Annotated in this window: 55 protein-coding genes and 1 tRNA gene (2 of these 56 running past the window's edge); 33 read left to right on the top strand and 23 right to left on the bottom strand. The window is 67.4% G+C overall.

Annotated features, from left to right (window positions below; all coding sequences use genetic code 11):
• Together hisF and hisI are read left to right on the top strand one after the other, a co-directional pair.
• Positions 1-419 carry the 3' portion of an imidazole glycerol phosphate synthase subunit HisF gene (gene hisF / locus A7G45_RS28995; protein WP_043398484.1) on the top strand. It extends 355 nt beyond the left edge of the window, so only the last 419 of its 774 coding nucleotides appear in the window; its start codon lies off the left edge, out of view; it ends in the stop codon at positions 417-419.
• Entirely contained in the window at positions 416-760 is a 345-nt protein-coding gene (hisI, locus tag A7G45_RS29000; protein WP_260942044.1) for a phosphoribosyl-AMP cyclohydrolase, read from the top strand. The genes hisF and hisI overlap by 4 nt, the downstream gene beginning before the upstream one ends.
• Before the next feature lie 45 nt (positions 761-805).
• Here the strand turns inward: hisI and A7G45_RS29005 are convergent, their stop codons facing one another.
• A complete protein-coding gene (locus tag A7G45_RS29005; RefSeq protein ID WP_260942046.1) occupies positions 806-1,456 on the bottom strand; it encodes a TetR/AcrR family transcriptional regulator in 651 nt (216 codons plus the stop codon).
• A gap of 152 nt (positions 1,457-1,608) precedes the next feature.
• On the opposite strand from A7G45_RS29005, the gene A7G45_RS29010 reads away from it, so the two are divergent.
• From A7G45_RS29010 to A7G45_RS29035, 6 genes are read left to right on the top strand one after another with little or no spacing between them, the layout of a single operon-like run.
• Complete coding sequence (locus tag A7G45_RS29010) at positions 1,609-3,117, top strand: amino acid permease (protein WP_260942047.1); 1,509 nt, start codon at positions 1,609-1,611, stop codon at positions 3,115-3,117.
• 28 nt (positions 3,118-3,145) lie between these two features.
• On the top strand, positions 3,146-4,009 hold the full coding sequence (locus A7G45_RS29015) for an urea amidolyase associated protein UAAP1 (protein ID WP_260942234.1): 864 nt from the start codon (positions 3,146-3,148) through the stop codon (positions 4,007-4,009).
• Positions 4,009-4,656, top strand: coding sequence for an urea amidolyase associated protein UAAP2 (locus tag A7G45_RS29020; protein ID WP_260942049.1), 648 nt, complete (start codon positions 4,009-4,011; stop codon positions 4,654-4,656). The genes A7G45_RS29015 and A7G45_RS29020 overlap by 1 nt, the downstream gene beginning before the upstream one ends.
• A 29-nt stretch (positions 4,657-4,685) precedes the next feature.
• Positions 4,686-6,719: a 5-oxoprolinase/urea amidolyase family protein gene (locus tag A7G45_RS29025; RefSeq protein ID WP_260942051.1), complete on the top strand. Its 2,034-nt coding sequence runs from the start codon at positions 4,686-4,688 to the stop codon at positions 6,717-6,719.
• The gene (atzF, locus tag A7G45_RS29030) at positions 6,719-8,395 is read left to right on the top strand and encodes an allophanate hydrolase (protein WP_260942053.1); all 1,677 of its coding nucleotides are present in this window, start codon (positions 6,719-6,721) and stop codon (positions 8,393-8,395) included. Before A7G45_RS29025 ends, atzF begins: the two co-directional genes overlap by 1 nt.
• A 27-nt stretch (positions 8,396-8,422) precedes the next feature.
• The gene (locus A7G45_RS29035; RefSeq protein ID WP_260942055.1) at positions 8,423-9,301 is read left to right on the top strand and encodes an oxidoreductase; all 879 of its coding nucleotides are present in this window, start codon (positions 8,423-8,425) and stop codon (positions 9,299-9,301) included.
• Here A7G45_RS29035 and A7G45_RS29040 read toward each other — a convergent pair.
• The 5 genes from A7G45_RS29040 to A7G45_RS29060 all read right to left on the bottom strand — a co-directional run bounded on the left by A7G45_RS29040 (position 9,298) and on the right by A7G45_RS29060 (position 14,432).
• Complete coding sequence (locus tag A7G45_RS29040; RefSeq protein WP_260942056.1) at positions 9,298-10,266, bottom strand: LLM class flavin-dependent oxidoreductase; 969 nt, start codon at positions 10,264-10,266, stop codon at positions 9,298-9,300. The genes A7G45_RS29035 and A7G45_RS29040 overlap by 4 nt on opposite strands.
• A 6-nt stretch (positions 10,267-10,272) precedes the next feature.
• On the bottom strand, positions 10,273-11,673 hold the full coding sequence (locus A7G45_RS29045) for a wax ester/triacylglycerol synthase domain-containing protein (RefSeq protein WP_260942058.1): 1,401 nt from the start codon (positions 11,671-11,673) through the stop codon (positions 10,273-10,275).
• Complete coding sequence (locus A7G45_RS29050; protein ID WP_260942060.1) at positions 11,670-12,671, bottom strand: Rieske 2Fe-2S domain-containing protein; 1,002 nt, start codon at positions 12,669-12,671, stop codon at positions 11,670-11,672. The genes A7G45_RS29045 and A7G45_RS29050 overlap by 4 nt, the downstream gene beginning before the upstream one ends.
• Positions 12,672-12,966: 295 nt before the next feature.
• Complete coding sequence (locus A7G45_RS29055) at positions 12,967-13,764, bottom strand: ABC transporter ATP-binding protein (RefSeq protein WP_260942061.1); 798 nt, start codon at positions 13,762-13,764, stop codon at positions 12,967-12,969.
• A complete protein-coding gene (locus A7G45_RS29060; protein WP_260942063.1) occupies positions 13,761-14,432 on the bottom strand; it encodes a FadR/GntR family transcriptional regulator in 672 nt (223 codons plus the stop codon). The genes A7G45_RS29055 and A7G45_RS29060 overlap by 4 nt, the downstream gene beginning before the upstream one ends.
• A 159-nt stretch (positions 14,433-14,591) precedes the next feature.
• Here A7G45_RS29060 and A7G45_RS29065 point away from each other — a divergent pair, with 159 nt between their 5' ends.
• A complete protein-coding gene (locus A7G45_RS29065) occupies positions 14,592-16,265 on the top strand; it encodes a 2-isopropylmalate synthase (protein ID WP_377042138.1) in 1,674 nt (557 codons plus the stop codon).
• Here A7G45_RS29065 and A7G45_RS29070 read toward each other — a convergent pair.
• Positions 16,252-16,707: a peroxiredoxin gene (locus A7G45_RS29070; protein WP_260942065.1), complete on the bottom strand. Its 456-nt coding sequence runs from the start codon at positions 16,705-16,707 to the stop codon at positions 16,252-16,254. The genes A7G45_RS29065 and A7G45_RS29070 overlap by 14 nt on opposite strands.
• 32 nt (positions 16,708-16,739) lie before the next feature.
• Between A7G45_RS29070 and A7G45_RS29075 the strand changes: the two genes are divergently transcribed.
• The 7 genes from A7G45_RS29075 to A7G45_RS29105 all read left to right on the top strand — a co-directional run bounded on the left by A7G45_RS29075 (position 16,740) and on the right by A7G45_RS29105 (position 24,412).
• Positions 16,740-18,245: an anthranilate synthase component I gene (locus A7G45_RS29075; RefSeq protein ID WP_260942067.1), complete on the top strand. Its 1,506-nt coding sequence runs from the start codon at positions 16,740-16,742 to the stop codon at positions 18,243-18,245.
• A gap of 44 nt (positions 18,246-18,289) precedes the next feature.
• Positions 18,290-18,844: a TIGR02234 family membrane protein gene (locus tag A7G45_RS29080; RefSeq protein ID WP_377042142.1), complete on the top strand. Its 555-nt coding sequence runs from the start codon at positions 18,290-18,292 to the stop codon at positions 18,842-18,844.
• 94 nt (positions 18,845-18,938) lie between these two features.
• Positions 18,939-19,757, top strand: coding sequence for an indole-3-glycerol phosphate synthase TrpC (gene trpC, locus A7G45_RS29085; protein ID WP_260942072.1), 819 nt, complete (start codon positions 18,939-18,941; stop codon positions 19,755-19,757).
• Between the two features lie 36 nt (positions 19,758-19,793).
• Entirely contained in the window at positions 19,794-21,065 is a 1,272-nt protein-coding gene (trpB, locus tag A7G45_RS29090) for a tryptophan synthase subunit beta (protein WP_260942073.1), read from the top strand.
• Positions 21,062-21,853 (top strand): tryptophan synthase subunit alpha, encoded by a 792-nt coding sequence (gene trpA / locus A7G45_RS29095; protein ID WP_260942075.1) that lies wholly within the window; start codon positions 21,062-21,064, stop codon positions 21,851-21,853. The genes trpB and trpA overlap by 4 nt, the downstream gene beginning before the upstream one ends.
• A complete protein-coding gene (gene lgt / locus A7G45_RS29100; RefSeq protein ID WP_260942077.1) occupies positions 21,850-23,613 on the top strand; it encodes a prolipoprotein diacylglyceryl transferase in 1,764 nt (587 codons plus the stop codon). The genes trpA and lgt overlap by 4 nt, the downstream gene beginning before the upstream one ends.
• Before the next feature lie 178 nt (positions 23,614-23,791).
• Positions 23,792-24,412 carry a TetR/AcrR family transcriptional regulator gene (locus A7G45_RS29105; protein WP_260942079.1) on the top strand — a complete coding sequence of 207 codons (621 nt, stop codon included), beginning with the start codon at positions 23,792-23,794 and terminating at the stop codon, positions 24,410-24,412.
• A 103-nt stretch (positions 24,413-24,515) separates the two neighbouring features.
• Here the strand turns inward: A7G45_RS29105 and A7G45_RS29110 are convergent, their stop codons facing one another.
• Positions 24,516-25,670 carry an LLM class flavin-dependent oxidoreductase gene (locus tag A7G45_RS29110; protein WP_260942081.1) on the bottom strand — a complete coding sequence of 385 codons (1,155 nt, stop codon included), beginning with the start codon at positions 25,668-25,670 and terminating at the stop codon, positions 24,516-24,518.
• A gap of 142 nt (positions 25,671-25,812) precedes the next feature.
• Here A7G45_RS29110 and A7G45_RS29115 point away from each other — a divergent pair, with 142 nt between their 5' ends.
• The 3 genes from A7G45_RS29115 (at position 25,813) to A7G45_RS29125 (ending at position 28,608) form a co-directional block, all read left to right on the top strand.
• Positions 25,813-26,208 carry a DUF2752 domain-containing protein gene (locus A7G45_RS29115; RefSeq protein WP_260942083.1) on the top strand — a complete coding sequence of 132 codons (396 nt, stop codon included), beginning with the start codon at positions 25,813-25,815 and terminating at the stop codon, positions 26,206-26,208.
• Positions 26,209-26,316: 108 nt separating this feature from the next.
• Positions 26,317-27,735: a pyruvate kinase gene (pyk, locus tag A7G45_RS29120; RefSeq protein WP_260942085.1), complete on the top strand. Its 1,419-nt coding sequence runs from the start codon at positions 26,317-26,319 to the stop codon at positions 27,733-27,735.
• A 12-nt stretch (positions 27,736-27,747) separates the two neighbouring features.
• A complete protein-coding gene (locus tag A7G45_RS29125; RefSeq protein WP_043398406.1) occupies positions 27,748-28,608 on the top strand; it encodes an acyl-CoA thioesterase II in 861 nt (286 codons plus the stop codon).
• A gap of 12 nt (positions 28,609-28,620) precedes the next feature.
• On the opposite strand, the gene A7G45_RS29130 is transcribed toward A7G45_RS29125, so the two are convergent.
• The 6 genes from A7G45_RS29130 to A7G45_RS29155 all read right to left on the bottom strand — a co-directional run bounded on the left by A7G45_RS29130 (position 28,621) and on the right by A7G45_RS29155 (position 35,470).
• Entirely contained in the window at positions 28,621-29,076 is a 456-nt protein-coding gene (locus A7G45_RS29130; protein WP_260942088.1) for a DUF4190 domain-containing protein, read from the bottom strand.
• Complete coding sequence (locus A7G45_RS29135; protein WP_260942090.1) at positions 29,073-30,593, bottom strand: ATP-binding cassette domain-containing protein; 1,521 nt, start codon at positions 30,591-30,593, stop codon at positions 29,073-29,075. Before A7G45_RS29135 ends, A7G45_RS29130 begins: the two co-directional genes overlap by 4 nt.
• Positions 30,580-32,199 (bottom strand): thiol reductant ABC exporter subunit CydD, encoded by a 1,620-nt coding sequence (cydD, locus tag A7G45_RS29140; protein ID WP_260942092.1) that lies wholly within the window; start codon positions 32,197-32,199, stop codon positions 30,580-30,582. The genes A7G45_RS29135 and cydD overlap by 14 nt, the downstream gene beginning before the upstream one ends.
• Before the next feature lie 23 nt (positions 32,200-32,222).
• Positions 32,223-33,278 carry a cytochrome d ubiquinol oxidase subunit II gene (cydB, locus tag A7G45_RS29145; protein WP_260942094.1) on the bottom strand — a complete coding sequence of 352 codons (1,056 nt, stop codon included), beginning with the start codon at positions 33,276-33,278 and terminating at the stop codon, positions 32,223-32,225.
• A gap of 12 nt (positions 33,279-33,290) precedes the next feature.
• The gene (locus tag A7G45_RS29150; RefSeq protein WP_260942096.1) at positions 33,291-34,739 is read right to left on the bottom strand and encodes a cytochrome ubiquinol oxidase subunit I; all 1,449 of its coding nucleotides are present in this window, start codon (positions 34,737-34,739) and stop codon (positions 33,291-33,293) included.
• Positions 34,740-34,882: 143 nt separating this feature from the next.
• Entirely contained in the window at positions 34,883-35,470 is a 588-nt protein-coding gene (locus A7G45_RS29155; protein ID WP_192830231.1) for an HdeD family acid-resistance protein, read from the bottom strand.
• 219 nt (positions 35,471-35,689) lie between these two features.
• Here A7G45_RS29155 and A7G45_RS29160 point away from each other — a divergent pair, with 219 nt between their 5' ends.
• From A7G45_RS29160 to A7G45_RS29180, 5 genes are read left to right on the top strand one after another with little or no spacing between them, the layout of a single operon-like run.
• The gene (locus A7G45_RS29160) at positions 35,690-36,562 is read left to right on the top strand and encodes an ABC transporter substrate-binding protein (RefSeq protein WP_231575629.1); all 873 of its coding nucleotides are present in this window, start codon (positions 35,690-35,692) and stop codon (positions 36,560-36,562) included.
• A 1-nt stretch (position 36,563) separates the two neighbouring features.
• Entirely contained in the window at positions 36,564-37,499 is a 936-nt protein-coding gene (locus A7G45_RS29165; RefSeq protein WP_043398391.1) for an amino acid ABC transporter permease, read from the top strand.
• Between the two features lie 5 nt (positions 37,500-37,504).
• Positions 37,505-38,257 (top strand): amino acid ABC transporter ATP-binding protein, encoded by a 753-nt coding sequence (locus A7G45_RS29170; RefSeq protein ID WP_043986065.1) that lies wholly within the window; start codon positions 37,505-37,507, stop codon positions 38,255-38,257.
• Entirely contained in the window at positions 38,257-39,405 is a 1,149-nt protein-coding gene (gene macS, locus A7G45_RS29175) for a MacS family sensor histidine kinase (protein WP_260942098.1), read from the top strand. Before A7G45_RS29170 ends, macS begins: the two co-directional genes overlap by 1 nt.
• On the top strand, positions 39,398-40,054 hold the full coding sequence (locus tag A7G45_RS29180; RefSeq protein ID WP_260942100.1) for a LuxR C-terminal-related transcriptional regulator: 657 nt from the start codon (positions 39,398-39,400) through the stop codon (positions 40,052-40,054). The genes macS and A7G45_RS29180 overlap by 8 nt, the downstream gene beginning before the upstream one ends.
• Here the strand turns inward: A7G45_RS29180 and A7G45_RS29185 are convergent.
• Positions 40,027-41,388 (bottom strand): adenylate/guanylate cyclase domain-containing protein, encoded by a 1,362-nt coding sequence (locus A7G45_RS29185; RefSeq protein WP_260942102.1) that lies wholly within the window; start codon positions 41,386-41,388, stop codon positions 40,027-40,029. The two genes, A7G45_RS29180 and A7G45_RS29185, sit on opposite strands and share 28 nt — an antisense overlap.
• A 520-nt stretch (positions 41,389-41,908) precedes the next feature.
• Between A7G45_RS29185 and A7G45_RS29190 the strand changes: the two genes are divergently transcribed.
• Positions 41,909-43,927: a cellulase family glycosylhydrolase gene (locus A7G45_RS29190; protein WP_260942104.1), complete on the top strand. Its 2,019-nt coding sequence runs from the start codon at positions 41,909-41,911 to the stop codon at positions 43,925-43,927.
• A 49-nt stretch (positions 43,928-43,976) separates the two neighbouring features.
• Here the strand turns inward: A7G45_RS29190 and A7G45_RS29195 are convergent, their stop codons facing one another.
• The 3 genes from A7G45_RS29195 to A7G45_RS29205 form a co-directional block, all read right to left on the bottom strand.
• Entirely contained in the window at positions 43,977-44,513 is a 537-nt protein-coding gene (locus tag A7G45_RS29195) for a hypothetical protein (protein WP_260942107.1), read from the bottom strand.
• Positions 44,514-44,518: 5 nt separating this feature from the next.
• Positions 44,519-44,791, bottom strand: coding sequence for a hypothetical protein (locus A7G45_RS29200; protein ID WP_260942109.1), 273 nt, complete (start codon positions 44,789-44,791; stop codon positions 44,519-44,521).
• Between the two features lie 23 nt (positions 44,792-44,814).
• A tRNA-Leu gene (locus A7G45_RS29205) sits at positions 44,815-44,891 on the bottom strand.
• 99 nt (positions 44,892-44,990) lie between these two features.
• Here A7G45_RS29205 and A7G45_RS29210 point away from each other — a divergent pair.
• The 6 genes from A7G45_RS29210 (at position 44,991) to A7G45_RS29235 (ending at position 50,928) form a co-directional block, all read left to right on the top strand.
• Positions 44,991-45,623, top strand: a complete 633-nt coding sequence (locus A7G45_RS29210; RefSeq protein ID WP_043398554.1) for a two-component system response regulator PdtaR — start codon at positions 44,991-44,993, stop codon at positions 45,621-45,623.
• Between the two features lie 207 nt (positions 45,624-45,830).
• Positions 45,831-47,045, top strand: a complete 1,215-nt coding sequence (locus A7G45_RS29215) for a branched-chain amino acid ABC transporter substrate-binding protein (RefSeq protein WP_260942112.1) — start codon at positions 45,831-45,833, stop codon at positions 47,043-47,045.
• 95 nt (positions 47,046-47,140) lie between these two features.
• Complete coding sequence (locus tag A7G45_RS29220) at positions 47,141-48,178, top strand: branched-chain amino acid ABC transporter permease (protein WP_043398377.1); 1,038 nt, start codon at positions 47,141-47,143, stop codon at positions 48,176-48,178.
• On the top strand, positions 48,175-49,365 hold the full coding sequence (locus A7G45_RS29225) for a branched-chain amino acid ABC transporter permease (protein ID WP_043398375.1): 1,191 nt from the start codon (positions 48,175-48,177) through the stop codon (positions 49,363-49,365). The genes A7G45_RS29220 and A7G45_RS29225 overlap by 4 nt, the downstream gene beginning before the upstream one ends.
• A complete protein-coding gene (locus tag A7G45_RS29230; RefSeq protein ID WP_043398372.1) occupies positions 49,362-50,207 on the top strand; it encodes an ABC transporter ATP-binding protein in 846 nt (281 codons plus the stop codon). The genes A7G45_RS29225 and A7G45_RS29230 overlap by 4 nt, the downstream gene beginning before the upstream one ends.
• Positions 50,194-50,928, top strand: a complete 735-nt coding sequence (locus tag A7G45_RS29235) for an ABC transporter ATP-binding protein (RefSeq protein WP_260942115.1) — start codon at positions 50,194-50,196, stop codon at positions 50,926-50,928. The genes A7G45_RS29230 and A7G45_RS29235 overlap by 14 nt, the downstream gene beginning before the upstream one ends.
• Positions 50,929-51,008: 80 nt before the next feature.
• Here A7G45_RS29235 and A7G45_RS29240 read toward each other — a convergent pair whose 3' ends face one another.
• The 5 genes from A7G45_RS29240 to A7G45_RS29260 all read right to left on the bottom strand — a co-directional run bounded on the left by A7G45_RS29240 (position 51,009) and on the right by A7G45_RS29260 (position 54,709).
• Entirely contained in the window at positions 51,009-51,506 is a 498-nt protein-coding gene (locus tag A7G45_RS29240) for an O-acetyl-ADP-ribose deacetylase (protein ID WP_260942116.1), read from the bottom strand.
• Between the two features lie 18 nt (positions 51,507-51,524).
• A complete protein-coding gene (locus A7G45_RS29245; RefSeq protein ID WP_043398366.1) occupies positions 51,525-51,746 on the bottom strand; it encodes a DUF167 domain-containing protein in 222 nt (73 codons plus the stop codon).
• A gap of 77 nt (positions 51,747-51,823) precedes the next feature.
• Complete coding sequence (locus tag A7G45_RS29250) at positions 51,824-53,026, bottom strand: lipid-transfer protein (protein WP_043398363.1); 1,203 nt, start codon at positions 53,024-53,026, stop codon at positions 51,824-51,826.
• Positions 53,023-53,472: a Zn-ribbon domain-containing OB-fold protein gene (locus A7G45_RS29255; RefSeq protein ID WP_043398549.1), complete on the bottom strand. Its 450-nt coding sequence runs from the start codon at positions 53,470-53,472 to the stop codon at positions 53,023-53,025. The genes A7G45_RS29250 and A7G45_RS29255 overlap by 4 nt, the downstream gene beginning before the upstream one ends.
• A gap of 97 nt (positions 53,473-53,569) precedes the next feature.
• Positions 53,570-54,709 (bottom strand): FAD-dependent monooxygenase, encoded by a 1,140-nt coding sequence (locus A7G45_RS29260; protein ID WP_260942119.1) that lies wholly within the window; start codon positions 54,707-54,709, stop codon positions 53,570-53,572.
• Between the two features lie 70 nt (positions 54,710-54,779).
• Here A7G45_RS29260 and A7G45_RS29265 point away from each other — a divergent pair, with 70 nt between their 5' ends.
• Together A7G45_RS29265 and polA are read left to right on the top strand one after the other, a co-directional pair.
• Complete coding sequence (locus A7G45_RS29265; RefSeq protein WP_260942120.1) at positions 54,780-55,667, top strand: LysR family transcriptional regulator; 888 nt, start codon at positions 54,780-54,782, stop codon at positions 55,665-55,667.
• Positions 55,668-55,725: 58 nt separating this feature from the next.
• Positions 55,726-55,936, top strand: the 5' end (the start) of a protein-coding gene (polA, locus tag A7G45_RS29270) for a DNA polymerase I (RefSeq protein ID WP_260942239.1). It continues 2,450 nt past the right edge of the window; only the first 211 of its 2,661 coding nucleotides appear in the window; its start codon is at positions 55,726-55,728; its stop codon lies off the right edge, out of view.

Below are 55,936 nucleotides of genomic sequence, written 5' to 3' on the forward strand. Positions count from 1 at the left end.
GGCAGTTCGGCTCGCAATGCATCGTGCTGTCGGTCGACGCGCGGACCGTGCCGGCAGACTCTGACCCGACACCGTCGGGCTGGGAGGTGACGACCCACGGTGGTCGGCGCGGTACCGGCATCGACGCCGTCGAATGGGCAACGCGCGGAGCCGAACTCGGGGTCGGCGAGATTCTGCTGAACTCGATGGACGCCGACGGCACCAAGGCCGGGTTCGACCTGGCGATGCTGCGGGCAGTGCGGGCCGCTGTGACTGTGCCGGTGATCGCCAGCGGGGGAGCCGGCGCCGTCGACCACTTCGCGCCTGCGGTGCAGGCCGGCGCCGATGCGGTGCTGGCGGCCAGCGTGTTCCACTTCCGTGAGCTGACCATCGGGCAGGTGAAGGCGGCGATGGCGGCCGAGGGGATCACGGTGCGATGAGCCTCGATCCTGGAATCGCCGCACGCATCAAGCGCAACGAGGCCGGTCTGTTCACCGCCGTGGTGCAGCAGCGCGGCACCGGCGACGTCCTGATGGTCGCCTGGATGGACGACGCCGCGCTGGCCCGCACCTTGGAAACCCGTGAGGCGACGTACTTTTCCCGCTCACGCGGCGAACAGTGGGTCAAGGGCCTGACGTCGGGACACACCCAGTACGTGCACTCGGTACGCCTGGACTGCGACGGCGATGCCGTGCTCCTGGAGGTCGACCAGGTGGGCGGGGCCTGCCACACCGGCGATCACAGCTGCTTCGACGCCGACCAGCTGCTCGCCCCCGAGTGATTTGTGCACGAAAATCCGCGGCTAACGCGGAAAATCGTGCACAAATCACGTAGGCGTGGGCAGGTGCTGCTCGACCAGTGCCCGCCCCGCCGCCCGCAGCGCGTTGTCGACATCGACCCCGAGCACCCGCAGCGCCGCATCGGCGATGGCCTCGGCCACTTCGTCACCGGCGATGCCCGGGTCGTCGACGCGCTGCGCGATGACCGTCTCGGTCAGGCGCACCGGGAGGCCGCAGCGGAACTCGTCGCGGCCACCGACGACGTCGACCGCCAGCTCGCGGTACACGGCGTGCAGCTCGCGGCGCCGGTCATGGAAGCCCTCGATACCGTCGACCTCGGGCAGTAGATAGAGCCGGCCCAGGTTCCACGGCACGGACAACAGGCTGGCCGCGTCGCCGGCCGTCACCGCCCACAGCGCGACCCTCGGGTCGTCCACGGACCGGGTCACCCGCCGTGCGAACTCCAGCGACGGCACCACCGTCGCATCGAGCAGCGCCTCGAGAATGGCTTCCTTGTTGGGGAAGTGGTGGTACAGCGAGGCCTGCCGGATGCCGACGGCTTCGGCGATCGAACGCGTCGAGGTCACGGTAAAGCCCTTGGTCACGAACAGTTCTCCGGCGGCATCGAGGATCTGCTCGACGGCGGTGCTGCCGGGGCGTAAGGCGTCGCGGTGGCGGGGGCGGCCCGGGCGGCTCATGCCACCACTGTGCCATCCGCGCATCGTCGGCTCCCGTGAAACCCAACTGTTACACCGCGACCCACATCGGAAACTTCGGTGACCCATCCGTGTCATGGGCACACCTAATTCTGTCAGTTGACAGGTATTGACCTCTGTGGAATCGAGATCGGATGACATTGACCAACACGTCGCCGGCAGATCATGACGATCTCGCCGAGTTCGGCTACGACCAACAGCTGCATCGCTCGCTGGGCAAGTTCGCCTCGTTCGCGGCCGGTTTCTCGTTCGTGTCGATCCTGACCACGATCTTCCAATTATTCGGTCTCGGCTTCAGTTTCGGCGGTCCGGCGTTCTTCTGGACCTGGCCGGCGGTGTTCATCGGGCAGTTCGCCGTGGCCCTGTGCTTCGCCGAACTGGCCGCCCGCTACCCGATCTCGGGGGCCATTTATCAATGGGCCCGCCGCCTCGGCGGCGAAGTCGTCGGCTGGTTCGGTGGCTGGTTCATGATTCTGGCCCAGATCATCACGGCGTCCGCCGCGGCCATCGCGCTGCAGGTGGTGCTGCCGGCGGTGTGGTCGGGATTCCAGATCATCGGCACCGACACCGCCCTCACCTCGCCGGACGGAGCGGCCAATGCGGTGCTGCTGGGTACGGCGCTGCTGCTGGTCACCACCACGATCAACTGCATCGGGGTGCGCTGGATGTCGCGGGTCGCGACGATCGGTGTCTGCTGCGAGATCGTCGGAGTCATCGCGGTCGTCGGAGTGTTCTTCACCCATGCCCAGCGTGGTCCGCAGGTCGTGTTCGACACCGGCGCAACGGGTCCGGGCTACGGCTGGGCCTGGATCGCCTCTGGGCTGATGGCCGCCTACGTGATGGTCGGCTTCGGTTCGGCCGGCGAGCTGGCGGAGGAGACGCGGGACGCGCGCCGCGTGGCGCCGCGCACCATCCGGTCGGCACTGACGGTGTCGGCGCTCGGCGGCGGCCTGATGATCATCGGCGCACTGATGGCGGCGCCGAGCCTGACCGACGGTCGCCTCGCGACCGAGGGCCTGCCCTACGTGCTGGGCGCGGTGCTGTCGTCGCCGTGGGGGACGCTGCTCCTGGTCGACGTGGCCATCGCGATCTTCATCTGCACCTTGGCAATTCAGACCGCGGCCACCCGCCTGATGTTCTCGATGGCGCGCGATCAGCGGCTGCCGTTCTCGTCGCTCCTGTCCCGCGTCAATCCGGCAACCGGGACACCCATTCCGCCGGCGATCGTGGTCGGTGTGGCGTGTGTCGGTGTGCTCTTGGTGAACGTCGGCAACTCCGCGATCTTCGCCACGCTTGCCAGCGTCTGCATCATCGCGATCTACATCGCCTACCTGCTGGTGACCACACCGCTACTGGCCCACCGGCTGCGGGGAATGCGTTGGGACGCATCGGCCACCGACGCCGGCGGTCGGCCGCTGTTCTCGATGGGACGCTGGGGTCTGCCGGTCAACCTCTTCGCGGTGGCCTACGGCGTGGCGATGGTGATCAACCTGGCCTGGCCACGGCCGGAAATCTACGACCCGACGGGCACGATGCCGCTGCTGGTTTGGGCCGGGCCGTTCACCATCGTCGCGATTGTTGCGCTCGGTGCCCTGTGCTTCCCGTACCGCCGGACCCATCCGAACCCCGTCGGAACACTCTGATCTCCGCCAGCCAGCTACTGCCGAAAGGATTCTCGTGAGTCTCTCCACCACATCGACCACCGCAGCCGCCCGCGCGCACGCTCGCGCCCAAGCCGGCGCGCACACGGCGGCCATGCCCGTCGTACCCGCATCGCTGTGGCCGACACCGCCCGCCGGCGTCGAAGCCGACCGCCTGACCTGGGCCGAGACGGTGCCCGGCGGGCGCTACACCAGCAAGGTGCTGGACCGCGGAACCCGGCTGCGGCTCACCGACATCGAGGGCCGTGCGTGTGCGCACCTGCTGCTCTGGCGCGCCGACGCCCCCTGGGAGCGGCTCAACACCGCCGACACCGTCAAGGTGCCGTGGCAGGCGTACCTCGCCACCGGACATCCGCTGCTCGATGATCAGGGACGGGTCCTGGCGACCATCGTCGCTGACACCTCCGGTCATCACGATGCGCTGTGCGGCACCACAACCCGGTCGCAGAACGAGGCCCGCTACGGGGCCGGCACCGCGCACTCGGACAGCCCGGCCGGCCGGGAGCTGCTGGTGCTCGCCGCGCTCAAACACGGCCTCGGCCCGCGTGACGTCGGCCCCGGCGTGTCGTTCTTCCACGGCGCCCGTGCCGACGATGCGGGCCAACTGGTGTCGACGGGCTCGGCCGGTCCCGGCACGGCAGTCGAACTGATCGTGCACCTGCCGGTGATCGTGGCGATCGCCAACACCGCGCACCCGCTCGACCCGGAGCCGAGTTTCAGCACCTCCGATCTGGAGGTGCTGGCCTGGTCGGCGCCCGACGACCTCGCCGCTTTGGCTGCCCGCGCCGACACCATCGGGCCCGAATACGAACGCGCACATCGCAACACCGAAGACGTCTGGACCGCACTGCATCTCACCGGAGGAGCCAGCTAATGAGCACTGTCATCGACTCGGTCCCCGCGCTGGTGGCCGGCACGACCATCCTCGACGAGATCGTCGAGGCCCGCGGCCCCTGGTCGGCGATCATCGCGGAAGGCGATGTGCTGACCATCGTCGACCTGCACGGCAATCAGGCCGTCGACACGCTGATCTACGGCGCCCATGACACGTCCCGGCGCTACAGCGCACAGACCACCATCACGGCGCAGCGGTCGCTGTTCGTCAGCACCGGAACGGTGTTGCGGGACAGCGATGGTGCGGCACTGATGACGGTCGTGGCCGACGAGGTGGGCAATCACGACACCGTCGGCGGCGCCTGCTCGCAGGAATCCAACACGCTGCGCTACGGCCACCACACCCGGCACCAGCACGCCTGCGTCGAGAACTTCCTCATCGAAGGCGCCCGGTACGGCCTCGGAAAGCGCGATCTGGCACCGAATCTCAACTTCTTCATGAACGTGCCGGTGGAGGCCGACGGCACCCTCGGCATCGTCGACGGGTTGTCGGCACCGGGACTGCGGCTGGCGCTGCGTGCCGACACCGACGTCCTGGTTCTGGTGTCCAACTGCCCGCAGATCAACAACCCGTGCAACGGATTCGATCCCACGCCGGTGCGGATGATCGTCACCCGCCCGCTCTGATCGACGTTCGGACGTAAAGGAATACGCGCATGGCGCTGCCGACGAATACCCCGACCCTCACCGTGCTGCGGCCCGGGCCGAGCACCACCGTCCAGGACTGGCCGGGCCGCATCGGCTACTGGCAGGTGGGCGTACCACCGTCAGGGCCGATGGACGACCTGTCACTGCGGCTGGCCAATCTCGCGGTCGGTAATGCCGAGGGCGCACCCGGCCTGGAGGCGACGATGGCCGGTCCCACCCTGGGATTCGACGAGGCGACCGTCGTCTGCGTCACCGGCGCTCCGGTATCGGTCACGCTCGACGGGGTTCCGGCGCGGCAGTGGGCGCCCATCGCTGTCCCAGAGGGCGGCGTTCTTGAGATCGGCGCGGTGCAGGGCGTCGGGATGCGCATCTACATCGCGGTGGCCGGCGGCATCGAGGCCGAGGCATATCTCGGCTCGCGCTCGACGTTCACGCTCGGCCGATTCGGCGCAGGCGGCCGGGCCTTGGCAGCCGGTGACCGGCTCGATCTGGGCGCCGCGGTGGGCCGTCCGCGCCGACTCACCGACGAGGAGATTCCCTCGATCGGCCACGAATGGCGCCTCGCGGTCACCGAAGGTCCGCACGGTGCGCCCGAGTTCTTCACCCGCGCCGACATCGAAACCCTCTACGAGGCCACGTATCTGGTAGACCACAACCTGGACCGCACGGGCGTCCGCCTGGTCGGGCCGAAGCCGCAGTGGGCCCGGCCCGACGGCGGTGAGGCCGGGCTGCACCCGTCGAACATCCACGACACCCCGTATTCGGTTGGCGCCCTGGACTTCACCGGTGATACCCCGATCCTGCTCGGTCCGGACGGACCCAGCCTGGGCGGTTTCGTCTGCCCGGTGACGGTGGCATCCGCGGACCGCTGGAAGCTCGGGCAGCTCACCCCCGGTGACCGAGTGCGCTTCGTTCCGGTGCGGGCCAGTGCCGCCGCACCCCTGGCAGCGCTGGGTACCTCGCGGCGAGCGGCATCACCGGTGGTGCGCAGCCCGCGCGGTGACGGCGACGACGGCGTCTTGCACCGGGGCGTCACGGGCGACGGCACGACCTCGATGACGCTGCGCCGCAGCGGTGATGACAACCTCCTGGTCGAATACGGCACGATGACACTGGATCTGGTGCTGCGGGCGCGGGTGCACGCCCTGCATACCGCCATCGAGGCACACCGGCCCCGCGGGATCATCGACCTCACACCCGGAATCCGTTCTCTGCAGGTCAAATTCGACGCCGCGCTCACCGATCACCAGGCGATGACGGCATTCGTCCTCGACATCGAGTCCGCACTCGGACCCGTCGACCGGTTGGTGCTGCCGAGCCGATCGGTACGGCTGCCGTTGAGCTGGGACGACCCGACCGTCCGGCTGGCGATCGACCGGTACCGCAACGGCGTGCGCGACGACGCCCCGTGGTGCCCGAGCAACATCGAGTTCATTCGCCGCATGAACGGCCTGGAATCCCAGCAGGAGGTGTTCGACATCGTCCACGCGGCGAGCTATCTCGTGCTCGGCCTGGGGGATGTCTACCTGGGTGCCCCGGTCGCCACCCCGGTCGATCCCCGGCACCGGGTGGTCACCACCAAGTACAACCCGGCCCGCACCTGGACCCCCGAGAACGCGGTCGGGATCGGCGGTGCCTATCTGTGCATCTACGGCATGGAAGGCCCCGGCGGCTACCAGCTGATGGGCCGCACCACCCAGGTGTGGAACCACCGATACCCGCTGTCCGCACCGGGTTTCGAACCCGAACAGCCGTGGCTGCTGCGGTTCTTCGATCAGGTGTCGTGGTACCCGGTGTCCTCCGAGGAACTGACCGACCTGCGCGCCGACGTCGCCGCCGGCCGCGGCACCGTCGACATCACCGACGGCGAGTTCCGGATCGCCGACTATCTGACCTTCCTATCGCGGGAGGCCGACGACATCGCCGCTGTGCGACAGCGGATGACCATGGCCCGCAACGAGGAACGGGCCCGCTGGGAGGCCAGCGGCGAAATCGGCGCACGCAAGAAACCGTGCGCCACAACAGGACAGGAAGTCGCCTGATGGATCGGATCAGCGCCGCATTCGCGGCCATCGCGCAGCGGCCGGAAGCCTTCATCACCGTGCGCGACGAGGACGCGGTGCGCCAGGAAGTTTCGCAGGCGCGAGGCCCGCTGGCCGGTCAGCTGCTGGCGGTCAAGGACAACGTCGACGTCGCGGGCCTGCCGACCACCGCGGCGTGCCCGGGCTACGCGTACACCCCGGACACCGACGCGCCCGTGGTGGCGGCACTGCGCGCAGCCGGTGCGGTGGTGATCGGCAAGACCAACCTGGACCAGTTCGCGACCGGGCTCGTCGGCACCCGCAGCCCCTACGGAGCGGTGCGCGACGCGCGGCGGCCAGACAGGATTTCGGGTGGCTCGTCGTCGGGCTCGGCTGTCGCGGTGGCCATCGGTGCCGCCGACCTCGGAATCGGCACGGATACTGCGGGATCCGGCCGGGTGCCTGCCGGGTATCAAGGTCTTGTCGGTATCAAGGGCACGATTGGTGTGGTGTCGACCGCCGGCGTCGTTCCGGCCTGCCCGAGCTACGACTGCGTGACGATCCTGGCGCGCGACCTGGCGACCGCGGAGGACGCCATGGCGGTGATGGCGTCCACCACGCAGCGGCCATGGCCCACCTCGACCCGCTTCGCCGCCCCTGCCGACCCGGTGCTGGCGGTGCCCGCCGAACTACCGGCGATGGCTCCCGGCTGGGATGTCGAGTTCCAGCGGGCGGTCGATGCCGCGCGGGCGGCCGGCATGCGGATCGTGCCCATCGATCTGACGGACTTCCTGGCCGCCGCCCGGTTGCTGTACGACGGCGCGCTGGTCGCCGAACGCACCGAAGCGGTGGGGGACTTCATCGCCACTGCCGGCGACGACGCCGGGCTGGATCCGACGGTCGCGGCGATCATCACCGCGGGCAGTGTCCACACCGCGACGGGGCTGTTGCGCGACCGTCGCGAGTTGGATCGCCTGCGGGACCGGGCATTCCGGGTATTGGGGGAGTGTGACGCGCTGTTGGTCCCCACCGCGCCGCTGCAGCCGACGCTCGCCGAGGTGGCGGCCGATCCGGTTGCGGTCAACGCGAGGATCGGCACGTACACGAATTTCTGCAATCTGTTCGACATGTGCGGGGTCGCGGTCCCCGCCGGCGAGGTCGTCGAATCCGACGGCACCACAGCGCAATTCGGGGTGACGGTGCTGGGCCGGTCGTTCGATGACGCCGTGGTGGCCGACATCGCGGCCAGGCTGAGCGGCGCCGAACGTGGTGCGTCGGCGTCCTGGCCCGAGCGGGCGGGAGCCGGTGCGGTGACGTTGGTCGTGGCCGGCGCGCATCTGCGGGACCAGCCGCTGGCTGGTCAGCTCCACGATCTCGGGGCGCGGTGGGACGGGCCGGCGCGCACTGCCGAAAGTTATCGGATGACGGCGCTGCCGTCGGGCAAGCCCGCTCTGCTGCGGCTGGTCCACGGTGGGCAGGCCTTCGAGGTGGAGCGCTGGTCGCTCTCTCCCGCGGCGCTCGGGCAGTTCCTGGTCGCCCTGCCGACACCGATGGGACTGGCGGCGATCGAGCTCGACGACGGGTCCTGGGAGACCGGGTTCGTGTGTGCCGACGAGGGGGCCAGCACGGCGCCGGACATCTCGGAGTTCGGCGGCTGGCGGGCCTATCTGCAGTCCCGGGAGTTCGCGACGCAGTGACGTAGCGGCAGCTACGCTGCAACGAATATGACGAGCGCACCTTGGACCCTGGCGGACGCGAGCCGTCAGGACGGGCGCGTCGCGGTGGTCACCGGGGCGAACAGCGGTATCGGCGTGGAGATCGCCAAAGGCCTGGCAGGGCTCGGCGCGACGGTGGTTCTGGCGTGTCGCAACGCTGACGCAGCTCGCGAAATACAGGCCGCACTGCCCGGCGCGACAACCGAATTCGTCGCACTGGATTTGGCAGACCTGGCCTCGGTGCGGCGCTGCGCCGAGAGCCTCCGTCAGCGGCACCGCCGAATCGACCTGCTGATCAACAACGCCGGCGTCATGCATCCGGTGCGCACCGAGACCAAGGACGGTTTCGAGGGCGATTTCGGGGTGAACTTCCTCGGTCACTTCGCCCTCACGGGACTGTTGCACGACCGAGCCGACCGCATCGTGATGGTGACCAGCCTGACCCACCGCCGTGGTGTGATCGATTTCGAGGATCTGCAGAGCCGCAGGAAGTTCCGCAGCGCGAAGGCCTACGCCAATTCGAAATTGGCACAGTTGCTGTTCATGTCCGAGTTCAACCGGCGACACCAGGCCATGTGTCTGGCGGCGCACCCCGGCAGTGCCCGTACCGGGATTCTGCGCGACCAGGGCTGGCAGAAGTTGGCGTATCACCCGCGGTTGCGGTTCTCGACGTCGTGGTTCGTCCAGGATGCCGACGCCGGGGCACTGCCGATTCTGCGGGCGGCAACCGACGCGGCCGCTGCTGCCGGTGACTGCTACGGGCCCGGTGGCCGCCTGCAGACCACGGGCGCGCCGGTCAGGGTCGACCTCGCTGCCGTCGCGCGCGACCCGCTCGTTGCGGGCCGGCTGTGGGAATCGGCGGAATCCCTGACCGGCGTGCGGTTTTAGCGCGGCACGGCGGGCATGACCTGGTCCACGACGCGGTGCAGGTACGGCCAGGCGAGATCCGGCGGTAGGCCACCGCAGAGCGGGTGCAGGGACAGGACGCCGTCCCGGGCGATGGCCTCGATCGCCTGCTCCACCGAATAGATTCGGTGACTGCCGTTTTCGGCGCGCAGCGCGTCGATGGTCTGCGCGATGGACAGGCTGACGATGTGGGGATCGTGATGGCCGTCCGCGTACGTCATCGCATCGTGGAGCAGGTACGGCCCGATCTCGTCCCAGGCTCGGTCCACATCGTCGGCCACGAAGACCGTCGTCGGGAACCCGGGCCGCGGCTGCTGCATCCGGCCGGGTACGCGGCCCCGTCTGGTGCACTCGTCGTGGTACGCCTCTGCCAGCTCCGGCAGATTGTTCTGCGCGTTGAACCCCAACCCGTATCGGGCTGCGCGCCGCGCGGCCCGCGGGGTACCGCCGCCGTAGGACAGGCGCACCTTGCGCTCTGGTGCCGGACGGACCAGGACACCTCGCTCGCTGTCGAAGAAGCGTTCTCCGTCAAGGGCTTTCAGTAACACAGTCAGGTGGTGCTCGGCCAGTTCTCCGCGGCGGTGATAGTCCACTCCGATCGATTCGAACTCCTCGGGCCGGTAGCCCACTCCCAGTGTGTACGAAATCCGTCCGCCGCTGAGGTGGTCCAGCACGGCGATGTCCTCGGCCAGTCGCACCGGGTTGTACAGCGGCAGGATCAGGGCACTCACTGCGATGGGTACCGAGGTGGTGCGGGCGGCGAGCGCGGCGGCCATCGGCAACGGGCTCGGCAGGTAGCCGTCTTCGGCGGCATGATGCTCGGACACGACCAGCAGGAGCAGGCCGCGGGATTCGGCCCACGCGGCCATGTCGAGCGCGGCGGGATACAGCGACGACGCCGGCGCGCCACCGGCCGGGGCCCGCATGTCGAACCGCAGGGTGAACACGGAACCCTAACTCGCCGAGGCCAACAGGGTCGCGAGCTCGGACTCGATCCCGGCGGTGATGGCGGCGGCGTCGGCGACGTGCCGGGAGTCTGCCGTCACCGACAGACACAGATTGTTGTTCCAGGACATGGCGATGACGCTGGGCCCCATGCCGTGGTACAGCGGTCCCGCCGGATGGAAGCGCAGCGCCGGCAGGTTGAGGAATACCGGATCGTCGACGGCGATGCCGCTGGCGTTGGACACGATGACGTTGCAGGGCCACGCAATCCGTTCGGCCAGACCGAAACGCTCGATGGCCCGGAACAGTAGGTTGACGGCGCGGCCGGGCGCGTATTCGTTCCACTGCCGAAACAGGTTGACGCCGCGCTGTTCCTGGAACGCTTTGACCGCCCTGGCGTGTTCGGCGACGGCGAGTAGGCGCCGCACCGGATCCGTCACCGTCGTGTTCAGGTTGACCCGCAGCACTGTCGTGGTGCCGACGCCATCGGTGACGTAGTCGGAGGTGTCGGCCGTGCGCATCGCGTAGGGCACGGCCGCGACCAACGGCTGCTGCGGGCGCTGCCCCTGCCAGCGCAGCACGTTGTCCAAGGCCGATCCGACGCAGCTGAGCAGAATGTGGTTGATGGTGACCGAATACCGCTGGGCCACTATCTGTAGGTCGTGGAGCGGCAAGACGGCCACGGCGGCGCTCGACGTGCCCGACAGCGAGCAATTCAGCGCTGTCTTGGGCGCTTTCACGTCGAGGTGGCGGGCGGCCCACTTGTCGCGCATGACTCGCGCCGAGGTCGCCACCAGCCGGGGGAGTCGGCGCAGCCGCTGAGCTTTGCGCGCAACGGCGTCGCGCACGATCGTCGTCGGCCGTGCTGCAAACGTCGACGACTCGGGGACGGCCTTGGCGGGCCGGCCGCTCAGATCCCCCGGGGTCATCAGGCAGCCGGTGACCGCGATCGCCGAGTCGCCGTCGACCAAGAGATGGTGGACCACCGAGATCAGGTATGCGTGCTCGGTGTTGTCGTCCTCCAGGACGTACATGTGCCACAGGGGTTCCCGGCGATCCAGATGCCTGGCGCGGACCTCGGCCAGTGCTTTGGCGGCCCCGACCGCGCCACCCGGTTCGGGCATCGGCAGCGCTGTGACGTGGGCCGAGACGTCGATCTGCGGCCGTGCCACCAGCATGGGCCGGTCCAGGTTGAACCACGGGTCGTAGAGCACCTTGCGGTAGGCCGGCATCAGGTGCATGCGGTTGTGCAGGGCCGACACCACGTAGTCGCGGAGGTTGCCGATCACCGAACTGCGGTCGACGAGGATCAGCGACATGCCATTGCCGACCTGCAGCCCGGTCTCCTGGTAGAGCTGCCAGGCGTCCATTCCGCTGACGCGCTCGGCGCGGGGCATCGCGGAGCTCATGCCGCCGGGGTGTAGAATTGCCGAACCCAGTGGCGGTACTTGCCGATTGGCCCGTCGCCCGGTGTCAGCTTGGGATGCTCGAGATACACCTTGTCGTCCCAGATGAGCTGGTCCCGCTGCACCTCATACCCGACGACCTGTAGCACGATCCAGCCCGCCAGGCGTTCGACCGGCGCCAGCAGGGCACGCAAGAACCGGTTCCGCACATGCCTTTTGGCGGCGATGCCGATGTAGATGTCGACGTTGCGTTCGGCGACCGGCGTGGGCAGCACCATCTGGCGGACCGTCAGTCCGCCATGGATGGCGATCTCCACCAGAGAGAAGCCGAGGCCGACCAGAACCGATTTGAAGTGGAAGCTGATGCCACCGATCACCGGAATGGGTTTGGTGCCACCGTATTCGGTGTAGATCCGGGGGCCGTCGATCTCCATCGGCTTGGGGACGACGAAGTCGCGGAACTTGTGGATGGTCGCGAAATGCGCGTGGTCCAAACCGTTTTCGTTGACTTCCTGCGGATGGGTCTTGAAATGCAGCTTCTTGGTCGCAATCGGGTGCCAGTCCGCATCGGCCACGGGCAGGTCGAGCTCGAACGCGGGCTGCTGGCCGGGCGGACCGTGGTAGACCATGATCATGCCCAGGTGATTGCGGACGGGCAGCGTCTTGAGCGCCGCGCCACGCGGCGGCTCCCCGGTCGGCGTCGAGATGCACGTGCCCGACGGAGCGAACCTGAACTCGTGGAACGGGCAGACCACAGCTTCGCCGTCGACCCAGCCGCGTTTTCCGATGTGCGCGCCCAGATGCGGGCAGTAGGGCTCCGCGGCGGACAACTCGCCGGACGCGGTCTGGAAGACGATGATCTCGCCGTCGAGAAAGCGCCGCGTCAGTACCTTTCCTGGCCTGAGCTCGTGCGCGAAAGCCACCGCATACCAGCTGTAGGGGTAGGGCGGGAACGCGTCGCCGGCCCGGCTGAGGCTGGTCACTTCCGTCGTTGAGGTCATCGATGCCCTTTCGCTGTCCGCGCGGTGGAGTCGAATCCGAAACAGCTGATGCGGCGACGGCGCCGGCGAAAGACATGCGGCAACCCCGCACGTGTCCGTAGATTTCCCCGACTACGTTCCCGCGTCCACGTCGTTGTGGGTAGCTAATAGAACATGTTCTAGTTCGCAGTAGACCACTAGTCGAACGACTGTCGCAAGTGAACCGAAAGACTCTGTCGCGCACGTAAATTAACGACTGAAGACGAGGTACTGGGCAGTAATACTGCCAATAGCCGGACAGGGTCCGGCTATTGTGTTAGGCGGTGATTCGGCCGGCCTTCGCCCGGGCGGACCACCGGCCGTGGTCGTAGCCGACCTCGACCGGATGTGAAAAGGCCTCTGTCACATGATCGGTCGTCACGGTCTCGACGGCCGGACCCGCGGCGACGGTGCGGCCGCCGGAGATCAGCAGGGCGTGGGACGTGGACGTCGGCAGTTCCTCGAGGTGATGTGTCACCAGGATCGAGGCCATCTCGGGGTGTGAATGCTCCAGCGTGTCAAGGGTTTCCAGCAGTTGTTCACGCGCGGCCACGTCCAGGCCGGTGGTCGGTTCATCGAGCAGCAGCAGTCGTGGCTCGGCGATCAGCGCGCGGGCGATGAGCGTTCTGCCTCGCTCGCCCTGCGACAGCGTCGGCCACACCGCGTCGGCGCGGTGGGTCAGCCCCACGGTGCCGATCAACTCGTCGGCGCGTGCGATGTCTTCGGCCGCCGGCGTCCAACGGGCCGCGATGTCGATGGTGCCGGTGACGCCGGTCAGCACCACCTCGCGCACCGTGAGTGGGTACTGCAACCGGTGCCGGGGGTTGACGTGGCCGATGGACCGCCGCAGCGGTGCCAGGTCGGTGCGGCCCATCTGTGCGCCCAGCACCCGCACCGTGCCCGAGGTCGGGAACGTCACCGCACCGCAGAAGCCGAGCAGCGTGCTCTTGCCGGCGCCGTTGGGGCCGAGCAGCGCCCAGTGTTCGCCTTCCTGCACCGTCAGCGAGATGCCGTCGATGATCTGTTTGCCTTCGCGGCGGAACGTCACGTTGTCGAGTTCCAGCACAGGTGTCATGAGAATGATTCCTTCAGGGTGCTCAGGTGAGTGCGGCTGGTGGCGGCCGCGGCATCGGGATCGCGTGCGGCGATGGCGTCGGCGAGCTGCTGATGCAGGGCGTGGTCGCACGGCTCTGACGTGATCGGTCGGATCTTCAGCATGTCGATCATGGCGAGCCGCAGCCGAGGGAGGAACGCGTCGAACAGCTGGGTCAGCACGTCGTTGTGGGCCGCGGTGATCACGGCGCGGTGAAATGCCATGTCGGCGTCCACGTGTTCGGGCACCGACTGGCCGGTGACGCCGCGGGCGGCCAGGGTGCGCCGAATGGTGCGCAGGTCGGCCGGGGTCCGGCGAGTCGCGGCCAGGGCCGCGCCCTCGGCCTCGATGGCGATGCGGGCTTCGATCACCGACGCGATGTTCGCGCTGCGCAGCACGGTGTCCCAGTCGTCGGTGACGTCGAGGGCGGTGACGAAGACGCCGGCGCCCTGACGGCTGTCGAGGACGCCTTTGCCGGCCAATTCCCGGATGGCTTCGCGCAGGGTGGAGCGGCCGACGCCGAGCTGGACGGCCAGGGTCGTTTCACCCGGAAGGCGTTGTCCCAGTGGCCATTCACCGTCTTTGATGCGCGTCAGTAGCAGCTGTGCGGCTTGTGCTGCCAGGGGTTGGCGCGATACCTGCGTGGCCATGTGACCTCTCTACTTGTCTGAGGAGTTGTGTATAGTCTACCCATCATGACGCGCGTACTTCTGCTTGGTTGCCGCGGCGGGGTCTGAAACGACCGGCCCCCTGCCGTGGGGCTCTGTCGCGACCGGTCACTTCCTCACTTGACCGAAAGCAGACCACTGATGAGCACTTCCTGGAACCGTCAACAGCCGTCACCCATGCCGTGGCACCGCTATACCGATGTCTTCAACCGCGTGAATATTCCTGCTGTCCAACGAGATTGGCCGAGCAACCGCATCACCACCGCGCCGCTCTGGGTGCCCGTCGACCTGCGTGACGGCAACCAAGCCCTGGCCGAGCCGATGGATCCCGGCCGCAAACGCCGGTTCTTCGAGCATCTCGTCGCCATCGGCTACAAGGAGATCGAGGTCGGCTACCCGTCCGCGTCCCAGACCGACTTCGACTTCGTCCGGCTGCTGGCTGAAACCGATATCGCGCCAGCAGATGTCACCATCGCGGTGTTCACCCCGGCCCGCCGCGACCTGATCGAGCGCACCGTCGAGTCGGTGCGGGGGATGCGCAACGACGTCGTCATCCACATGTACACCGCGACCGCGCCCACGTGGCGAAATACCGTGCTGGGCAAGGACCGTGACGAGTTGCGCAGTCTGATCCTGCACGGCGCACTCGACGTGCTGACGTTGGCCGACGACCTGCCGAGCATTCGATTCCAGTTCTCGCCGGAGGTCTTCAACCTCACCGAACCCGACTATGTGCTGGAAATCTGCGACGCCGTGACACAGCTGTGGGACGCCACCGAGGACCGGCCGGTGATCCTGAATCTGCCTGCCACCGTGGAGGTGGCGACGCCGAATGTGTACGCCGATCAGATCGAATACATGCACCGGAACCTGGCCCGCCGCGACGCGGTGATCCTGTCGGTGCACCCGCACAACGACCGGGGGACCGGGGTGGCCTGTGCCGAATTGGCCGTGCTGGCCGGCGCGCAGCGGGTGGAAGGCTGCGTCTTCGGCAACGGTGAGCGCACCGGCAATGTCGATATCGCCACCCTGGCGCTGAATCTGTATGCCCAGGGCGTCGACCCGATGATCGACTTCTCTGATATCGACGCGATCGCTCGCACCGTGTCGCACTGCACCCGGATGCCGATCCATGAGCGGCATCCGTACGTCGGCGACCTGGTGCACACGGCGTTCTCGGGCACCCATCAGGACGCGATCAAGAAGGGTCTGGCCGAACATCGCGCCCGGGCCACCGCAGCGAGCCGTGATGAGCGCGAAATCGATTGGCGGGTGCCGTATCTGCCGATCGACCCGGCCGACATCGGGCGCAGCTACGACGCCGTCATCCGGGTCAATTCACAGTCCGGCAAGGGTGGCATCGCCTACCTGCTGCACACCGGATACGGACTGGACCTGCCGCGACGGCTGCAGATCGACTTCGCCCGGCATGTGCAGACCCACGCCGATGGCAGTGGCGTCGAGGTGACCGCGACCGAGCTGTACGACCTGTTCGAGTCCGCCTATCTGGGTTCCGGCGGTCCTGTGGAACTCAAGGACTGGCACACGAGCAGCGACGAGACCACCGAGATCACGCTGAGCGTCAACGGGACGGCGCACACCAGCGCGCATCGCGGTGTCGGACCGGTCGAGGCGCTGACGCAGGCGCTGGCCGACGTGGACCGGCCGGTCGACATCCTGAGTCTCACCCAGCAGTCGATCGGCGCCACCGCGGTCACCTACCTGGAACACCGCGGCGGGTGGGCCTGTGGCCGCAGTGACTCGGTGCTCACCGCGTCACTGGCAGCGGTGATCCGGGCGGCTAACGCGCCCTGAGCACCTCGAGCGCCTTGTCGGCATGGGAATCCATGCTGATCTCTGACGCGATCACCTCGAGCACCCTGCTGTCGGTGTCGATGACGAACGTGGTCCGCTTGACCGGCATCAGCTTGCCGAGCAGGCCACGTTTCACACCGAACGCCTCGGCCACCACGCCCGCGCTGTCCGACAGCAGCGGGTAGTCGAAGCTGTGCTTCTCGGCGAATTTGTCCTGCTTTTCCACCGCGTCCATGCTGATCCCGACCCGGGACGCACCGACGGCCGCGAACTCGGCGGCCAGGTCGCGGAAGTGGCAGGCCTCCATGGTGCAGCCCGGCGTCATCGCCGCCGGATAGAAGAACAGCACGATCGGCCCAGAGGCCAGTAGTTCGGAAAGACTGCGGACGGTCCCGGTCTGGTCGGGGAGATTGAACTCGGCAACCCGGTCACCACGTTTCATAGGTGCCACGCTACTTCTGGGAGGATTGCCGCGTGAAGACGACCTCACGTGAGGAATTCCGGGCCCTGGCCGCCGAGCACCGAGTGGTACCGGTGACCCGCAAGGTTCTCGCCGACAGCGAGACCCCGTTGTCGGCCTACCGCAAGCTGGCCGCCAACCGTCCAGGCACGTTCCTGCTGGAATCTGCGGAGAACGGGCGGTCCTGGTCGCGATGGTCATTCATCGGCGCGGGTGCTCCGTCGGCGCTGACCGTCCGCGACGGTGAAGCGGCCTGGCTCGGCAGCACGCCGCAGGACGCACCCAGCGGCGGTGACCCGCTGCAGGCGGTGCGCGACACCCTGGCCCTGCTGCAGACCGCGCCCGTGCCGGGGCTGCCGCCGTTGTCGAGCGGGCTGGTCGGTTACTTCGCCTACGACATGGTGCGCCGGTTGGAGCGGCTCCCTGAACTTGTGAAAGACGACCTCAAGCTGCCCGACATGGTGCTGCTGCTGGCCACGGACATCGCTGCCGTCGACCATCACGAGGGCACCATCACGCTGATCGCCAACGCGGTCAACTGGAACGGCACCGACGAGCGTGTCGACTGGGCCTACGACGATGCCGTCGCCCGCCTCGATGTCATGACCAAGGCGCTGGGGGAGCCGCTGCCCTCGAGCATCGCCGTCTTCAGCCGCCCGCAGCCGCAGCCGCGCCAGCAGCGCACGGTCGAGGAGTACACGGCCATCGTCGAGAAGTTGGTCGGCGACATCGAGGCCGGCGAAGCGTTCCAGGTGGTGCCGTCGCAGCGGTTCGAGCTGGACACCGACGCCGATCCGATCGACGTCTACCGGGTGCTGCGGGTGACCAACCCGAGCCCGTACATGTATCTGCTCAACGTGCCCAATGCTGAAGGTGGACTTGACTTCTCGGTCGTCGGCTCCAGCCCGGAGGCGCTCGTCACGGTGAAGGACGGGGTGGCGACCACGCACCCGATCGCCGGCACGCGGTGGCGCGGTGCCACCGAGGAGGACGACATCCTGCTGGAAAAGGAGCTGTTGGCCGACGACAAGGAGCGTTCTGAGCACCTGATGCTGGTCGATCTGGGCCGCAACGATCTGGGCCGCGTGTGCCGTCCGGGGACCGTGCGCGTCGAGGACTACAGCCACATCGAGCGCTACAGCCACGTCATGCACCTGGTCTCCACCGTCACCGGCCACCTTGCCGACGACAAGACCGCGCTCGACGCCGTCACCGCGTGCTTCCCGGCCGGAACACTGTCGGGGGCGCCGAAGGTCCGGGCCATGGAGCTCATCGAAGAGGTCGAGCTGACCCGACGCGGCCTGTACGGCGGCGTGCTCGGGTACCTCGACTTCGCCGGCAACGCTGATTTCGCCATCGCGATCCGCACCGCCCTGATGCGCGGCGGCACCGCCTACGTGCAGGCCGGTGGTGGCGTCGTGGCGGACTCCAACGGGCCGTACGAATACAACGAGTCGTCCAACAAGGCCAAGGCCGTCCTGGCCGCCATCGCGGCCGCCGAGACGTTGAGCGAGCCGTGAGGACCACCCGCACCGCTCAGGTGCTGCTGCTCGTCGCCGCGCTGATGCTGTGGGGCGCCTCCCGGCTGCCCTGGGTCGACGTGTCGTCGTTCGACGGGCTGGGCCAGCCGAAGGCGACGACGCTGTCCGGCGCGGCCTGGTCGACGGCCCTCATCCCGCTGGCGCTGCTGGCCGCCGCTGCCGCGGTGGCGGCGCTGGCCGTGCGGGGCTGGGCGCTGCGGCTGCTGGCGCTGCTGGTCGCCGTCGCGAGCGCCGGGATGGGATATCTGGCCATCAGCCTGTGGGCGGTCACCGACATCTCGGTGCGCGCCGCCGACATGGCGCAGATCGCGGTCATGTTCCTGGTGGGGACCCAGCGGCACTACTGGGGCGCGGGTGTGACGCTGGCAGCCGCGGTATTGACGCTGGTCGGAGCCGTGCTGCTGATGCGTTCGGCAGGTCGCGGCGCGACCGCCCCGGCCACGTCGAAATACGCCGCGCCGGGCGCGCGCCGCGAAGCGGTGCAGGAAGAAGCTGCCGACGGCATGTCCGAACGGATGATCTGGGATGCCCTCGACGAGGGGCATGACCCGACCCAGAACGACGGGGGGAGCAAATGAGCGTGGCCCGGTGGCAGTCTGCGCCGCCCCGGCGACTACCCTTCGAGATGATCATCTGGCTTGCCGAACCGGCACGGAAGGACGACGACGCGTTATGACTTCGGGGACCGTGCTCGACTCCATCATCGAGGGAGTTCGCGCTGATGTTGCCGCCCGCGAAGCCGCGCTGAGTCTGACCGAGGTCAAGGAGCGGGCCAAGAAGGCGCCTTCGGCCAAGGATGCACTCGCCGCGCTGCGTGAGCCGGGCATCGGCGTCATCGCCGAGGTCAAGCGCGCCAGCCCCAGCAAGGGTGCGTTGGCGCAGATCGACGATCCCGCCAAGCTGGCCAAGGCGTACGAGTCCGGCGGTGCCCGGGTGATCAGCGTGCTGACCGAGGAGCGTCGCTTCAACGGTTCGCTGGCCGACCTGGACGCCGTGCGTGCCGCGGTGTCGATTCCGGTGCTGCGCAAGGACTTCATCGTCACCCCGTACCAGATTCACGAGGCTCGGGCCCACGGCGCCGACATGCTGCTGCTGATCGTCGCCGCGCTGGAACAGTCGGTGCTGACCTCGATGATCGACCGGACCGAGTCCCTCGGGATGACGGCGCTGGTCGAGGTACATACCGAAGAAGAAGCGGACCGGGCCATCCAGGCCGGTGCCAAGGTCATCGGCGTCAACGCTCGGGACCTCAAGACCCTCGAGGTCGACCGTGACTGCTTCGGCCGCATCGCGCCCGGCCTGCCGAGCAACATCATCCGCATCGCCGAGTCGGGGGTGCGCGGCACCGCCGATCTGCTGGCCTACGCCGGTGCCGGCGCCGACGCAGTCCTGGTCGGTGAAGGCCTGGTGACCAGCGGTGATCCCCGCAGCGCCGTCGCCGACCTGGTGACTGCCGGCACGCACCCGTCCTGCCCGAAACCAGCCCGCTGAATTGTGGGCTCCTGCGCAAAGAGCAGTTGAGTTCTGATGTCTGATCGCACTGGTACTGAATTGCCGCGGATGAGCGCCGCGGTCGCCGAAGCCACAAGCCACGACCCGGACGCCAAAGGGCACTTCGGTGCCTATGGCGGGCGTCTGGTGCCCGAGGCGCTGATGGCGGTCATCGAGGAAGTCACCGCGGCCTACGACAAGGTCCGCACCGACCAGACCTTCCTCGACGAACTCGACCGGCTGCAGCAGCACTACACCGGCCGGCCGTCGCCGCTGTACGAAGCGACCCGGCTGTCCGACCATGCCGGCGGTGCGCGGCTGTTCCTCAAACGAGAAGACCTGAACCACACCGGTTCTCACAAGATCAACAACGTGCTCGGGCAGGCGCTGCTGGCCAAGCGCATGGGCAAGACCCGCGTGATCGCCGAGACCGGCGCCGGCCAGCACGGTGTCGCGACCGCGACGGCCTGCGCGCTGCTCGGCCTCGAATGCGTCGTCTACATGGGTGCGGTCGACACCGCCCGGCAGGCGCTGAACGTGGCCCGGATGCGGCTGCTCGGCGGCACCGTGGTGTCGGTCGAGGCCGGCTCGGCGACCCTCAAGGACGCCATCAACGAAGCCTTCCGCGACTGGGTCACCAACGCGGACGACACCTATTACTGCTTCGGCACCGCGGCCGGACCGCATCCGTTCCCTGTCATGGTGCGCGACTTCCAGCGCGTCATCGGTATGGAGGCGCGCGTCCAGATTCAGGAGCAGGCCGGCCGGCTGCCCGACGCGGTGACCGCGTGCGTCGGCGGTGGCTCGAACGCCATCGGCGTCTTCCACGCCTTCATCGACGACCCGGGCGTGCGGCTGGTCGGTTTCGAAGCGGCCGGCGACGGCGTCGAAACCGGAAGGCACGCAGCCACTTTCACCGGCGGCTCGCCGGGTGCGTTCCAGGGTTCGTTCTCCTACCTGCTGCAGGACGAGGACGGCCAGACCATCGAATCGCATTCCATCTCAGCCGGTTTGGACTACCCGGGCGTCGGTCCCGAGCACGCCTTCCTCAAGGACACCGGTCGCGCCGAATACCGGCCGGTGACCGATACCGAGGCCATGGAAGCGTTCGGCCTGTTGTGCCGCACTGAGGGCATCATCCCGGCGATCGAGTCGGCGCACGCGGTGGCGGGTGCTTTGAAACTTGGTAGCGAACTGGGTCCGGGTTCAGTGATCGTGGTGAACCTGTCCGGACGTGGCGACAAGGACGTCGAGACGGCGGCGAAGTGGTTCGGGCTACTGGACGGCGAGACTGGGGAAGCGTCATGAGCCGACTGGCTGGACTGTTCGAATCGTGCCGGGCCGAAGGGCGTTCGGCACTGATCGGGTACCTGCCGACCGGCTACCCGGACGTGCAGACCTCGATCGACGCGATGGTTGCCATGACCGAATCCGGTTGCGACATCATCGAAGTCGGCGTTGCGTACTCCGATCCCGGGATGGACGGGCCGGTTATCGCGGCTGCCACCAACACCGCTCTGCAAGGCGGGGTGCGGGTCCGCGATGCGCTGCGGGCGGTCGAGGCGATCAGTAACGCCGGCGGTCACGCCGTCGTCATGACCTACTGGAATCCGGTGCTGCGCTGGGGCGTTGACGCCTTCGCGCGCGACCTGGCGTCGGCCGGCGGCCTCGGTCTGATCACCCCCGACCTCATTCCTGACGAGGCCGACGAGTGGTTCAGCGTCTCCGACGCACACAACCTGGACCGCATCTTCCTGGTGGCGCCGTCGTCCACGCCCGAGCGGCTGGCTGCCACGGCGGCTGCCTCGCGCGGGTTCGTCTACGCCGCGTCGACCATGGGCGTGACGGGTGCGCGCGATGCGGTATCGAACATGGCGCCGGAATTGGTGGCCCGCGTGCGGGCCGTGTCAGACATCCCGGTGGGTGTCGGCCTCGGCGTGCGCTCGCGGGAACAGGCTGCCGAGATCGCGGCCTACGCCGACGGAGTCATCGTCGGCTCGGCGCTCGTGTCGGCGCTCGGCGACGGCGGCATCCCCGCGGTCCGAGCGTTGTCCGAAGAACTGGCCCACGGAGTGCGACAGAAAGTTTCCGCGTGACCACATCGCTGCTGGCATACATCCCGAGTCCGGCCCAGGGCGTCTGGCACTTGGGGCCGGTACCGATCCGGGCGTACGCGCTCTGCATCATCACCGGCATCATCGCGGCGCTCATCATCGGCGATCGCCGCTGGGTGGCGCGCGGCGGTGAACAGGGCGTCATCTACGACATCGCGCTGTGGACGGTGCCGTTCGGTCTCGTCGGTGGTCGCCTGTACCACCTGATGACGGACTGGCGTACCTACTTCGCCGAGGGTGGCGCGGGTATCTCCGGAGCCGTCCGGATCTGGGACGGCGGCCTTGGCATCTGGGGCGCGGTCGCACTCGGCGGCGTCGGTGCGTGGATCGGCTGCCGCCGGCACGGAATTCCGTTGCCCGCGTTCGGCGATGCCGTCGCACCCGGGGTGATCCTGGCCCAGGCCATCGGCCGGTTGGGCAACTACTTCAACCAGGAGCTGTACGGCCGGCCGACCGATCTGCCGTGGGGTCTGCAGATCTTCCAGCGCAGCGATGGCTCCGGTGTGGTCAATCCGCACCTGCTCAACGGGGTATCGACGGGGCAGGTCTACGACGTCGTGCACCCGACGTTCCTCTACGAATTGCTGTGGAACCTCCTGGTTTTCTTCTTGCTGCTCTGGGCCGACCGCCGCTTCAAGTTGGGTCACGGCCGACTGTTCGCGCTGTACGTCGCCGCCTACTGCGTCGGCCGCTTCGGCGTCGAGTTGATGCGCAGCGACACCGCCACGCTGATCGCCGGTATCCGGGTCAACTCGTTCACCTCGACGTTCGTGTTCATCGGTGCGGTGGTCTACATGATGGTGGCGCCGCGGGGCCGTGAGGATCCGGCGACGCTCGGTGGCCGTCATGCCGACGAAGCGGAGGCTGAAGCCGACGTCGAGGCTGAGGGCGCGCTGTTGGCCGTGCCGGTGGCTGTTGCGGCCGGTGCTGCTGTCGGCGGCGGGGACGACGCCGAGGAAGTCGCCGACGAGGCCGACGCCGTCGAGACCCAACCCGACGAAACTGTGGCTCTCGCAGAGCAGGCCGTCGACTTGGACGAGCCGGCTGACGAAGCTGAGTCCGACGAGGACGCTGCTGAGGCTGAGGCAGCGGATACCGAGGAGCCGGGCGACGAAGCCGAAGACGCGGTCGACGAGGACGCAGTCGACGCCGAGGCAGCCGTAGAGGAATCTGTCGACGAATCCGTTGAGAAGCCAGTCGATTCCGACGAGGTCGAGGACGAGGACGAATCCGACAACGAGGCCGAAGAGCTGGCCGTCGACGAGGACGAGCCTGCCGAAGAAGCCGACGAGGACGAAGCCGCCGAATCGATCGGGGAGACAGCGGAATCCGAGGACTCTGATGCGGCCGAGACCGAAGACGCAGCAGTCGAGGAAGACGTTGTCGCGGAGGATGACGCAGCCGAGGCTGAAGATGAGGCTGCGGACGTCGCCGACGAGGACGCCGACGAACCTGCCGCCGACGAAGCGGCCGCGGAGACAACGGAATCCGAAGAGTCAGCCGACGAGGCTGACGGCAGCACCGACGAAGAGCCCGACGCCGACGGCGAAGACGACGCAGACGAGGCTGAAGAAGTCGCCGACGAGGCTGCCGACGAAGCCGATTCCGACGATGAACCGGCCGATGAGCCGGTCGAAGAAGCTGAGCAGAAGGTGGCAGCCACCGAAAAGGTTGAGCCAGTTGGGGTTCCCGTGTGGGAGCCGCCGGCGCCTCGTCGTCGTTGGTGGCGTCGTCAGGGCTGAGGCCAGAACCTCGTCGTTGCCCCTGCGATGAGGGCGGAAACGGCCGAGTAGCGAAGACCCTGGGCGCAGGCTCAGCGCGGCCTCACATTATTACCGCTGCGAAAGTGCGCACAAGCTGGAGTTCATGCGATCGGTATGTTCCTGACTCACCGGTCATTTTCGTGTTTGCGGTGGTTGGATGTCCCCTGTGGATGACATAGCCGACGGAGCGCAGCTGCAGCAGTCTCGGCAGGACCGCATCCTCAATGCTGCGCTGCAGGTGTTTGCGCAACGGGGCACGTCCGATGCGACGCTGCAGATGGTGGCGGATACGGCCGGTGTGTCGGTCGGGCTGGTGCAGCACCATTTCGGCACCAAGGACGGGTTGATCAAAGCCGTCGATGGCGTGGCCATGAACCTCATCAGCAGCACCATGTTCGCCGCTTTGAAGAGCCCGGGTCCCGATTCGGTGGAAGAGATCGGCAGGGCGGTGCACTGCCTGCTCACCGAGCACCTGGTGGTCATGGACTATCTCGGCCGGGCGGTGGCCTCTGAAACCCCCAGTGGCATAGCGCTATTCGATGCCATGGCCCGCAGTGGCATCGAGCGGTGGGAGCGCATGGTCGAGTCCGGCGATGCGGTGGACGGCCTCGATCCGGTCTGGGCCGGGCTGAACCCATTGATCCTGACGCTGGGCTCGATCGTCTTGCGCCGGCACCTGGACCGTCATCTGCCCGCGTCGTTCACCTCTGATCCGGAACTGGCCAGGTGGGAACACTCGGTCAATGAGTTGATCCGGCACGGTCAGTTGCGCCAATAAGCCCCCACTGGGTTTGCCCGAACCGTTACAATACGGCAATATTGTCGCCGGTTCGCGGCGAACGTCGGTGTCGAGGGGTCACCGACGTTCGCATTTCACCGCCTCAGAGCCTCTTGATGCCCTGAATGATCCTGTTGAACGGTTGCGTCGTCATCACTCCGTTCCTCAAGCTCCGCTGCATGACGCCGGCATTGACCAGCACCAGATAGCGCACTCCGCAATCCCGCCATTCGGCGGCCTGCGCGATGACTTCGTCGACGGTTCCGTTGAGGCAAATCTCGCGCATCAGCGACGGCGGGATGGCGGCAACGTGGGACAGCGCGGTTTCTTCGTCCATGCCGTGCGGCAGCAGATCCTGGGCGCCCGAGAAACCGGCTCCCAGGGGATGTTGGGCACCGTGGCGGGCGTAGACCTCGTCGGAGGCGTTGAGTGCCAACGACTTGATTATCTCGGAGTCCAGCGCCGCATCAACGGCGTCGCGACTGCGGCCAGTGATGACGAACAACATGACGGCGGGGAGCACGGCCATCGGGTCGCGGCCCGCGTCAGATGCCACCGTGCGGACGACTTCCAGGCGTTGGACGTAATCCTTTGGCCGGTGCGGGAATCCAGGGAAGTAGGCATCCGCGTAGCGCCCGGTTGCGCGTAACATCCGTGGCCCGTGCGCGCCTATCCAGATCTCGGGCCACTTGCCGCGGTAGGGCGGCAGCTCGAAAAGGGCATCACGCAAGGGGAAATACGGCGAGTCCCGATTGACCAGTTCGCCGCCCGAATCCCAGAGCGCGCGGATGGTGGCCATCGCTTCTTCGAACCGGGCCACGGGGGCGGACCAGTCGACGCCGTACGGTTCGTTTCCTTCTCGTTCCCCCGGGCCGATACCCAGGATCGCCCGTCCACGGGTGAGCAGGTGCAGCGTCGCGGCCGCCTGCGCGGTGACGGCGGGATTCCGGCGGCCGGTGTCGGTCACGCCAACGCCGAGCCGCAGTCGACCGACTCGATTGCGAGCTGCGATGTGCCCCAGCATGGTCCACGGCTCCATACTGGCGTCGATCTTCGGCACGACTCTGGCTGCACCACAGTACTTTTGTTTCCATAGCGACCGCGGAAACAGTTGATTGAGATGGTCGGGCACCCAGAACGAATCGACGCGGCTCGCGACCGCACCCAGATAGCTGGCCCGGGTGAACGTCTCGGCAGCCGGCCGTGCGGCGAGGATCGGATCCGCGACACCGACACGCATTCGGGTGGTTGTGGTCATTGCGTTCCTCTCCGTTCGCGCTGGTCGATTTCCGGCATCGAATTCGGGGTCGGTCCGTCCACTGTCCGTTGCGCGGCCGCGCAGAGCATCAGCCGAACGGCGTAGATCGGCGATCGGTGTTCCGGCCGGGCATCATGGACTGATGACGTCAGGCAGGGTCGCGCGCGTGGCGGCGGTGGCCGGCACCGGAGGCGTGGCACTGGCCGCGCTGACGTACATCGGCCTGGCCGATCCGCACCGCCCCGGATTCGGGTTTCCCCCGTGCCCGTTCAAAGCGCTCACCGGATGGAACTGTCCGCTGTGCGGCGGGCTGCGCATGACCCACGACGTGTTGCACGGCAACTTCTCGGCCGCCGTGGTCGACAACGTGTTCGCGCTCGTCGGATTGCCGTTGCTGGTGGCATGGCTGGTCGTGTGCTGGCGACGACAGCTGTCGGTGGCGCCGCCGCTGGTGACCGCGCTGGTGGCGATGGTCGTGTGGACGGTGGTCCGCAATCTGCCGGGATTCCCGCTGGTGCCGACGTTCAGCCAGCCGTAGCGGCCGGCCGCGGACACCACGTCGCAACTCCCTGTTCGACTGATATTGACGTGCTGACGGCGCTCCCGGCGGACCGTTATCTGAATCGATCCACTATGCTCATGCACTGTGAATAGGCGCGGAAAGATCGTCTGTACCCTGGGCCCGGCTACCTCCACCGATGAGACCGTCAGGGCGCTGGTGGAAGCTGGGATGGATGTGGCACGGCTGAACTTCAGTCACGGTGCGCACGCTGACCACGAGGTGGCGTACAAGCGGGTTCGTCAGGCTTCCGACGCCTCGGGCCGCGCGGTCGGCATCCTGGCCGATCTGCAGGGCCCCAAGATTCGGCTCGGTCGCTTCGCTGACGGACCCACCGAGTGGCGCACCGGCGAGACGGTGCGGATCACCGTCGATGAGTGCGAGGGCACCCACGACCGCGTGTCGACCACCTACAAGCAGCTGGCCGAGGATGCTGTCGCCGGCGACCGCCTGCTCGTCGATGACGGCAACATCGGACTGACGGTCACCGAGGTCGACGGCAATGACGTGGTCTGTACCGTCACTGAAGGCGGGCGGGTCAGCAACAACAAGGGCCTGTCCCTGCCCGGGATGAACGTGTCCGTGCCGGCCTTGTCCGAGAAGGATATCGACGACCTGAAGTTCGCCCTGAAACTCGGCGTCGACCTCATCGCGCTGTCGTTCGTCCGGTCGCCGGCCGACATCGAACTCGTGCACGAGGTGATGGACGAGGTGGGCCGCCGGGTTCCGGTGATCGCCAAGCTGGAGAAGCCCGAGGCCGTCGACAACCTCGAGGCCATCGTGCTGGCCTTCGACGCAGTCATGGTCGCCCGCGGTGACCTGGGCGTCGAACTGCCGCTCGAGGAAGTGCCGTTGGTGCAGAAGCGCGCCATCCAGATGGCCAGGGAGAACGCCAAGCCCGTCATCGTGGCCACTCAGATGCTGGAGTCGATGATCGAGAACTCCCGCCCCACCCGGGCCGAGGCCTCGGACGTCGCCAATGCGATTCTCGACGGCGCCGACGCCGTGATGCTCTCCGGCGAGACCTCGGTCGGCAAGTACGCGCTCGAGGCCGTGCGGACCATGGCGCGCATCGTGAAAGCCGTCGAGGCGAATTCCACGGACGCGCCGCCGTTGACCCATGTGCCGCGCACCAAGCGTGGCGTCATCTCCTACGCGGCCCGCGACATCGGGGAGCGACTGGACGCCAAGGCGCTGGTCGCGTTCACCCAGTCCGGGGACACCGTGCGCCGGCTGTCCCGCCTGCACACCCCGCTGCCGCTGCTGGCGTTCACCGACCTGCCGGAGGTGCGCAGCCAGCTGGCGCTGACCTGGGGGACCGAGACGTTCATCGTCCCGCAGATGGACAGCACCGACGGCATGATCCAGGAGGTCGACAAGGCGCTGCTGGAGCTGGACCGCTACAAGCGCGGTGACCTGGTGGTCATCGTCGCGGGCGCGCCGCCGGGCACAGTAGGCTCGACCAACCTGATCCACGTGCACCGGATCGGGGAGGAAGACCACTAGCGGGAGCGACACGTGACGACAGCTGATTTCGAGGAACTGCTCAAGGTTCTCGATGTCGCCCGGGTCGATGACGACACCTTCACCGGTGGTCATCCCAGCCGGAACCCGGTCCGTACCTTCGGCGGTCAGATGATGGCGCAGGCGTTCGTCGCCGCCAGTCGTACCGTGCCGCCGAAGCTGCCGCCGACGACGATCACGACGCACTTCATCGCCGGCGGCGACCCGGAGCGGGACCTGGAGTTCAAGGTGGTCCGGTTGCGCGACGAGCGGCGGTTCGCCAACCGCCGGGTCGACGTCATGCAGGGCGACACGCTGCTGGCGACGGCGTTGGTGTCACACCTGGCCGGCGGACGGAGTCTGGAGCATGGCGTCAAGGCGCCTGCGGTGCCGGATCCGTTGTCGCTGCCCACGATTGACGATCTGCTGAAGGGCTACGAGGAGACCGTTCCGCTGTTCGTCGAGGCGCTCAAACCGATCGAATGGCGCTACACCAACGACCCGGCCTGGGTGATGCGCGACAAGGGCGGCAAGCTCGACCACAACCGCGTGTGGCTCAAGACGATGGGCGCCATGCCCGACGACCAGGTGTTGCACGCCGCGGCGCTGGTGTACTCGTCGGACACGACGCTGTTGGACTCGATCATCACCACCCACGGGCTGTCGTGGGGCCACGACCGGATTTTCGCGGTCAGCATGAACCACACCGTCTGGTTCCACCGGCCGATCAAGTTCGACGACTGGGTGCTGTATTCGACGACGTCGCCGGTGGCCGCCGACTCGCGGGGCCTGGCGTCGGGGCACTTCTTCGACCGGGCCGGCCAGGTGCTGGCGACGGTGACCCAGGAAGGCATCGTCAAACACTTTCCGGGCTAAGGCCTTTCGGTCTCAGCCCTCGACCTTGACGCCGAATTCCTTCTCGATGCGACTCCGAAAGTCCTGGACGCAGGTGCTCTGCGCGTTCTGGTCCTGCCCGGCGCGCGTCATGCAGTCGGTGTAGTCGCTGAACCCGACCTGGCGGTAGAAGCCGATCACCACGAAGACGAACACCACCGCCAGGACCGTGGCCAGCGCGCCCAGCGCGATGCCCGCCCCGGCCACCACGGCGTTGTTGGCGAGCCCCTCTTTGACCCGGTTGCGGCCGATGACGCCGCATGCGACGGCACCAAGCCCGAACAGCAGCCCACCGACCACCGACCACGAGGTCAGCAGTCCCACGATGCCCAGCACCAGCGCCGTGGTGCCCATACCGTTGCGCGGAGCCGCCGTGTACGGCCCGTATGCCGCGTTGGCGTACGGCGGCGGTGGCGGCGGGGGATACCCGCCACCGGGATACATGCTCATGACTGCGCAGGGTACCCGTCGTTGCTGAGGTCCAGCACCGTGCAGTCCAGGTTCGCCGGCAGATGGTGGGTGGCCACCACCACCGCGCGGTCGGCGCCGAACAGTGCACCCGGAGTGAGGAGTTCGGTGAGCAACCGCTCGCTGTCCGCCGCATCGAGGTGTTCGGTCGGTTCGTCGAGGAGCACCACGGGGAAGTCGGTCAGCAGGGCGCGGGCGAGCAGCAGTCGGCGCCGCTGGCCGGCCGATACCGCGGCGGCCCCGCCGACGAGCAGGGTGGACAGACCGTCGGGCAGCGTCGCCAGCCACGGACCCAGGCCGACCTGTTCCAGGGCGGTGGTGAGTTCGCCGTCGGTGGCATCGCCCCGGGCCACCAGGAGGTTGTCGCGCAGCGTGGTGTCGAACAGGTGCGCATCCTCGGCGAAAAACCCTGCCGGTGAATCGGTTTCGCGGAAGCGGTCGGCAGTCGACAACAGCAAGGTGGTCTTGCCGCGGCCACTGGCCCCCAGCACGGCGACTCGATCGCCGGCCGCCGGCTCGAGCGGTGGGACGGCCGTGAGGACGCGGTCGTCGGGATCTTCGGTCAGCATGCCGGTCAGCCGCGCGATGGCGATGCGGGCTCGCGTCAGCTGCACCGCCGCGGCCGGCAGGGCGCCGGTTGCCTCGAACGCCGACAACGGCAGCAGCATGAGGACCGCCAGCGTGGTGGGCGCGACGGTCGAGGTCAGCGAGATGGCGGCCAGCACCGCGGCGATGGCACTCGCGCCGGTGGCCAGGATCGGGACCGCGGCGGCCAGGGCGGCGGGCCGGGCGGCGCGGTCGGCGGCGTCGCCCCAGCGCCGGTGGTCCTCGGTGGCCTGCGCGATGACGTCGGTCAGTCGGCCGGCCACCGCCAGTTCCGCGGCATGGTCGAGGGCCAGCATGACGGCCCCGTCGCGGTCTGAATGATGTTCGGCGGCAAGGCGCTCGGTGGCCTCCGCGGCGCGGGCCGCCTGCCAAGGCGCCCACCCGCCGGCGACCACCAGCCCGGCCGCGAGGGCCAGGGCCGCGGCGGGGGAAATGACGGCGATGACGATCACCGAGGCAGTCGAAAGCACCGTCGCCACGGCGATGGGTAACACCGAGCGCACCAGGGTGTCGGCCAGATCGTCGACGGAAGCGCCCGCGCGCGAGACCAATTCGCCGCTGCTCAGGCGCAGCACCGTCGCCGGTGGTGCGGCGCACAGGCGCCGGTACAGCTCGGTGCGGGCCCGGCCTGCGGCCCGCAGGGCCACGTCGTGCGATGCCAGGCGTTCGCAATAGCCCAGTACCCCACGGGAAATGCCGAACAGGCGAACCGCCACCACCGCGACAGACAACTGGAGAATCGGCGGTTGTTGCCAGGCCCGGGTGATCAGCCAGGCCGACACCCCGGCCAGGGCGAGGGCGCTGCCGAGCGCCGCGGACCCGAGGAAGACCGCCAGCGCCAGACGCGGGAGACGGGGCCGGAGCAACGCGATCGCGAATCTAACTGTGGACACGGGAAGCACCTCCCACCTGGACGACCTCGTCGCCGATGGCCAGCACCGCGTCGCGGTGTCCGACGACCAGCACGGTGGCACCGGCCTCGGCGCGGGCCCGGATCGCGTGCAGTACCTGGATTTCCAGCTCGGCGTCCAAATGTGAGGTCGGTTCGTCGAGCAGCAGTACCGGGCAGGGCCTGCCGAGGACCCGGGCCAGCGCCAGCCGCTGCCGCTGGCCCAGCGACAGCCCGGAGCCACCGCGGCCCAGCACGGTGTCCAGTCCGGCGGGCAGCGTGGCCAGCACCTCGTCGAATCCCGATGCGCGGCAGGCACCGTCGAGGTCGGGGAGGGTGCCGAGCAGTTCCAGGTTCTCCCGCACGGTGCCCGGAACCAGTACCGGCCGTTGGGGCAGCCAGCCGATCTGTTGCCACCAGTGCTGCCGGTCCAGCGTGCCGACCTCGAGTCGGTGCGCGTCATCTCCGATGAGTACCCGGCCTGCGTCGGGCGGCGTCAGCCCCAGAATCGCCTGCAGCGCCGTGCTTTTCCCGCTGCCGTTGGGCCCGGTCAGCACGGTCACCGCGCCGGGCGCGGCCCGCAGTGTCAGCTGGTGCGGCGCCGGCCCGTCGCGGCCGTCGATGCTGACCTGCTCCAACTCGATGGTCGGCCGCGCCCCGATCCGCGCGGTGCCGGATTCCGGTTGCCCGGCGGCTGCCAGCAGGTGGTAGGCCTGCCCGAAGGCGACCTTGCCGTCCTGCGCCGCATGAAATTCCACGCCGACGCGGCGCAGCGGCCAGAACACCTCGGGGGCCAGCAGCAGGACGGTCAGGGCGACCGGCAGCGTGACCCCACCGCTGACCAGCCGCAGACCGACGCCGACGGCGACCAGCGCCACCCCCAGCGTCGCCAGCAATTCGAGGACCAGCGCCGACAGGAACGCGATACGCAGCGTGGCCAGGGCCGAATGCCGATGTGCGTCTGACAGTTCGGTGATGCGTGGCGCGGCGCCCTCGGCGCGGCCGAGGGCGCGCAGGGTGGGAATGCCCGCGATGAGGTCGAGCAGACGCGACTGCAGGGTGGCCATGGCGGCCAGCGCGGCCGCTGACCGCTCGGTTGTCATGACACCGATCAGCACCATGAACAGTGGGATCAGCGGCAGCGCGATCAGGACGACCGCCGCGGATTTCAAGTCGCAGGCGGCGATCACGATCACGGCCGCCGGCGTCAACAACACGGACATGACCACGGCGGGCAGGTAGCGGGTGAAGTACGGCCGCAGTCCATCCAGGCCGCGGGTCAGCAGGATCGCGGCCTCGTCGTGCACCGCCTGTCGACGGTGCGGCGGCAGTGCGGCGACGACGGTGAGCACCTGCGCATCGAGGTCGGCGATCATCGCGGTGGCGCCGTGCTGGCTCAACCTGGCCTGCCACCACTGGGCGCCGGCGCGCACTGCCCACAGTGCGGCGACCGCCGCCAGCCTTGGCGCCCAATGCGACAGCGGTGCGCCGGTGGTGATGACCCCGGCCACCACCTGCGCGGTGAGCACTGCCGCGGCGAGCGCCGCGGCAGTGATGACGACCCCGCTGCCGACCGTGGCCGTCAGATGCCGCCGCAGACCGGCGGTCATGCGGGGATTGGTCGACGATCGGGTCAGTGCGGCCCGCCGTTCGGGGACAACCCGATGGAAGCCGGGATGTGCTCGGCCGAAATCCGTTGCCGGAATACCCAGTACGTCCAGCCCTGGTAGGCGATCACCAGCGGCGTGAGCAGCAGCGCGGCCCAGGTCATCACCTTGAGGGTGTACGGCGACGACGACGCGTTGTGGATGGTCAGGCTCCACGCCGGGTCGAGGGTCGACGGAATGAGATTCGGGTACAGGCAGCCGAACAGCAGCGCGACCACGGCGGCGACGACCACCGCCGTCGCCGCGAATGCCCAGCCGTCGGCGCGGCGCGTCCACACCAGCCGGACGGCCGAAAGCTGTGCCACCACAGCGATTCCCAGTGCTATCCAGGTCACGTCGTCGCCGTAGGCCACCTGGGTCCAGATGCCGAACGCGGCGACGATCACGGTCACCGGAACGGTCAGTCGGGTGGCGAAGCGGCGCGCGTCATCATGCACGGCCCCTTCGGTTTTGAGCGTGACGAACACTGCGCCGTGGAACGCGAACAGGCTGGCCGTGGCGATGCCGCCGAGCAGCGAGTACGGGTTGAGCACGTCACCGGCCGACAGCTGAATCTGATGGTGGGCGTCGACCGGGAGGCCGCGCAGGATGGAGGCGAAGGCCACGCCCCACAGCACGGCGGGCAGCCAGGAGCCCATGGCGATGCCGATGTCGGCCCGTCGGCGCCACTGCGGATCGTCGATCTTGCCGCGCCATTCGATGGCGCAGACCCGCACGATCATGCCGACCAGGATGGCCAGCAGTGGCAGGTAGAGGCCCGAGAACAGCGTGGCGTACATGCCCGGGAACGCCGCGAACATCGCGGCGCCCGCGGTGATGATCCAGACCTCGTTGCCGTCCCACACCGGTCCGATGGTGTTCAGTCCGGCGCGGCGGTGCTGTTCCGGGTCGCCTTTGACGGCGCTGTCGGTGCGCCCGAAGAACTCCATGAGCATGCCGACGCCGAAGTCGAACCCCTCCAGGACGAAGAAGCCCACGAAGAGCGCGGCCAGGATGACGAACCAGAGGTTCTGAAGTGTCATGGCTGCCCCTTCCTAGTACGCGAACGACAGTGGCGCGACGTCGTCGCTGTCGGGTGGGGTGGGTGGTGTCGGCTCGGCGTCGTGTTCGAGTGGCCCCTCGAGCGTGTAGCGGCGCAGCAGCCAGAACCAGATGACGGCCAGCAGCGCGTAGAGCGTCGTGAAAGTGATCAGGGAGATCCAGACCGTGCCCGCGCTGTGGTCCGACACGCCCTGCCGGATCGTGAGATGCAGGTTCGGGTCGCCCGTCGGGTTGTTGGCGACCACCCAGGGTTGGCGGCCCATCTCGGTGAAGACCCAGCCTGCGCTGTTGGCCAGGAACGGCATGGGCAGCGTCACCAGTGCGAAGATGCTCAGCCACCGCTGCGTCGGGATTCGGCCCTTGCGCGTCAACCACAGGGTGGTGAGCGCGAAAAGCCCTGGGAAGGCCAGCAATCCGATCATCATGCGGAACGACCAGTAGGTGACGAACAGGTTGGGTCGGTAGTCACCCGGGCCGTACTTGGCGACGTATTCCTTCTGCAGGTCCTGCACGCCCTCCAATCGGACGCCCTCGAACTTGCTCTCGGCCAGGAAGGGCAGCACGTACGGCACCTCGATGACGTGCGTGACGCTGTCGCAGTTGTTGTGGGTACCGATGGTCAGGACCGAGAAGTCCGGGTCGGTTTCGGTGTGGCACAACGATTCTGCCGACGCCATCTTCATGGGCTGTTGGACGAACATCAGCTTGCCCTGGAAGTCCCCGGTGAGCCCGAGCGAGGCCGCTGCGACCAGCGCGATGGAACAGCCCAGCATGGCGGCCGGGCGGAACATGGTGCGCGATTCTTCGGTGTTGCCGCCGCGCACCATCCACCAGGCGCTGATCGCCGCGACGAAGGTCGAGGCCGTCAGGATCGCGCCGCCGACCGTGTGCGTGAACGCCGCGATGCCCGTGTTGTTGGTCAACAGCTCCCAGATGCTGGTGAGCTCTGCCCGTCCGGTCTCCGGATTGTAGTGCGCGCCAACTGGATGCTGCATGAACGAGTTGGCCGAGATGATGAAGAACGCCGACGCGTTCACGCCGAACGCGACGATCCAGATACACGCCAGGTGCACCAGTCGGGGCAGTTTGGTCCAGCCGAAGATCCACAGCCCGAGGAAGGTGGATTCGAAGAAGAACGCGGCCAGGCCCTCCAGCGCCAGGGGCGCGCCGAACACGTCACCGACGAATCGTGAGTACTCACTCCAGTTCATCCCGAACTGGAATTCCTGCACGATGCCCGTGGCCACGCCGAGGGCGAAGTTGATCAGGAACAGCTTGCCGAAGAACTTGGTGAGCCGATACCAGGCCGAGTTGCCGGTCACCACCCAGATGGTCTGCATGACGGCCAACAGCGGCGCGAGGCCGATGGTCAGCGGGACCAGGATGAAGTGGTAGACGGTGGTGATCCCGAACTGCCACCTCGATACGTCCAGTGCGTCCATTGAGCCTGCCCCGAGCCGGAGGGATTGATCTACGACTTACTGTAGTAGTTCATGCGGGTGGTGGTCTAGACCTGCCGAACAGGCAATTGTGTGGCCAGGCGCACACGTGCGCCCGGCCACACAGCACATTCCGGTCAACGGCCTCAGGCGTTGGTCGTCGCCTCGTCGATGGCCTTGTCAACAGCCTTGGCGCCCTTGCGGATTCCGAACGCGGTGATCACTTCGGCGACGCCGGTGACCACCAGCCAGATGCCGGTCACCAGTGCCAACGTGCCGATCGACTCGATCGGCGAGCCCAGCACGACGAAGCCCGCGATCAGGCTGATGATGCCGAGGAAGATGTTCCAGCCGCGGGCGGGAAGGGTGGGGTCGCTGATCGCCGACACGGTGGTGGCCACCCCACGGAAGATGAAGCCGATGCCGATCCAGATGGCCAGCAGCAGTACGGCATCGCCGATGTGGCGGAACGCCAGCACGGCGAGCACCAGGGATGCCGCGCCGCTGATGAAGGCCAGCACCCGGCCACCGGCCGAGATGTGCAGGCTGAAGGCGAACACCACCTGGCCGATGCCGCTGATGAGCAGGTAGGCGCCGAACGCGATCGCGGCCACCAGGATGGTGATGCCGGGCCAGGCCAACACGGCCGCACCGAGTGCTACGGCGAGCAGGCCCGAGATGAGGGCGGATTTCCACAGGTGCTGCAACAGACTTGGCGGAGTTTGCGTGGTCATTGACGCAGTCTCACATATTTGACGCGGGCTGCGCAGAGTTCGGACGACCCTGTTTTTCACGGTGGACAACCGTCGATTGGCACGCTTGATGACCACAGTGCCGATAAGGTGCTCCCAAGTCATGGCAGGTGTGATCGGTACAGAGTGAAGCAGTAGGGAAGAGGCAACGTGTCAGGTGTCAGTCGGACCCGTCGGGGCACAGCATGGCGCATTGCAGTGGTGGTGGCTGCCAGTAGCGCATTGGCGCTGTCGGGCTGCACGAAGAACACCGAATCCACGTCGCCCGCGTCGAGTTCGTCGGCCGCTCCGGCCGCCAAGGTCGAGTCGATCGCCAACACCGTGCCGGAGGCCATCAAGTCCAGCGGCAAGCTGATCGTCGGCGTGAACCTTCCGTACGCGCCCAACGAGTACAAGGATTCGAGCACCGGGAAGATCGTCGGATTCGATGTCGACCTGATGAATGCCATCGCCCAGACGCTCGGCCTGACGGTCGACTACCGGGAGGAATCGGACTTCTCCAAGATCATCCCGGCGATCCAGGCCGGCACCTACAACGTCGGGATGTCGTCGTTCACCGACAGCAAGCAGCGTGAGCAGCAGGTCGACTTCGTCACCTACTTCTCGGCCGGCAGCCTGTGGGCGCAGCGCGCGGGTGGCCAGATCGACCCGAACAACGCCTGCGGCAAGAAGGTGGCGGTCGAGTCGACCACGGTGCAGGACACCGAGGAACTGCCCGCCAAGTCCAAGACGTGCACCGACGCCGGCAAGCCGCCCATCGACGTGGTGAAGTTCGACAACCAGGACCAGGCCGCCAATGCGGTCGTCGTCGGCCAGGCTGACGCCATGTCGGCTGATTCGCCGGTGACGCTGTGGGCGATCAAGCAGACGGGCGGCAAGCTGGTGCAGGCGGGCGAGGTCTTCAATTCGTCGCCGTACGGCTGGCCGGTCAAGAAGGGGTCCCCGTTGGCCCAGTCGCTGTTGCAGGCGCTGCAGCACCTGATCGACAACGGCACCTACAAGCAGATCGCGACCAGCTGGGGCGTGCAGGCCGGGATGATCGACAAGCCGGTCGTCAACGGGGCCACCAGCTGACGTGACGAGTGCTGAGTCGGCGGCTGCCCCGCACGGGCCTGCTGCCATCGACGCGGTGCCGCTACGACACCCGTGGCGGTGGGTGGGGGCCGTCGCGATCCTCGTCATCGCCGGCCTGTTCGTCTACGGTGCCGCCACCAACGAGGCCTACGGGTGGGACACCTACCTCAAGTACCTGCTCGACGAGCGGGTGGCCGAGGCGGCCTGGAATACGTTGCAGCTCACCATCTATGCGATGACGATCGGCTTGGTGCTCGGCGTCATCCTGGCCGTGATGCGGCTGTCGCCCAACCCGGTGTTCCGGGCGGTCGCGTGGGGCTATCTGTGGATTTTCCGCGGTACTCCGGTGTACGTGCAGCTGGTGTTCTGGGGCCTGTTCCCGTCGATCTACCAGAACATCCAGATCGGGGTGCCGTTCGGCCCGTCGCTGTTCCACATCCAGCTGCAGGGTCTGTCGCTGGCGTTCGAGATGGCGTTCATCGGACTGGGCCTCAACGAAGCCGCCTACATGGCCGAAATCATCCGTGCCGGAATCATTTCCGTCCCGGAGGGGCAGACGGAGGCGTCGGTCGCCCTCGGCATGTCGTGGTGGATGACCATGCGGCGCACGGTCCTGCCGCAGGCGATGCGGGTGATCGTGCCGCCCACCGGCAACGAGTTGATCAGCATGCTCAAGACCACCTCGCTGGTCACCGCCGTGCCGTACACCCTCGAGCTCTACACTCGTACCCGCGACATCTCGGCGGTGCTGTTCCAGCCCATCCCGCTGCTGCTGGTGGCCGCCACCTGGTACCTGGTCATCACCAGCGTGCTGATGGTCGGGCAGTTCTACCTGGAGCGGTACTTCTCGCGGGGGGCGTCGCGGAAGCTGACGACCAAACAGCTTGAGGCCCTTGCCCGGGCACAACTGGGAGACCACGGGGGTGTGCCCGCATGACCCTCATGGTGCGCGCCGAGCAGGTGTGCAAGAACTTTGGTGCCTTGGAGGTACTCAAGGGCGTCTCCCTGGAAGTCGAGCGTGGCCAGGTTCTCGTGCTCGTCGGTCCCTCCGGTTCCGGCAAGTCGACGTTCCTGCGGTGTATCAATCACCTGGAACAGGTCAGCGCCGGACGGCTGTACGTGGACGAGCAGCTGGTCGGGTACCGCGAGCGCGGCGGCAAGCTGCATGAACTCCCGCCCCGGGAAGCCGCCCGCCAGCGCCGCGACGTCGGCATGGTGTTCCAGCATTTCAATCTGTTCCCGCACCGGACCGCGCTGGAGAACATCGTCGAGGCACCGGTCCATGTCAAGGGTGTCAAGCGCGCTGTGGCGCTGAGCCGCGCGCGGGAACTGCTCGACCAGGTCGGGTTGTCCAGCAAGGCCGACGCGTATCCGGCCCAGTTGTCGGGAGGCCAGCAACAGCGGGTCGCGATCGCCCGTGCGCTGGCGATGGAGCCCAAACTGATGCTCTTCGACGAGCCAACCTCGGCTCTGGACCCCGAGCTGGTCGGGGACGTGCTCGCGGTTATGAAGAATCTGGCCCAGCTGGGCATGACGATGGTGGTGGTCACCCACGAGATGGGCTTCGCGCGCGAGGTCGCCGACGAGCTGGTGTTCATGGACGCCGGCGTGGTGGTCGAGCGCGGCGCCCCGCGTGAGGTGATGGCCAACCCGAAACATGAACGCACGAAGGCCTTCCTGTCCAAAGTGATGTAGTGGCCGTGCACCTCGCTTCCGAGCCGGACCCCGCTGCCCCGCTGTGGCGGGCCGCGCAGGGCTTCCGGCTGCTCAGCTGCCTGTACGCCTTGGGTTTTCAGCTCGCCGTGAATGACGATCTGCGGCACCCCTCCGTCACGTGGGCGCTGTTCGGGGTCCTCATGGCCTGGAGCGGGGCGTGTGCGGTGGCCTATCTGCGCGGCTTCGGCAGGCGGACGGGCTGGGTGCTGGCCGAGGTGCTGGTGGTGGTGCTGCTGGTGTTGTCGACCGACCTGGTGGCGTCTCCGGCGTGGATCGCCGGCAACCAGTCGTGGCCGACGACGTTGTGGGCCACCAACGCGACGTTGTCGGCGGCGATCCAGCTGGGGCCGGTGGCGGGCATGGGCGTCGGCCTGTTGGTGACGGCGGCTGGTGCGGTGCTGAAGGGCTACTTCGACCCCAATCTGGGGCGGCAGGCGACGCTTGTCATCGAGTTGGCGGTGGGACTCGCGGTCGGGATGGCCGCCCAGACCGCGCGCCGGGCCCACGCGGAGTTGCAGCGCGCGATCCGATTGGCGGCGGCGACCGCCGAGCGTGAGCGGCTGTCCCGGCAGGTGCACGACGGGGCCATTCAGGTACTGGCACTGGTGGCCCGCAAGGGGCGGGAAATCGGCGGTGAGACAACGGAACTCGCGCAGCTGGCCGGTGAGCAGGAACGGGCGCTGCGCCGGCTGGTCAGTTCCGGCCTGGACGAGGCGACGGGTGGTCTGGTCGACGTCGGAGAGATGCTGCGGACTCGCGCCGGGGACCGCGTCGCGGTGAGCGTGCCGCCGGACCCGGTGCTGCTCGACGCGGCCGTGGCGGGCGAGCTCGATGCCGCGGTGGCCAACGTGCTGGGCAACACGGCTGCGCACGCGGGCCCGGGGGCCCGGGCTTTCGTCCTCGTCGAAGACCTGGGGGAGCAGGTGGTGGTGAGTATCCGCGACGATGGGGTGGGCATTGCCGACGGACGGTTGGCGCAGGCGGCGGCGGAGGGGCACATGGGCGTGACGAAATCCATTGTGGGACGGCTGGAATCGCTGGGCGGTGCCGCCGAGCTGACGACGTCGCCGGGAGTCGGCACCGAGTGGGAGCTGACCGTGCCGAGAACGGAGGGCACCGATGCCTGAGCCGCAACCGTCCGAGCTGACGGTCATGGTGGTCGACGACCACCCGATCTGGCGCGACGCAGTAGCCCGCGATCTCGAGGACTCGGGTTTCACCGTGGTGGCCACCGCTGACGGGGTCGGGGCCGCGGGACGTCGGGCCGCGGTGGTCAAGCCCCAGGTGGTGGTGATGGACATGCGCCTGTCCGACGGCAGCGGGGTCGAGGCGACCATCGGAGTGCTGGCGGTGTCACCGGCCAGCCGGGTACTGGTGCTGTCGGCTTCCGACGAGCGCGACGACGTGCTGGAGGCGGTGAAGGCCGGCGCCACCGGATACCTGGTGAAGAGCGCCTCCAAGGCCGAGCTGGCCGACGCGGTCCGTGCGACGGGCGAGGGGCGTGCGGTGTTCACCCCAGGGCTCGCCGGCCTGGTGCTGGGGGAGCACCGGCGCATGGCCAAGGCGCCGGGCGCGGACCCGGCAGCGGGCCTGACGGAACGGGAGACCGAGATTCTCCGCTACGTGGCAAAAGGCTTGACCGCCAAGCAGATTGCCGAACGTCTGACGCTGAGCCACCGCACCGTCGAGAACCACGTGCAAGCGACGTTCCGCAAGCTGCAGGTGGCCAATCGGGTCGAAGCGGCGCGTTATGCCATCGAGCACGGGCTGGACTGAGCGCCGTCGGCCCGCGAGGCGCCGGCCGCGGACAGTCGCCCGGTCAGGTACCAGGTGTGCATCACACCCTTGCCCTTGACGTCGATCTCGCCGCGCTCCTCGAATGCGTAGGCATGCTGGAGGCGTTCATACACGTTGTGCGGCACCTGGATTCGCCCGGCGACGTCGGTGCTCTCCATCCGCGACGCGACGTTGACCGCGTCGCCCCAGACGTCGTAGAAGAACTTGCGGGAACCGACGACACCGGCCACCACCGGGCCGGCGGCGAGGCCGATGCGGACCGGGACGGGGCGCCCCTTCGAGTCGGTCAGTTCGCGCACCGCGTCGTTGAAGTCCAGAGCCAGACAGGCCAGCGCCTCGAGGTGATCGGCGCGCCCGTGCGGTATCCCGCTGACCACCATGTACGAGTCACCGCTGGTCTTGACCTTCTCCAGGCCGTGCCGGTCGACCAGTGCGTCCAGATCGGTGTACAGCGTGTCCAGGAACTGGACCAGATCGGCAGGGGCAGTGTCGCTGGCACGCTGGGTGTACCCGGCGATATCGGCGAAAAGGATTGAGGCGTCGTCGAATTTGTCGGCGATCACCGTATGCGCCGGATCCTTGAGTCGTTGCGCGATGGACTCCGGCAGGATGTTCGCCAACAGCGACTCGGACCGCAGATACTCGGCTTGGATGGCGCGCTGGGCGATGGCGTTCTCGCGCAGGACGGACCAGACGGTCGCCATCACGATCAGGCAGGCGGACACCGCCGTGATGACGAACGACACCCGGCTTTCCAACTCGGTCTGCGCGCCGGTGTGCGCCGGGATCGTGAATTCCAGGATGGTGGCGGCGACGATGCCGACCGCGGCGACGACGGCCGCAAAGGCCAGATGTTCGAGTCCCACGATCAACAGGGCGATCGCGCCGGCCACGGCGAAATACAGCAGGATGCCGGAGCCGGTGCCGATGTTGATGGTCACGACGGTGACCGTGGTGTAGGCGATGAGCACGAAGGCCGCGGGCGCGATCAGTTCGCCGAACCGGTAGAGCTTGGGCACGATCAGGAACAGCGCCGCGCTGGCCAGGTTGACCGTGCCGATCCACATCGCGTACGGGCCCGTGGACAAGGCCTGGAACGCGAAGAAGACGCTGAGCATCGCGCCGAGGCGGCTGGTGCGGGTCAGGATTCGGCGGCTGCGGGCCACCGTCGGGCTCAGGATGTCGGCGTCGGGGTGAAGGCACTCACGGACAGTCGCGGTCGGCACACACACCGAGCGGCGCACGGCAGCGACCAGGTCGGCGTTCGGAGTCGCGGCGCCACCGGCGAGGCGAGCGTCGTCCATGATCGCCATGGGTCAAGGGTAGACGCGCAGGGCCGGATTTGGTGCTCGCCTGCGGATACTCCGCTGACGGCGAAATATCAGGCCACCGCGGTACCCATAATGGCCAGTTGCTCTGGCCATTTCCGGGGCCCGGAGGGCAGGATTTTGGTTGGTACTGGACGTCCCTTCGCCGCAACTGAAAAATCGGTACGAGGCGGATCAATATCAAAATTGCCAGATATTCGACGATGGCGTCGAATGGTGACCTTGATGGTCATTTAGCGCAAATGAACTGGGAAAACTAGGCCAAAATCCTTGCCTATGGCGAATTGGCAAAGTGATATTGATTAGCTACTTGCCAACATACCAGAGGTATTTAGCCTGGCTCTATATTTGCCTAATACGCAGGACTGGATTATTTCAATCTGATTTCGTATTTGGACACCTTTAGTTGTTGTCGGCGCAGTAAATTAACTGCCTACGCGTCATCGATCAGTGGCGATGACCAGGTGGAAAGGGGACTACGGTGAACCGTCTGGTCCGAGCTCTGATGTTGAGAGTCGTTGTCGTATTCATGCCGTTGGCCGTCCTGTGCGCGTACAGCCACGTGGCGCCGACGCAGCCCCGGTCTGTGGCGATCGACGTCATACCCACCGCGGAGATCGATCCGGAGGCGTCGAGCGTCGGCATCGCCGACTCGAGCCTCTATGGGCTGTCGCCGGCGGACATCAACAAGACGCTGGACCAGCTGCAGTCGATCGGGGTGCAGAACATCCGGGTCTTCGTGCCGTGGGCGTTGATCAAGATGACAGGTCCCAATGATCTGCCGAACGACGCCAACTGGCAGCTGATGAACAACGTGATGGACGCCGCTCGCGCCCACAACATGGGTGTGCTGGCTGTCGTCAGCCACACGCCGCTGTGGGCAGCGCCCAGTGGCACCATCCCCGGCGCGGGTGCGCCCGATCCGGCCGTCTACGCCGACTTCGTGAAGCAGGTTGCCACCCGGTACGGCGACGTGATCTCCGCGTACGAAGTCTGGAACGAGCCCAACAGCTTCACCTTCTTCCAGCCGATGGATCCCGTCAAATACACCGCCATCTTGAAGGCGGTCTACACCACGCTGAAGGGTGGCGACGGGACCGTGGGTGCGGACCCCACGTCCACGGTCATCGCGGGCGCGCTGGCTCCGCTGCAGGACTTCTTCGGGGCTACCGCGTCTCCGCAGACCTTCCTCGCCGCGATGTATGCCGCTGGCGCCAAAGGCTTTTTCGACGCCATCTCGGTTCACCCCTACGAGTTCAACCAGGTGTTGAAGTTCTCCCAGGGCGGTGCTTTGAACCCGTTCTCGGCGCTGTACCAGGTGCAGCAGATGCGGGCGATCATGGTGCAGAACGGTGACGGCCAGAAGCTGATCTGGGCCACCGAGTACGGCTTCCAGACCGTGCTCGACCAACTCGGCGTCGTGGATCCGACCAGCAACCAGAAGCAGGCCGATTTCATCCAGGACTTCATCACCACCTGGCGGGCGCTGACCTACACCGGCCCGTTGTTCATCTACACCACCCGCGATGGCGTGCCAGGCACGGACACCGGCTACGGCATCTTCCAGGCCGACTGGACGGCCAAGCTGGCCGTGAAGGTGATCTCTGACGCCATCGGTCTGCCGCCCGTCATCGTCTCACCGATCGTGGCACTGGCCGAATTGATCCAGAAGGCGTTCGCTCAGTTCCAGAAGGCGTTCACGTCGTTCACTGCTTCGTTGCAGACCGCGTTCGCCAACGCCGTCAAGGCGTTCCAGAGTCTGATCTCGGGAATCTTCAAACCAGCTGCGGCGCAAGCGAATGCCACCGCAAGTTTGGCACCTGCCGCAGCCTCGGTCAGTGCGGATACCGTCGCGGCCGCGAACCTGGCCGCCAAGGAGTTGAAGTCTCAGGTGGGCGGTTCGAAAGACACTGCCGAGCATGCCAAGGCCGGCGACAAGTCGGAATCCGGCGACGTGAAGGTGGTTGACGCCGCCGAGCACGAAGCCGCCGGGGCTGTCGACCCGAAGGCTGTGGAGACCAAGGCCGAGGGCACCAAGACCGAGGAGCCCAAGACGGAGACCCCCAAGGTCGACGACACGAAGGCCGAGACGCCGAAGACCGATACGCCGAAGACCGACACCCCCAAGGTCGACGACACGAAGGCTGAGACCCCGGCGGTGGAGACCCCGAAGGCTGAGACGCCGAAGACTGAGACCCCGAAGACTGAGACGCCGAAGGCCGAGGCTCCGAAGGCTGAGACCCCGAAGTCGGAAACGTCGCAGACTGATTCGTCCGGTTCGGAGACGCCCAAGCCTACGACGAACGAGCCCAAGACCCAGACCAAAGATGGTGCGACGCAGGACAAGTCGGACAGCGGCAAAGCGGGTACCAAGGGCAAGACGGGCAAGAAGCCCGGCAAAGCCAAGAAGCAGACCCCCGCCGCGGCGAGCGAACCGGCAAAGCCGGCCGGTCGGGCCAACGGCGACGGCGGTGGCAAGGACTCGTCGACCGACAGCAAGACACACCAGCACCAGGGCTCATAGTCCGGGTCTGGGCGAGGCCTCCCCGGCGTCTCAGGCGCCGGGGAGGCGCTCACACCGAATAGATCGGGGCGCCGATCCCGGACATGGTCGCCCGCAGCCGGTGCGCGATATCCCGGTCCAGCGCAACGAGATTCGCGGCGAGGTGCCGGATGTCGGCGGTGTGGTCGTCGGCGATCGACTCGCGCGACTCGCGTTCCCTGGCCACGAACCGGTACCTGACCTCGGTCACCGACAGGTCGTCGGCGACCGCGAACTCGTTGGTGCGTGCTTCGTCAATTGCGCCCAGTGCCAGTCGTTTGACATCAGAGAGCGACGCCGCGCCGGTGTGGGCGATATTGGCGGCGGTCCGCAGCGCGTCGGCCGACCCGCGGACCTTGACCAGATCACGCCAGGCGACGTCCTGTGCGTTCTCCGCGGCGCTGCCTTCCCACGTGGTGCCGCCGGGGCGCAGGGTGCCCTGCCAGACGTCGTGGAATGAGTTCTCCCACAGGTCGGCAGTCTTGGTCCATTGCGCTGCAGCGTCGACCAGGTGCTGAACATCCCAATCGGTGATCTGTGCCAGTGTCGGCAATTCGAGTTCGGCCATGGAGGCTATTCCGCCAATGCTGCCGAGGCTGAGCGGTCGGACTCGGTATAGGCACGTCCGGCGGCGGTCAGTGTGGACGCGACGGACCAGATGCGTTCGGCATGCGCGGTGGATGCGGCATCAACGCGGGTCTGGATTTCGGCGACGACATCAGCGGTGGACTGGCCGGCAGGCAGCGGCGCACCGCTGATGGTGTGCGCCGACAGAGCTTGGGCACGCTGCTCGAGTTGACCGGCAACGGCGAACAGCCCATCCGCAGTGACTCGCAGTGCCCCCATGCGTGCAGTTTAGCGGCGAGTTTTGGTGCCCTCGGTGAGATTCGAACTCACACTGCACGGGTTTTGAATCCGTTTCCTCTGCCAGTTGGGATACGAGGGCGTTTCGGCGGTGCGGTGTACCACCATAGTTGATGTGATTCTGGCGGCCACGCCGCGCCCCGAGGTCGCCTTACGGGGCTCCTCACGCGACAATGTGGGGATGACCGGGCCAACAACTGATGACGTCGCACCACGCCGTGTTCTCGTGGCCGAGGATGAGGCGCTCATCCGGCTGGACCTTGCGGAGATGCTCCGCGAGGAGGGCTACGAGATCGTCGGCGAGGCCGGCGACGGGCAGGAGGCGGTCGAGCTCGCCGAGAAGCTGAAGCCCGACCTGGTGATCATGGACGTGAAGATGCCGCGCCGAGACGGTATCGACGCAGCCTCCGAGATCGCCGCCAAGCGCATCGCGCCCATCGTGATCCTGACTGCGTTTTCGCAGCGTGAGCTGGTTGAACGGGCCCGTGACGCGGGTGCCATGGCCTACCTGGTCAAGCCGTTCTCCATCACGGACCTGGTGCCGGCCATCGAGGTCGCGGTCAGCCGCTTCGGTGAGGTGAGGGCCTTGGAGAAGGAAGTCCTCTCGCTGTCGGACCGGCTGGAGACCCGCAAGCTCGTCGAGCGCGCCAAAGGCATTCTGCAGACCAAGCAGGGCATGTCCGAACCCGAGGCGTTCAAGTGGATTCAGCGGGCGGCGATGGACCGTCGTACCACGATGAAGCGGGTGGCCGAGGTCGTCGTCGAGACGCTGGATCCGCCGGTCGCGGAAGCGACAGAGGCGTCAGCCGACTGAGTCGCGGAGCCGGGTCTCGTTAACTCTGTGTTTCGGGCCGCAGCATTTACACAGGTCCGCTCGACACAAGGTTGGCGAGCATCGCTCAACAGCGCGTATCGCCGCGTCGTGTTGGTTACTGTCTACGCGAAGTAGCGGACATCGGGCCTTACCTGCGAAGAGTCAGGCCACGTCCGGTGCCACGTAACCATGACCCGGAGGTGAAGCGTGCGCAGTCGCGTAGCTCGGAATGCTCTTGCAGTCGGCAGCGCCGGTCTGATCGTGTTCGGTCTGGCGGGATGCAGCCAGTCCGAACCGAAGCAGAGCGGCGCCGCCGGCTCGAATCTCAAGATCGTGGAGCAGGTGCAGATCGACGAGAACGGCGCGGAGATCAAGGCCGCCGGGGGCGCGGCTCCCGCCGATCCCGCCGGCGACGGCAAGGCGACCTGCCCGCCGGTCTCGATCGCCATGGCTGGTGCCCTGAACGGTCCTGATGCCGCCCTCGGCATCAACATCAAGGACGGCGTGCAGCTCGCCATCGACAAGCACAACGCGGCCAACCCGGGTTGCCAGGTGACGCTCAAGACCTTCGACACCGAAGGCGACCCGCAGAAGGCGACGGGCATCGCGCCGCAGATCGTCGACGACAAGTTCACCATCGGCCTGGTCGGCCCGGCCTTCTCGGGCGAGACGAAGGCCACCGGCACCGTCTTCGACCAGGCCGGCCTGGTCGCCGCCACCGCCTCGGCCACCAACGTGACGCTGAGCGAGAACGGCTGGAAGACCTTCTTCCGCGGCCTGGCCAATGACGGCGTGCAGGGTCCGTCGGTCGCGAACTACTTGAAGAACACGCTCAAGAACAAGAAGGTCTGCGTCGTCGACGACAGCACCGACTACGGCCTGGGCCTGGCCACCGCCGTGCGCACCACGCTCGGACCGGTTGCCGATTCGGCGTGCAACATCTCGGTCAAGAAGGGCGACAAGGACTTCTCGGCCGCCGTCACCCAGATCAAGGGTGCGGCACCGGACGCGATCTTCTACAGCGGGTACTACGCGGAGGCGGCGACGTTCGCCCAGCAGCTCAAGGACGGTGGCGTGACCGCGACCTTCGCCAGCGCCGACGGCACCAAGGACCCCGAGTTCGTCAAGCAGGGCGGCGAGGCCACCAAGGGCGCCATCCTGTCCTGCCCGTGCGGCCCGGCGAGCAAGCAGTTCGCCGAGGAGTACACCAAGAAGTTCGGGCAGGAGCCCGGCACCTACAGCACCGAGGGCTACGACCTGGGCACCATCCTGGTCAAGGGCATCGACTCCGGTGCGGTCACCCGGCCCGCGCTGCTGGACTTCGTCACCAAGTACGAAGGCCAGGGTGTGGCCCGCAAGTACCAGTGGAACAACAAGGGTGAGCTGACCACCAACCTGATCTGGATCTACAAGGTCCAGTAGGAACCTGCAGACGACGACGCGTCCGGACCCCGTGCCGGGCGCGTCGTTCGTTCGCAGACAAGTCACCACCGCGACAACCGAGGAGCCGCCACCCGATGACACCCGACTGCGTCGGCCACTACGTGTGCACCGCGGCCAATATCAATTTCAACGTCGACAACCTGTTGAACGGGTTCTGGCAGTTGACGATTGACGGGTTGTCGTGGGGTGCGATCTATGCCCTGGTTGCCGTCGGCTACACGCTGGTGTTCGGCGTGCTGCGACTCATCAACTTCGCGCACTCGGAAATCTTCATGTTCGGCATGTTCGGCGCGTACTTCGCGCTGCAGATCATCCTCGGCTTCAAGCCCAGCGGTAATGCCTACAGCCTGGGCGTCGGGTTGACGATCTGCTATCTGGGCATTGCCATGCTCGTCGCGATGCTGGTCTCCGGTGCTGCCGCCGTCGGGCTGGAGGTCGTGGCCTACCGGCCACTGCGCCGCCGCAATGCGCGCGGTTTGACGTTCCTCATCACCGCGATCGGGATGTCGTTCGTCCTGCAGGAGTTCGTGCACTTCGTGTTGCCGAAGATTCTCAAAGGATTCGGCGGCAGCAATGCGCAACAGCCGATCATCCTGGTGCAGCCCAAGACCCAGTTCACCCTCTTCTCTGCGAACATCTCGAACGTCACCATCGTCATCGTGGTCGCCGCCGTCGTGCTGGCGTTGCTGACCGACATCGCGCTCAACCGCACCAAGTTCGGCCGCGGCATCCGGGCCGTCGCCCAGGACCCGGCGACCGCCACCCTCATGGGCGTATCGCGCGAGCGCATCATTCTCACCACGTTCCTCATCGGCGGCCTGCTGGCCGGCGCCGCCGCACTGCTCTTCACCTTGAAGGTGCCGCAGGGCATCATCTATTCGGGCGGATTCCTGTTGGGAATCAAGGCATTTTCGGCCGCGGTGCTCGGCGGCATCGGCAACCTGCGGGGCGCGCTGCTCGGCGGGTTGATCCTCGGCGTGATGGAGAACTACGGGCAGGCATTCTTCGGCACCCAATGGCGCGACGTGGTCGCCTTCGTGCTCCTGGTGCTGGTGCTGCTGATCCGTCCGACCGGGATACTCGGTGAAAGTCTCGGGAAGGCACGAGCATGAGCGACGAGCGCACCCGCGGCCGGAGCCGGTACGTGCTGGCCCCCGGCGACCAGTTGCGCCAGTGGTGGGATCAGCAGAGCCGGCCCGCGAAATGGGTCTTCGGGCTGCTCGCGTTCACGGTGGTGGCGCTGCTGCCGCTGTACACGCCGCCGTTCCTCAACACCCCGGGCATCAGCTTCGGCGGCACCATGGCGCAGTTCGCGATGGTGGCGATCATCGCGATCGGCCTCAATGTGGTTGTGGGCCAAGCAGGATTGCTCGACCTCGGCTACGTCGGGTTCTACGCCGTCGGCGCCTACACCGTCGCGCTGCTGACCAGCCCGGACAGCCCGTGGAACCAGGTCGGGGTCGACGGGTTCCTCAACAAGGACTGGGCCTGGCTGGCCTGCGTACCGCTGGCCATGGCCGTCACCGCGCTGGCCGGCCTGGTGCTGGGCATCCCGACCCTGCGGCTGCGCGGCGACTACCTCGCGATCGTCACGCTGGGATTCGGCGAGATCATCCGGCTCCTGGCCGACAACCTCTCCGACCTGACCAACGGTGCTCGGGGCCTCAACCAGATCGCCTATCCGCGGGTGGGGGAGACGGACCGGCTCCCCAATGGCGTGTTCTCCAGCGGCAACTCCGCCGGCCACGCCAACTACGGCACCTGGTGGTTCTGGCTCGGGTTGGTCCTCATGATCGGCATCCTGCTGCTGGTCGGCAACCTGGAGCGCAGTCGCGTGGGCCGGGCCTGGGTTGCCATCCGCGAGGACGAGGACGCCGCAGAAGTGATGGGCGTCAACACCTTCAAGTTCAAGCTCTGGGCGTTCGTCATCGGCGCGGGCATCGGTGGATTGTCAGGCGCGCTGTATGCCGGCCAGGTGCAGTACGTCGCGCCACCGACCTTCAACATCATCAACTCGATGCTGTTCCTGTGTGCGGTGGTGCTCGGCGGGCAGGGCAACAAGCTCGGCGTGATCATCGGCGCGTTCATCATCGTCTATCTGCCCAACCGGCTACTCGGGGTGCACCTGCTCGGCATCAACCTCGGTGACCTCAAATACCTGTTCTTCGGCCTGGCGCTGGTGGTACTGATGATCTTCCGTCCGCAGGGTCTGTTCCCGGTACGCCAGCAGCTGCTGGCGTACGGCAAGTCCGCGCGCAGGTTGTTGCGCAATGCCGACGATTCGAAGGCGGCGGCATGAGCGCCCCGATCGAGCCCGCACCCGACGAGGAACTTGCCGCACTGCACCGTGACGTGCAGGTCGCGGAGGGCGAAAAGCTCTTGGCGACAACTGATCTCACCGTCAAGTTCGGTGGACTCACCGCTCTCGATGCCGTGACGTTCGATATCCGGCGCGGCGAGATTCTCGGTCTCATCGGTCCCAACGGTGCCGGCAAGACGACCTGTTTCAACGCGATCACCGGCGTGTACCGGCCGTCGTCCGGTTCGGTGATGTTCGACGGCGCGCCGCTCGGCAAGATCAAGCGCCACGAGATCACGCGGCGTGGCATCGCTCGCACCTTCCAGAACATCCGGCTGTGGGGTGAGATGACCGCGCTGGAGAACGTCGTCGTCGGCACCGACGCCCGGCACAAGACATCGGTGCCCGGTGCGCTCCTGCGTTCGGCGCGGCACCGGCGGGAGGAGCGCGACGCGATCGAACGCGCCACGGCGCTACTGCAATTCGTGGGGATCGCGCACCGCGGCGAGGAGAAGGCCAGGAACCTGTCCTACGGCGATCAGCGCCGACTGGAGATCGCGCGGGCCCTGGCCACCGAGCCGAAACTGCTGTGCCTGGACGAGCCCGCCGCAGGCTTCAACCCGAGCGAGAAGTCGGCGCTGATCGAACTGATCCAGGCGATCCGGGACGATGGCTACACCGTGCTGCTGATCGAACACGACATGCGCCTGGTCATGGGCGTCACCGACCGCATCGTGGTGCTGGAGTTCGGGCGCAAGATCGCCGAAGGCCTACCGGCCGAGATTCGCGAGGACCCGAAGGTCATCGCCGCATACCTGGGGGTGCCCGATGACGAACTCTGACCAGGTCCTGCTGGAAGTTCGGGACGTCTCGGTGCATTACGGCAGAATCCAGGCGCTGCACGGGGTTTCGCTGCAGGTGCACCAGGGTGAGCTGGTCACCCTGCTCGGGTCGAACGGCGCGGGCAAGACCACGATGATGCGCGCGCTGTCGGGGTTGTTGCCATTGTCGGCGGGTTCGGTGTGGTTCGACGGCGAGGACATCTCGAAGATGAAGGCGCATCGTCGGGTGACCGCCGGACTGATCCAGGCACCCGAGGGACGCGGCATCTTCCCGGGCATGACGATCATCGAGAACCTCGAAATGGGCTGCTACGGGCGCAAGTTCGCTTCGAAGGCCGAGTACCGCGAGCGGCTCGACTGGGTGCTGGAGACGTTCCCGCGGCTGGCCGAGCGGCGTTCGCAAGCCGGCGGGACCCTCTCCGGTGGGGAGCAGCAGATGCTGGCCATCGGCCGGGCGCTGATGGCGCGGCCGCGGGTGCTGCTGCTGGACGAGCCGTCAATGGGCTTGGCGCCCAAGGTGATCTCGCAGATCTTCCACATCATCTCCGAGATCAATTCCCAGGGCACCACGGTGCTGTTGGTCGAGCAGAACGCGCAGCAGGCGCTGAGCCGTTCGGACCGGGCCTACATCCTGGAGACCGGGCGGATCACCCGCGAGGGCGTGGCCCGCGAGCTGCTGTCGGACAACAGCATTCGTGCGGCCTACCTGGGCGTGGCCTGACCGCTCGATAGGTGGCCGTGTGCGGCCCGGCTCCTACGTCGAGAGGGTGGGCTGCCGAGCCACACTCTCGGCGTAGGGACCTAGCGCAAATGTCGCTGGATCCGGTCGTAGATGTCGTCGCTGAATGCCGCAAACGTGACATCGGTGACGGTGCCGCCGGCCGCGGCGACCGTGTCGATGGCAATCGCGATGGCATCGTCCAACGGCCAGCCGTAGATACCCGCACTGATCAACGGGAAGGCCACGCTGCGCGCGCCGAGTTCGTCGGCGACTTCGATGCAGCGGCGGTAGCAGGACCGCAACAACTCCGGATCACGTTGGCCCGCGCGGTAATTCGGCCCGACGGTGTGGATCACCCAACGGGCCGGAAGCGCGCCGGCGGTCGTCCAGCCGGCGTCACCGGTGGCCAGACCGTTGGGGAAGCGGTCGATGCAGTCCCGCAGCACGGCCGGTCCGCCGGCCCGGTGAATCGCACCGTCGACGCCACCGCCGCCACGCATGGCGTTGTTGGCGGCGTTGACGATCGCATCGACATCCTGCTGGGTGATATCGCCGAGGACTGCGGTGATGCGGGGCATGACAGCAGTATCCCCGCGCTACTCGTCGACCCGGAACCTCTTGATCCGGGCTGCGGCGCCGGACACCAACTCCACCCGCGACTTCGGCACCCCGAAATGCTCGGCGAGCACCCGGATCACCGCGGTGTTGGCCTTGCCGTCCACGGCTTGCTCACGGACGTAGACAACCAAGGTGCCGTCGTCGTCGGTCTCGACCAACGGCCCTTTGCGACTGCCTGGCTTGACGCGGACCGAAATCATCACTGGCCCAGCGTGCAGAAAATCCCGAGGAATCGGAAATTCCTCGGGATTTTCGTCACGTTCGGCGGCCCGGAAAACTAGCGCGCGACGATCACCGACGAACCGTGGCCGAACAGGCCCTGATTCGCGGTCACGCCCACGCGGGCGCCTTCGACCTGGCGGCCGGTGGCCTGGCCCTTCAGCTGCCAGGTCAGCTCACACACCTGCGCGATGGCCTGGGCCGGGATGGCCTCACCGAAGCACGCCAGACCACCCGAGGCGTTGACCGGAACCCGGCCGCCGATGGTGGTGGCACCGGAGCGCAGCAGCTGCTCGCCCTCGCCCTTGGCGCACAGGCCAAGGTGCTCGTACCAGTCGAGCTCGAGAGCGGTCGACAGGTCGTAGACCTCCGCGAGGTTGACGTCGTCGGGGCCGATGCCGGCCTCGGCGTACGCCGCATCGAGGATCTGGTCCTTGAACACCCGGTCCGGTCCGGCGATGGCCGCGGTGGAATCCGTTGCGATGTCCGGCAATTCGGGCAGGTGCTGCGGGTACTGCGGCGTGACGGTGCTGATCGCGCGCACCGACGGCACGCCGTCGAGCGAGCCGAGGTGCTTGCGCGCGAATTCGGCGCTGGCCACGATCAGCGCGGCGGCGCCGTCCGAGGTGGCGCAGATGTCCAGCTGCCGCAGCGGGTCGGAGACGACCGGGCTGGCCAGCACGTCCTCGACCGAAGCCTCCTTGTGGTAGCGGGCATTCGGGTTGTTCAGACCGTGCTTGGAGTTCTTCACCTTGATCTGGGCGAAGTCCTCGGACGTGGCGCCGTACAGGTCCATGCGGCGGCGGGCCAGCAGCGCGAAGTACACCGGGTTCATGGCGCCCAGCAGGTGGAAGCGCTGCCAGTCGGGGTCGTTCTTGCGCTCGCCACCGACCGGGGCGAAGGCGCCCTTCGGCGTGGTGTCGGCGCCGATGACCAGCGCGACGTCGCAGAAGCCGGCCAGGATGTGCGCCCGGGCGCTCTGCAGGGCCTGCGAGCCACTGGCACACGCGGCATACGACGACGAGACCGGCACGCCGTTCCAGCCCAGCTTCTGGGCGAACGTCGAACCGGCGATGAAGCCGGGGTAGCCGTTGCGGATGGTGTCGGCACCGGCGACCAGCTGGATCTGACGCCAGTCCAGGCCGGCCTCGGCCAGCGCGGCGCGGGCGGCGACGACGCCGTACTCGGTGAAGTCACGGCCCCACTTGCCCCACGGGTGCATGCCCGCACCGAGGATGTACAAGGGATCTGGAGTGCTCATTTGGCGATCTCCCAGGCGTAGGTGGTCCGCTCGACGCCATCGGCATCGGTGTACAGCGGCATCGTCGTCAGTTCCATCTCCATGCCGACCTTGAGGTCCGCGGCGAGCGTGCCCTCGACGACCTTGCCCAGCACGATGAGGCCTTCGGCCTCCAGCTGGACGGCGGCGATGGCGAACGGCTCGAACGGATCGGACGCCGGGTACGGCGCCGGCGGGGGATACCGGTTCTCGGTGTAGCTCCACACCGTGCCGCGGCGCGACAACGCGACGGGCTCAAGCACGTCACTGTCGCAAGCCGGGCTGGGGCAGTTGTTGGCGCGGGGCGGGAAGACATATGTCCCGCACTGCGGGCACTTGGCCCCGATGAGGTGCGGCGCACCGCTCTCGTCGGTGTCCCACCAACCTTCGATTGCCGGCTGACTCCCGGCGTCCGTCACTCCTGGCACCAGCTCAGAGTAACCGGCGATCGGAAGAAACTGAAACGTGTTGCAGTTCTTTCCCGGACACCGGGAAAGAGACTTGAGCCGTCCCGTGATCTTGCGCTCATGACCGGGTGCTTGTCGCGGTCTCGGTCCGGTATTGCGTGGTGACCCGTGCCAGTTCCGTTGAGGTTCGCGCCGCTCCCGCGACGTGCATCTCGCGGTTGGCGGCGATCACGTCAGCGGTCTCGGTGCGCCGCGCCTGCTCGTAGCTGCGCAACCCGGCGAGGCCGTGGGTCGCCAGTTCGTCGGCGAGCACGCGTGCGTCCACGATCGACTGCGACGCACCGTTGGCCCCGACGGGGTACATCGGGTGAGCGGCGTCGCCGAGCAGTGTCACCAGCCCGTCGCCCCAGTGCGGCAACGGGTCCTTGTCGACCATGGGGTAACTGAACATCGCCGGGCTGTGGCCGATCAGCGCGTCGATGTCGAGCCAGTCGAGGTCCCAGCCGGACACGTGCGGCAAGACGTCGTTCGCCGTCGCGGGCGCGTTCCACTTTGCGTCGCCCTGCAGTGGGCCGGGCGGCCCGGTGGGGACCTGCAGCACCCAGTTCACCTGACCGCCGCCGATGGGATAGGTGATGAGATCAACGCCGTTGTCGGCCTTGATGATTGCCATGGTGTGCCCGTCCAGGAACGGCGTGATGTCGCTGGCCCCGCGGTACATCGTGATGCCCGATGACAGCAACGGGTCGGAGCCCGGATGTAGCTCCGCGCGCACCACTGAATTGATGCCGTCGGCGCCGATCAGTGCGGCACCGGCGACCGGGCCGGCCGTCGATTCCGCGACGACGCCGTCGGCGCTCTGCCGGAATCCGGTGATCCCGCTGCCGGTGCGCACCGCGCCGGCACCGAGGCGTTCGCGCACCGCGGCCAGCAGCATCATCTGCAGCCGGCCGCGGTATACCGACAGCTGCGGGTAGGCGTCGCCCGCCGCGAGCCCCCGCGGTTCGGTGAACAACAGGTCGCCGCGGTGGCTGTAGAAGCGGATCGACGACGGCGCCACGGCCATCGCGTTCAACTGGTCGCCCAGGCCGAGCGCGGTGAGTTCGCGCACCGCGTGCGGCAGCAGGTTGATCCCGACACCGAGCGGCTGCAGGTCGTGCGCACGCTCGAGAACGAGCGCGTCGAACCCCCGGGCGTGCAGGGTCAGGGCTGTGGTGAGTCCGCCGATACCGGCGCCGGCGATGAGTAGCTGTGTCATGAGTCCAGCCTCGGCGCGACAGAACCATAAGTCCAATACCGATAAGGTCCACAAACTATAATCATCAGTTATGGAACTACGGCAGCTTGAGTACTTCGTCGCGGTTGCCGAGGAAGCCAACTTCACGCGGGCCGCCGAACGCATCCACGTCGCGCAGCCCGCGGTCAGTGCGCAGATCGCCAAGCTGGAGCGCGAGCTGGGGGAGCCGTTGTTCGATCGCGCTCGACGTGAGGTTCAGCTGACCGCGGCGGGGCAGGCAGTGTTGCCGCACGCGCGGGCGGCCCTGGCCGCGGCCGCCGATGCGCGCACGGCGGTGGCCGAACTCAGCGACCTCGTGCGGGGGTCCGTGACCATCGGCACGGTCACCGCGCACGACGTCGACATGCCGAGCCTGCTGGCTCAGTTCCACGAGGCGCACCCGCACGTCGACATCACGCTCGGCACCGCCAATTCGGACGCGCTGATCGAGGGCATCCGCACCGGGCAGTTGGACGCGGCCATCGTGTCGGTCGGCGCCGACCTGCCGTCCGGGCTCGCGGCCGTGGTGGTCACCGACCAGCCGATCGTGGCTGCGGTCGCGCTCGATGATCCGTGGCACGGTCGCCGCACCCTGCGGCTGGAGGACCTGGCCGGCCGCGCTGTCATCGCGCTGCCCGTCGGCGCCGGGATCCGGAACCAGTTCGACCGGGCCTGCGCCGACGTCGGCGTCGACGTGCACGTCGCGTTCGAGGCGAGCACCCCGCATGCCCTGGCCGACCTCGCCGCGCGGGGTTTGGGGGTCGCGGTATTGCCGCAATCGATGGTGCGGTCACGCACCGATCTGCACCTCATCACGCTGATGCCGGCGCTGCGCGGGCGGCTGGTGTTCGCGTGGCGGGCCGGTGGGCCGATGAGCCCCGCGGCCCGCGAGCTGGTGAACATGGCGCGGCGGTTACTGGCTGTCGGTGCGGCTGAATAGAGTTAGGGCCGTGAGCCCCACCGCAACGGACGCCCCGCCCACCACCAAGCCAACGTTGATGCTGCTGGACGGCAATTCACTGGCGTTCCGGGCGTTCTACGCGCTGCCCGCCGAGAACTTCAAGACCCAGGGCGGGCTGACCACCAACGCGGTCTACGGCTTCACCGCCATGCTCATCAACCTGCTGCGCGACGAGAAGCCGTCGCACGTCGCCGCCGCGTTCGACGTGTCCCGCAAGACCTTCCGTAAAGAGAAGTACCCGGAGTACA

The organism is Mycolicibacterium llatzerense (genome assembly GCF_025331195.1).
GTDB lineage: Bacteria > Actinomycetota > Actinomycetes > Mycobacteriales > Mycobacteriaceae > Mycobacterium > Mycobacterium llatzerense.

Coding starts and splice junctions, on each gene's coding strand:
- A7G45_RS29045 (WP_260942058.1), bottom strand. CDS start 11,673: ATGAGCTCCGCGATGCCCCGCGCCGAGCGCGTCAGCGGAATGGACGCC.
- hisI (WP_260942044.1), top strand. CDS start 416: ATGAGCCTCGATCCTGGAATCGCCGCACGCATCAAGCGCAACGAGGCC.
- A7G45_RS29005 (WP_260942046.1), bottom strand. CDS start 1,456: ATGAGCCGCCCGGGCCGCCCCCGCCACCGCGACGCCTTACGCCCCGGC.
- A7G45_RS29250 (WP_043398363.1), bottom strand. CDS start 53,026: ATGAGCACTCCAGATCCCTTGTACATCCTCGGTGCGGGCATGCACCCG.
- trpC (WP_260942072.1), top strand. CDS start 18,939: ATGACTTCGGGGACCGTGCTCGACTCCATCATCGAGGGAGTTCGCGCT.
- A7G45_RS29240 (WP_260942116.1), bottom strand. CDS start 51,506: ATGCCCCGCATCACCGCAGTCCTCGGCGATATCACCCAGCAGGATGTC.
- A7G45_RS29020 (WP_260942049.1), top strand. CDS start 4,009: ATGAGCACTGTCATCGACTCGGTCCCCGCGCTGGTGGCCGGCACGACC.
- trpB (WP_260942073.1), top strand. CDS start 19,794: ATGTCTGATCGCACTGGTACTGAATTGCCGCGGATGAGCGCCGCGGTC.
- A7G45_RS29115 (WP_260942083.1), top strand. CDS start 25,813: ATGACGTCAGGCAGGGTCGCGCGCGTGGCGGCGGTGGCCGGCACCGGA.
- A7G45_RS29065 (WP_377042138.1), top strand. CDS start 14,592: ATGAGCACTTCCTGGAACCGTCAACAGCCGTCACCCATGCCGTGGCAC.
- A7G45_RS29050 (WP_260942060.1), bottom strand. CDS start 12,671: ATGACCTCAACGACGGAAGTGACCAGCCTCAGCCGGGCCGGCGACGCG.
- A7G45_RS29130 (WP_260942088.1), bottom strand. CDS start 29,076: ATGAGCATGTATCCCGGTGGCGGGTATCCCCCGCCGCCACCGCCGCCG.
- A7G45_RS29080 (WP_377042142.1), top strand. CDS start 18,290: ATGCTGTGGGGCGCCTCCCGGCTGCCCTGGGTCGACGTGTCGTCGTTC.
- A7G45_RS29105 (WP_260942079.1), top strand. CDS start 23,792: ATGTCCCCTGTGGATGACATAGCCGACGGAGCGCAGCTGCAGCAGTCT.
- A7G45_RS29110 (WP_260942081.1), bottom strand. CDS start 25,670: ATGACCACAACCACCCGAATGCGTGTCGGTGTCGCGGATCCGATCCTC.
- A7G45_RS29070 (WP_260942065.1), bottom strand. CDS start 16,707: ATGAAACGTGGTGACCGGGTTGCCGAGTTCAATCTCCCCGACCAGACC.
- A7G45_RS29150 (WP_260942096.1), bottom strand. CDS start 34,739: ATGGACGCACTGGACGTATCGAGGTGGCAGTTCGGGATCACCACCGTC.
- A7G45_RS29180 (WP_260942100.1), top strand. CDS start 39,398: ATGCCTGAGCCGCAACCGTCCGAGCTGACGGTCATGGTGGTCGACGAC.
- A7G45_RS29185 (WP_260942102.1), bottom strand. CDS start 41,388: ATGGCGATCATGGACGACGCTCGCCTCGCCGGTGGCGCCGCGACTCCG.
- A7G45_RS29190 (WP_260942104.1), top strand. CDS start 41,909: ATGTTGAGAGTCGTTGTCGTATTCATGCCGTTGGCCGTCCTGTGCGCG.
- A7G45_RS29260 (WP_260942119.1), bottom strand. CDS start 54,709: ATGACACAGCTACTCATCGCCGGCGCCGGTATCGGCGGACTCACCACA.
- atzF (WP_260942053.1), top strand. CDS start 6,719: ATGGATCGGATCAGCGCCGCATTCGCGGCCATCGCGCAGCGGCCGGAA.
- A7G45_RS29200 (WP_260942109.1), bottom strand. CDS start 44,791: ATGGGGGCACTGCGAGTCACTGCGGATGGGCTGTTCGCCGTTGCCGGT.
- A7G45_RS29225 (WP_043398375.1), top strand. CDS start 48,175: ATGAGCGACGAGCGCACCCGCGGCCGGAGCCGGTACGTGCTGGCCCCC.
- A7G45_RS29025 (WP_260942051.1), top strand. CDS start 4,686: ATGGCGCTGCCGACGAATACCCCGACCCTCACCGTGCTGCGGCCCGGG.
- A7G45_RS29155 (WP_192830231.1), bottom strand. CDS start 35,470: ATGACCACGCAAACTCCGCCAAGTCTGTTGCAGCACCTGTGGAAATCC.
- cydD (WP_260942092.1), bottom strand. CDS start 32,199: ATGACCGCCGGTCTGCGGCGGCATCTGACGGCCACGGTCGGCAGCGGG.
- A7G45_RS29235 (WP_260942115.1), top strand. CDS start 50,194: ATGACGAACTCTGACCAGGTCCTGCTGGAAGTTCGGGACGTCTCGGTG.
- A7G45_RS29035 (WP_260942055.1), top strand. CDS start 8,423: ATGACGAGCGCACCTTGGACCCTGGCGGACGCGAGCCGTCAGGACGGG.
- A7G45_RS29220 (WP_043398377.1), top strand. CDS start 47,141: ATGACACCCGACTGCGTCGGCCACTACGTGTGCACCGCGGCCAATATC.
- A7G45_RS29170 (WP_043986065.1), top strand. CDS start 37,505: ATGGTGCGCGCCGAGCAGGTGTGCAAGAACTTTGGTGCCTTGGAGGTA.
- A7G45_RS29265 (WP_260942120.1), top strand. CDS start 54,780: ATGGAACTACGGCAGCTTGAGTACTTCGTCGCGGTTGCCGAGGAAGCC.
- A7G45_RS29245 (WP_043398366.1), bottom strand. CDS start 51,746: ATGATTTCGGTCCGCGTCAAGCCAGGCAGTCGCAAAGGGCCGTTGGTC.
- A7G45_RS29230 (WP_043398372.1), top strand. CDS start 49,362: ATGAGCGCCCCGATCGAGCCCGCACCCGACGAGGAACTTGCCGCACTG.
- cydB (WP_260942094.1), bottom strand. CDS start 33,278: ATGACACTTCAGAACCTCTGGTTCGTCATCCTGGCCGCGCTCTTCGTG.
- trpA (WP_260942075.1), top strand. CDS start 21,062: ATGAGCCGACTGGCTGGACTGTTCGAATCGTGCCGGGCCGAAGGGCGT.
- A7G45_RS29055 (WP_260942061.1), bottom strand. CDS start 13,764: ATGACACCTGTGCTGGAACTCGACAACGTGACGTTCCGCCGCGAAGGC.
- A7G45_RS29195 (WP_260942107.1), bottom strand. CDS start 44,513: ATGGCCGAACTCGAATTGCCGACACTGGCACAGATCACCGATTGGGAT.
- A7G45_RS29210 (WP_043398554.1), top strand. CDS start 44,991: ATGACCGGGCCAACAACTGATGACGTCGCACCACGCCGTGTTCTCGTG.
- A7G45_RS29060 (WP_260942063.1), bottom strand. CDS start 14,432: ATGGCCACGCAGGTATCGCGCCAACCCCTGGCAGCACAAGCCGCACAG.
- A7G45_RS29010 (WP_260942047.1), top strand. CDS start 1,609: ATGACATTGACCAACACGTCGCCGGCAGATCATGACGATCTCGCCGAG.